This is a genomic window from Burkholderia singularis (assembly GCF_900176645.1).
GTDB classification, from domain to species: Bacteria; Pseudomonadota; Gammaproteobacteria; order Burkholderiales; family Burkholderiaceae; genus Burkholderia; species Burkholderia singularis.
Map to the genome: position 1 here is coordinate 57,672 of NZ_FXAN01000036.1, position 52,776 is coordinate 110,447.

General features: G+C 62.9%; 40 protein-coding genes and 1 pseudogene (1 of these 41 cut by a window edge). 19 read left to right on the forward strand and 22 right to left on the reverse strand.

The features are described 5' to 3' along the window. The 7 genes from BSIN_RS04905 to BSIN_RS04935 all read right to left on the reverse strand — a co-directional run. Positions 1-286 carry the 5' end (the start) of an LLM class flavin-dependent oxidoreductase gene (locus BSIN_RS04905; protein WP_173678627.1) on the reverse strand. The gene continues 764 nt to the left of window position 1, outside the view, so 286 of the gene's 1,050 nt are visible here — the first part of the coding sequence; its start codon is at positions 284-286; its stop codon lies off the left edge, out of view. Between the two features lie 34 nt (positions 287-320). Next, complete coding sequence (locus BSIN_RS04910; protein ID WP_089339675.1) at positions 321-1,268, reverse strand: ABC transporter substrate-binding protein; 948 nt, start codon at positions 1,266-1,268, stop codon at positions 321-323. Between the two features lie 96 nt (positions 1,269-1,364). Next, positions 1,365-3,200 carry an amino acid ABC transporter permease/ATP-binding protein gene (locus tag BSIN_RS26685; RefSeq protein ID WP_089339713.1) on the reverse strand — a complete coding sequence of 612 codons (1,836 nt, stop codon included), beginning with the start codon at positions 3,198-3,200 and terminating at the stop codon, positions 1,365-1,367. Positions 3,201-3,327: 127 nt separating this feature from the next. Beyond that, positions 3,328-4,650, reverse strand: coding sequence for an LLM class flavin-dependent oxidoreductase (locus BSIN_RS04920; protein WP_089339676.1), 1,323 nt, complete (start codon positions 4,648-4,650; stop codon positions 3,328-3,330). A 57-nt stretch (positions 4,651-4,707) separates the two neighbouring features. Then, entirely contained in the window at positions 4,708-5,715 is a 1,008-nt protein-coding gene (locus BSIN_RS04925) for an LLM class flavin-dependent oxidoreductase (RefSeq protein WP_089339677.1), read from the reverse strand. A gap of 35 nt (positions 5,716-5,750) precedes the next feature. After that, positions 5,751-6,704 (reverse strand): ABC transporter substrate-binding protein, encoded by a 954-nt coding sequence (locus tag BSIN_RS04930; protein ID WP_089339678.1) that lies wholly within the window; start codon positions 6,702-6,704, stop codon positions 5,751-5,753. A gap of 105 nt (positions 6,705-6,809) precedes the next feature. Beyond that, on the reverse strand, positions 6,810-7,364 hold the full coding sequence (locus BSIN_RS04935) for a GNAT family N-acetyltransferase (RefSeq protein WP_089339679.1): 555 nt from the start codon (positions 7,362-7,364) through the stop codon (positions 6,810-6,812). Between the two features lie 313 nt (positions 7,365-7,677). On the opposite strand from BSIN_RS04935, the gene BSIN_RS25145 reads away from it, so the two are divergent. After that, the gene (locus BSIN_RS25145; RefSeq protein ID WP_143757339.1) at positions 7,678-8,061 is read left to right on the forward strand and encodes a hypothetical protein; all 384 of its coding nucleotides are present in this window, start codon (positions 7,678-7,680) and stop codon (positions 8,059-8,061) included. Positions 8,062-8,419: 358 nt separating this feature from the next. Continuing rightward, positions 8,420-11,791 carry a 3-keto-5-aminohexanoate cleavage protein gene (locus BSIN_RS04940; RefSeq protein ID WP_089339680.1) on the forward strand — a complete coding sequence of 1,124 codons (3,372 nt, stop codon included), beginning with the start codon at positions 8,420-8,422 and terminating at the stop codon, positions 11,789-11,791. Positions 11,792-11,861: 70 nt separating this feature from the next. On the opposite strand, the gene scpC is transcribed toward BSIN_RS04940, so the two are convergent. Beyond that, a complete protein-coding gene (scpC, locus tag BSIN_RS04945; protein ID WP_089339681.1) occupies positions 11,862-13,376 on the reverse strand; it encodes a succinyl-CoA:acetate CoA-transferase ScpC in 1,515 nt (504 codons plus the stop codon). Positions 13,377-13,741: 365 nt separating this feature from the next. Here scpC and BSIN_RS04950 point away from each other — a divergent pair, with 365 nt between their 5' ends. The 8 genes from BSIN_RS04950 to BSIN_RS25150 all read left to right on the forward strand — a co-directional run bounded on the left by BSIN_RS04950 (position 13,742) and on the right by BSIN_RS25150 (position 22,552). Continuing rightward, complete coding sequence (locus BSIN_RS04950; RefSeq protein WP_089339682.1) at positions 13,742-14,440, forward strand: CDP-alcohol phosphatidyltransferase family protein; 699 nt, start codon at positions 13,742-13,744, stop codon at positions 14,438-14,440. Further along, positions 14,437-15,213, forward strand: coding sequence for a HalD/BesD family halogenase (locus tag BSIN_RS04955; RefSeq protein WP_089339683.1), 777 nt, complete (start codon positions 14,437-14,439; stop codon positions 15,211-15,213). The genes BSIN_RS04950 and BSIN_RS04955 overlap by 4 nt, the downstream gene beginning before the upstream one ends. Beyond that, the gene (locus tag BSIN_RS04960) at positions 15,210-16,253 is read left to right on the forward strand and encodes a lysylphosphatidylglycerol synthase domain-containing protein (RefSeq protein WP_089339684.1); all 1,044 of its coding nucleotides are present in this window, start codon (positions 15,210-15,212) and stop codon (positions 16,251-16,253) included. Before BSIN_RS04955 ends, BSIN_RS04960 begins: the two co-directional genes overlap by 4 nt. Before the next feature lie 212 nt (positions 16,254-16,465). After that, positions 16,466-17,233: a phosphocholine cytidylyltransferase family protein gene (locus BSIN_RS04965; RefSeq protein ID WP_089339685.1), complete on the forward strand. Its 768-nt coding sequence runs from the start codon at positions 16,466-16,468 to the stop codon at positions 17,231-17,233. Then, the gene (gene aepX, locus BSIN_RS04970; RefSeq protein WP_089339686.1) at positions 17,230-18,921 is read left to right on the forward strand and encodes a phosphoenolpyruvate mutase; all 1,692 of its coding nucleotides are present in this window, start codon (positions 17,230-17,232) and stop codon (positions 18,919-18,921) included. The genes BSIN_RS04965 and aepX overlap by 4 nt, the downstream gene beginning before the upstream one ends. After that, positions 18,918-20,231, forward strand: coding sequence for a phosphonopyruvate decarboxylase (gene aepY, locus BSIN_RS04975; protein WP_089339687.1), 1,314 nt, complete (start codon positions 18,918-18,920; stop codon positions 20,229-20,231). The genes aepX and aepY overlap by 4 nt, the downstream gene beginning before the upstream one ends. Before the next feature lie 13 nt (positions 20,232-20,244). Then, a complete protein-coding gene (locus tag BSIN_RS04980; RefSeq protein WP_089339688.1) occupies positions 20,245-21,312 on the forward strand; it encodes a 2-aminoethylphosphonate aminotransferase in 1,068 nt (355 codons plus the stop codon). Positions 21,313-22,003: 691 nt separating this feature from the next. Next, positions 22,004-22,552 (forward strand): hypothetical protein, encoded by a 549-nt coding sequence (locus tag BSIN_RS25150; RefSeq protein ID WP_143757341.1) that lies wholly within the window; start codon positions 22,004-22,006, stop codon positions 22,550-22,552. A gap of 255 nt (positions 22,553-22,807) precedes the next feature. On the opposite strand, the gene BSIN_RS04985 is transcribed toward BSIN_RS25150, so the two are convergent. From BSIN_RS04985 to BSIN_RS05010, 6 genes are all read right to left on the reverse strand, one after another. After that, the gene (locus BSIN_RS04985; protein WP_173678628.1) at positions 22,808-23,821 is read right to left on the reverse strand and encodes a transglutaminase family protein; all 1,014 of its coding nucleotides are present in this window, start codon (positions 23,819-23,821) and stop codon (positions 22,808-22,810) included. Then, positions 23,812-26,418 (reverse strand): circularly permuted type 2 ATP-grasp protein, encoded by a 2,607-nt coding sequence (locus BSIN_RS04990; RefSeq protein WP_173678629.1) that lies wholly within the window; start codon positions 26,416-26,418, stop codon positions 23,812-23,814. The genes BSIN_RS04985 and BSIN_RS04990 overlap by 10 nt, the downstream gene beginning before the upstream one ends. Positions 26,419-26,620: 202 nt before the next feature. Further along, entirely contained in the window at positions 26,621-30,037 is a 3,417-nt protein-coding gene (locus BSIN_RS04995; RefSeq protein ID WP_089339690.1) for a transglutaminase family protein, read from the reverse strand. Positions 30,038-30,039: 2 nt separating this feature from the next. After that, positions 30,040-31,008 (reverse strand): transglutaminase family protein, encoded by a 969-nt coding sequence (locus tag BSIN_RS05000; RefSeq protein WP_089339691.1) that lies wholly within the window; start codon positions 31,006-31,008, stop codon positions 30,040-30,042. 8 nt (positions 31,009-31,016) lie between these two features. Beyond that, positions 31,017-31,958: an alpha-E domain-containing protein gene (locus tag BSIN_RS05005; protein ID WP_059520119.1), complete on the reverse strand. Its 942-nt coding sequence runs from the start codon at positions 31,956-31,958 to the stop codon at positions 31,017-31,019. A 121-nt stretch (positions 31,959-32,079) separates the two neighbouring features. Next, complete coding sequence (locus tag BSIN_RS05010; RefSeq protein WP_069236471.1) at positions 32,080-33,495, reverse strand: circularly permuted type 2 ATP-grasp protein; 1,416 nt, start codon at positions 33,493-33,495, stop codon at positions 32,080-32,082. Positions 33,496-33,942: 447 nt separating this feature from the next. On the opposite strand from BSIN_RS05010, the gene BSIN_RS05015 reads away from it, so the two are divergent. The 4 genes from BSIN_RS05015 to ahpF all read left to right on the forward strand — a co-directional run bounded on the left by BSIN_RS05015 (position 33,943) and on the right by ahpF (position 38,151). Then, on the forward strand, positions 33,943-34,428 hold the full coding sequence (locus BSIN_RS05015; protein ID WP_089339692.1) for a hypothetical protein: 486 nt from the start codon (positions 33,943-33,945) through the stop codon (positions 34,426-34,428). A 176-nt stretch (positions 34,429-34,604) separates the two neighbouring features. Continuing rightward, positions 34,605-35,684, forward strand: coding sequence for a lytic polysaccharide monooxygenase (locus BSIN_RS05020; protein WP_089339693.1), 1,080 nt, complete (start codon positions 34,605-34,607; stop codon positions 35,682-35,684). 127 nt (positions 35,685-35,811) lie between these two features. Beyond that, positions 35,812-36,375 (forward strand): alkyl hydroperoxide reductase subunit C, encoded by a 564-nt coding sequence (gene ahpC / locus BSIN_RS05025; protein ID WP_059570392.1) that lies wholly within the window; start codon positions 35,812-35,814, stop codon positions 36,373-36,375. Positions 36,376-36,537: 162 nt separating this feature from the next. After that, positions 36,538-38,151, forward strand: a complete 1,614-nt coding sequence (gene ahpF / locus BSIN_RS05030; protein WP_089339694.1) for an alkyl hydroperoxide reductase subunit F — start codon at positions 36,538-36,540, stop codon at positions 38,149-38,151. Between the two features lie 279 nt (positions 38,152-38,430). Here the strand turns inward: ahpF and BSIN_RS05035 are convergent, their stop codons facing one another. Then, positions 38,431-39,069, reverse strand: coding sequence for a hydrolase (locus BSIN_RS05035; protein ID WP_089339695.1), 639 nt, complete (start codon positions 39,067-39,069; stop codon positions 38,431-38,433). A 331-nt stretch (positions 39,070-39,400) separates the two neighbouring features. On the opposite strand from BSIN_RS05035, the gene BSIN_RS05040 reads away from it, so the two are divergent. Beyond that, entirely contained in the window at positions 39,401-40,294 is an 894-nt protein-coding gene (locus BSIN_RS05040) for a LysR substrate-binding domain-containing protein (RefSeq protein ID WP_089339696.1), read from the forward strand. An 83-nt stretch (positions 40,295-40,377) separates the two neighbouring features. On the opposite strand, the gene BSIN_RS05045 is transcribed toward BSIN_RS05040, so the two are convergent. The 7 genes from BSIN_RS05045 to BSIN_RS05075 all read right to left on the reverse strand — a co-directional run bounded on the left by BSIN_RS05045 (position 40,378) and on the right by BSIN_RS05075 (position 49,439). Continuing rightward, complete coding sequence (locus BSIN_RS05045) at positions 40,378-42,903, reverse strand: adenosylcobalamin-dependent ribonucleoside-diphosphate reductase (RefSeq protein WP_089339697.1); 2,526 nt, start codon at positions 42,901-42,903, stop codon at positions 40,378-40,380. A 482-nt stretch (positions 42,904-43,385) separates the two neighbouring features. Continuing rightward, complete coding sequence (locus BSIN_RS26720; RefSeq protein ID WP_175581861.1) at positions 43,386-43,592, reverse strand: hypothetical protein; 207 nt, start codon at positions 43,590-43,592, stop codon at positions 43,386-43,388. A 277-nt stretch (positions 43,593-43,869) separates the two neighbouring features. Further along, entirely contained in the window at positions 43,870-45,510 is a 1,641-nt protein-coding gene (gene groL, locus BSIN_RS05055) for a chaperonin GroEL (protein ID WP_089339698.1), read from the reverse strand. A 16-nt stretch (positions 45,511-45,526) separates the two neighbouring features. Then, positions 45,527-45,817, reverse strand: coding sequence for a co-chaperone GroES (groES, locus tag BSIN_RS05060; RefSeq protein WP_059520110.1), 291 nt, complete (start codon positions 45,815-45,817; stop codon positions 45,527-45,529). A 407-nt stretch (positions 45,818-46,224) separates the two neighbouring features. Then, positions 46,225-47,187 carry an agmatinase gene (speB, locus tag BSIN_RS05065; protein ID WP_089339699.1) on the reverse strand — a complete coding sequence of 321 codons (963 nt, stop codon included), beginning with the start codon at positions 47,185-47,187 and terminating at the stop codon, positions 46,225-46,227. 132 nt (positions 47,188-47,319) lie between these two features. Beyond that, positions 47,320-48,810, reverse strand: coding sequence for an aldehyde dehydrogenase (locus tag BSIN_RS05070; protein ID WP_089339700.1), 1,491 nt, complete (start codon positions 48,808-48,810; stop codon positions 47,320-47,322). 77 nt (positions 48,811-48,887) lie between these two features. Then, a complete protein-coding gene (locus tag BSIN_RS05075; RefSeq protein WP_089339701.1) occupies positions 48,888-49,439 on the reverse strand; it encodes a cupin domain-containing protein in 552 nt (183 codons plus the stop codon). Positions 49,440-49,900: 461 nt separating this feature from the next. On the opposite strand from BSIN_RS05075, the gene BSIN_RS26405 reads away from it, so the two are divergent. The 4 genes and pseudogenes from BSIN_RS26405 to BSIN_RS26410 all read left to right on the forward strand — a co-directional run. After that, positions 49,901-50,125 carry a hypothetical protein gene (locus BSIN_RS26405; protein ID WP_083237562.1) on the forward strand — a complete coding sequence of 75 codons (225 nt, stop codon included), beginning with the start codon at positions 49,901-49,903 and terminating at the stop codon, positions 50,123-50,125. A gap of 304 nt (positions 50,126-50,429) precedes the next feature. Next, positions 50,430-51,230: a gamma-glutamyl-gamma-aminobutyrate hydrolase family protein gene (locus BSIN_RS05085; protein ID WP_089339702.1), complete on the forward strand. Its 801-nt coding sequence runs from the start codon at positions 50,430-50,432 to the stop codon at positions 51,228-51,230. A gap of 25 nt (positions 51,231-51,255) precedes the next feature. Then, a complete protein-coding gene (locus tag BSIN_RS05090) occupies positions 51,256-52,590 on the forward strand; it encodes a glutamine synthetase family protein (RefSeq protein WP_089339703.1) in 1,335 nt (444 codons plus the stop codon). Positions 52,591-52,624: 34 nt separating this feature from the next. Then, positions 52,625-52,776: pseudogene (locus BSIN_RS26410) on the forward strand (aspartate aminotransferase family protein); the annotation flags it as partial.

Genomic DNA, 52,776 nt, shown 5'->3' on the forward strand with positions numbered 1-52,776 from the left:
GCGCATCGACGGTCCCGAGATCCTCCGCGAGCCGGAACGGATTCTCGTAACCCATCTGGATCACGGCCGCACCGAGTGCGATGCGTACCGTGCGCTGCGTCGCAGCGGCAAGAAACGTCGCGGCTGACGACACCGAACGCTCCAAATGCCGCTGGCGGACCCATGCGCTGTCGTAACCGAGCGCATCGCCGCGACTGAAAAGCCGCAGCGACTGCTCAAGACCGGCAAGCGGATCGTGGGCCGGATAGTTGCCGGCCGTCAGGAAGCCCAGGTGTGAAATCGTCATGACCAGGATCGGAAATAACAAACGGTGCGCCGTGTCAGAACGACGGCAGCCCCGGCGGGTTCGTTTCGGACCGCTCGATCGCCTCGGACAGCAGCCCCCAGCGCACGAGCGCCTGTCTGTACTTACCGTTGCGGATCAGATCGTTGGTCGCAAGCGTCAGCGCATCGGCCAGCCCGCTGCCCCTGCGCGTCGCGATCGCGACGTCCGCGTTGAGCGGCCAGCCTGCGTTCACGCTGCCGACATTGCGAATCCTGCCCTCTCGCGCCGCCTCGTATGCGAGCGCCGCATTCGGATTGAGTTCGACATCCGCGCGCCCCGACAGCAACGCGACGCGCGACGCGCCGTCGTCGTCGAAATACAGCAGCGCCAACGGTTTGAGTCCCTGCGCTACGTTGCGGCGGTTCCATTCGAGCAGAATCCGCTCCTGGCTGGTGCCCGCGGTGGTGATAATGCGCAAGCCCGCGACATCGCTCGGCCCGGCGATGCGTGTAACCGGACTCCCGCGCCGGACATAGAAGCCGTGCAAACCGAGCCGGTACGTCGTGAAATCGAATTTTTTCTTGCGCTGCTCCGTCACGCCGACATTCGAGATCACCGCGTCGTACTTGCCGGAGGTCAGACCTAGCGGCCAGTCGGCCCATGCAATGGGCACGAGCGCGAGACGCCGGCCCAATGCGTCGGCGACGAGTTGCGCGTAGTCCGGGTCCGCGCCGACCACCGTTCGCGCGTCGGTCGCATAGGTCGCCACGGGCGGCACGTGCGGGGCGATCGCGACAGTCAGAACGCCATCGCCGACCCAGCGATAGCCGGTCGCCGCATGGATCGCGGCCGGATCGGGCGCGGCGCGCACACGCCCGGCCTGCCGAGGATCGAGATCGATCGCGATAGCGGCAGCCCGTGCGGCCAACGGCGGCACGCCGAACAGCGCCGCGCCGGCGGCCGTCATGAGCGCGGCGCGAACAAAAGCTCTTCTATCGTTCATTGCAGTAATGTCACCGGTATCGGAAAAACACAGCGCAGACGGCCCGCCACGCAACGTCACATCGACTTTCACGCGGCTCGCATCGCACCGTCATCGTCAGAGCACCTTCGACAGAAACGCGCGCGTGCGCGCATGCGCGGGCGCATCGAGCACCTGCGCGGGAGGGCCGGCCTCGATGATCCTGCCCTGCTCCATGAACAACACCGTATCGGCCACCTCACGTGCAAAGCCGATCTCGTGCGTGACGATGATGAGCGTCGTGCCTGAGCGCGCGAGTTCCTTGATGACGTCAAGGACTTCATTGACCAGTTCGGGATCGAGCGCAGACGTCGGCTCGTCGAACAGCAGTACTTTCGGTTTCAACGCGAGCGCGCGGGCAATCGCAACGCGCTGTTGCTGGCCGCCCGAAAGCTGGCGCGGATACGCATGCGCCTTCGCCGCCAAACCGACGCGCGCGAGCAACTCGTGCGCGAGTCGCAGCGCGTCGGCACGCGTCGCGCGGCCCAGCGCAACCGGTGCTTCGACGAGATTCTCCAGCACGCTCAGATGGGCAAACAGGTTGAAGTTCTGAAACACCATGCCGACGTCGATCCGACGGCGCAGCACGTCCCGTTCCTTCAGCTCATACAGCGTGTTGCCGTCGCGGCGGTAACCGACGAGTTCGCCATCGATGTCGATGAACCCGCCGTCGACGCGCTCGAGATGGTTGATCGTGCGCAGCAGCGTCGATTTGCCTGAGCCGGACTGCCCGAGAATCACCGTCACGCTGCCGGCCGGCGCGACAAACGACACGTCGTCCAACACCTTATGCTGTCCGAAGCTTTTCGATACGCGATGCAGCGACACTTCGCCGCCCCGCCGCTCGCTGACCCAAGCGCGCGCGGCACGCACAGCCGGCATGGATGCGACAGGCTTCCTGCTCGAACCGCCGCCATCAGGTTGGGCGCGCGCCGGATCATTCGCGGCCGCGCGCCGGCCCGGCCACGCACGGATCACGCCCGCGATCCATGCATCGAGTGGCGAGCGCGCCGGATTGCGCACCGCGCCGCGCGCATAGCGGCGCTCGACTCTCGCCTGAATCACGGAAAGTACGGTCAGGATAATCAGATACCAGACCGTTGCGACCATCAGCAGCGGAATCACCTCGAGATTGCGCCGGTAGATCACCTGCACGGTATAGAACAGCTCCGGCATCGCAAGCACATAAACCATCGACGTACCCTTGGCGAGCAGGATCAAATCGTTGAACGCCACGGGCAGGAACGCTCGCATCGCCTGAGGCAGTACGATGCGCGTGGCCTGCCGTGCGCGCGGCAAACCGAGCGCGGCGGCCGCTTCAAGCTGTCCATGATCGACCGACAGGATCGCGCCACGCACGCCCTCCGCCGTAAATGCCGCATGGCTGAGCGTAAGACCCAGCACCGCCGCGCAAAACGGGCTGATCAGATCGGTTGTCGCGACCTCGGCAAGCACGATGCTCGTGAACGGCACGCCCAGCCGCACGTGATCGTACAGATAGCCGAGATTGTTGAGGATCAGCAGCAGCACGACGAGCGGAATCGAGCGGAACACCCAGATATACGTCCATGCGCATGCGGATAACAACCGCGAGCCGGACACGCGCGCCAGCGCGAGCGGCACACCGAGCGCGAGCCCCAACACCGCACCGAGCGCCGTCAACAACAGCGTGCGCGCGAGTCCGGAAAGTACCGGCTCGGACACGAACCATTCGGCAAATACAGGCCAGCCCCACTGCGGATTGCTGAGCACCGAGTTCAGCGCCAACGCGATCAAAACGAGTGCAAGCACGGTGCCGGCCGCACGCGCCCGGTAGCGCGCCGGCACGATCCTGAAATACGATGCGTCGTCTCGCGCCTGAGGTGGGCTCGATGCCGGCAGCGCGCCGCCGACTGCGTGCGTGATGTCGCTCATGGTCGTCTTTCCTTCGGAGAACGATCGATGCCGCATGCGGCATGAGTGAGGCAATTGAAGGCGCGCCGCACCGCCGAGTTCGCGCAGCGGGTACGGCCAAGCGCCACGCCTGCTCGCTTGGCCGCCGTCATGCGTCGACGGGCGCCGCATAGCGGCTTTCCTTGCGCGGCAAACCGAGATGGTCACGCAGCGTGCGCCCGGCAAGCGAGCGCCGGTAGCGTCCACGCGCCTCAAGCGCGGGAAGCACGAGTTCGACGAAATCGTCGAGCCCTTGCGCCTGCACCGGGAAGCCGAGGATAAAACCATCGCACGCGCCCGCGTCGACCCAGCGGATCAACTCATCGGCAACTTCGTCGCCGGAGCCGATAAAGTGCGGCCGTGGCGTCGCGACAGCAAACGCGGTCTCGCGCAGCGTGAGCCCCTTGTCGCGCGCGTCGGCCTTGATCCGGTCGGTGGTCGAGCGAAAGCTGTTGCGGCCGATCTCTCCCAACTCGGGAAACGGCCCGTCGAGCGGATACTGGGTGAAATCGTGATGATCGAAGTAGCGGCCGAGATAGGCGAGCGCGTCGTCGACAGTCAGCAAATCGCGGATCGCGCGGTATTTTTCTTCCGCTTCCTCGGCGGTACGCCCAACGATCGGCCCGATTCCAGGAAAGATCTTCAAGTCGCCGATGCTGCGCCCATGCTCGATCGCACTGCGCCTCACGCGCCGCGCGAACGCCAGCGCCTCGTCCACCGAAGCCGTATGCGTAAACACGGCATCCGCGTATTTGCTGGCGAAACTGATCCCCGCATCCGACGCGCCCGCCTGAAAGATCACCGGCTGCCCCTGCGGTGAGCGCTGGATATTGAGCGGCCCGGCCACCTGGAAAAACCTGCCGCGATGATCAAGCGTATGCAGTTTGTCACGATCGAAGAAACGCCCGCTCTGGCGATCGCGCACGAATGCATCGTCATCCCAACTATCCCATAGCCCCTGAACGACTTCCAGATACTCGTCCGCGATCTCGTAGCGTAGATCGTGCTCGGGATGCGTTTTACCGAAATTCTTCGCGGTGCCCTCGAGCGGTGTCGTGACGACATTCCAGCCCGCGCGGCCACCGCTGAGCAAGTCAAGCGACGCAAATTGCCGCGCAACCGTAAACGGCTCGCTGTACGAAGTCGACACCGTGCCCGCCAGCCCGATCCTCGACGTCGCGAGCGCAAGCGCCGACAGCAGCGAAATCGGCTCGAAGCGATTCAGGAAGTGCGGTATCGATTTGTCGTTGATGTAGAGGCCGTCGGCGACAAACGCGAACACAAAGCCGTTTTCCTCCGCCTTGCGCGTGATCCGCACGATGAAATCGAGATTGACGCTCGCATCCGGCGGATTGCTCGGATGCCGCCACGCGTGCATATGGCCGCCTGCGCCATGCAGCATGATGCCGAACGGAATGGGGGGTTGGGTCATGTCTGGGCTCGCTGTCGAAATCGAGGGGAACACGCACGCCTCGTGAGGCGCGTGCGATCATGGCCAGGTCTGTACCGGGCGCCGTTCGCGCGCCAGCAGTTCGACCGATGCGAGTCGCGCCGGATAGTGCGTGACGGGCGAATCGACGACGAACTCATCGACGCCATAGCGGCGGCTCAACGCGTCGAACTCGCGATGCACGTCATCGGGCGTGCCGGCGATTACGTGCGGGCAAAGCTCGTCGATCCGGTAATCGGTTGCGCCGCTCTGCCGCGCGAATTCGGCAGCGGCCTGGGCGCTGCCGAGATTGAAGCTTTGGCCGCCCGCGAGCTTCAACTTGAAAATCCGGAGCGTACCGATCAGCGCTTCGGCGTCGCGCTTGGTCGACGCGGCAACTGCATAGAGTGCGAGCAGCGGCGCGCGGCCCGTCGCGCTGCGATATGCGTCGAGCGAACGCTCGACGTTCGACTCGTCGCCATTGAAATGCCCGGCATAGCAAAACTGCCAGCCGAGCCGCGCGGCAAGCGCCGCGCTTTGTGCCGAACCGCCGAGCAGAATCCGTTCGGGCTGCTCAGGCGGCACGGGCAGCGCGACCGCGCCGGCCAGCGGATGATCCTCGCTGACGCCCCAATCGAGAAACGCGTCGAGTTCGGCGAGTTGCTCGTCAAACACGGCCTTGCGAGGCTTGCCGTGCAGCGCCTGCAGCGCGCGCGTCGTCAACGGCAGCCCGCCCGGCGCTTTACCCACACCAAGATCGACACGTCCCGGCGCGAGCGACGCGAGCAGCCTGAACGTCTCGGCCACTTTAAAAGGACTGTAATGCTGCAGCATTACACCCCCCGCCCCCACACGGATCGTCGACGTACTCGCAAGTATGTGCGACACGACGATCTCCGGCGCCGTGCTCGCGAGGCCCGGCGCGCCATGATGCTCCGCCACCCAGAAACGGCGGTAGCCGAGCGCTTCGGCGCGTTGCGCAAGCGCGACCGTGAAGCGCAGCGCGTCGGCCGCCGTTGCGCCCTCGGCAATCGGACTCTTGTCCAGCAACGATAAGGAATAGGCCATGGCGGATGCGGATCGCGGTTGACGGTTGGCGGGGCCTACAGTTTCGGCAGACCCGGCGGATTGGTCCGCGACACCTCGATCGCCTCCGAGCCGAGATTCCAGCGATCGAGCACGCGCCGGTACGTACCGTTCTTGATCAGATCGTTGATGGCAAGCGTGATCGGCTCGGCAAGACCGCTGCCCCTGCGCGTCGTGACCGCAATGTCGGCCGTGCGCGGCCAGCCGCCGCTCACAGTGCCCGCCAGCCGCTTGTCGTGTTGCTGCGCGGCCTGATACGACAGCACCGAGTTCACGCTGAAGATCGCGTCGGCGCGGCCCGATTGCAGCGCGACGGTCTTCACCGCATCATCGTCGTAATATTGGACGGCGACGGGTTTCAGGCCATGCGCAACGTTTTCGCGATCCCATTCGAGCAGGATTTTTTCCTGGTTGGTTGCGGCATCGGTGATCACGCGCAGGCCGGCTATGTCCTTCGGCTCCCTGATCGACGTGATCTTGCTATCCGACTTCACGTAAAAGCCGACCAGATCTTGCCGATACGTCGAAAAATCGAACTTCGTCTTGCGCTCCTCGGTCACGGTCACGTTCGACAGCACCGCATCGACGCGCCCCGATTGCAACGCAAGCGGCCAGTCCGGCCAAGCCAGCGGCACAATCTTCAGCTTGCGGCCGAGCGCATCGGCCAGCAGTTGCGCAAAGTCCGCATCGAAGCCGACGACCGTTCGCGCATCGGTCGCATATGCGCTGATGGGCGGCTGGGCCGGCGCAATGCCAACGCTCAGCGTGCCCGGTGTAACGAACTTGAAGCTCGGCGGTACCGCGCGGATCACGGCTTCGTCGCGCCCGCCTCGAATGCGGCCGGGCTGCTCGGGGCTCAGATCAAATGTGACGGCCGACGCAGCCATGCTGAGGCCGAGCAGCCCTGCCGCGACTGCGCGCACGATGCGTCCTTTGAACTTCATGGTCGAGCAGGCGTTTTGCAATTTCATGGGCGATCCCAGGCTGATTCAAGTCTTTCGCCGTTCTCGGCGCAAACAAGTTGGACGGGCAACAACATTCTCAGAACTACACCGGCACATCCGCTCGCCGTCGCGTCACGACACCGGCGGCTCGGCCGGCACGCGCGCACGCAGATCATCGAGCGTGCTCACGCGCCCCGGCTCGATCAGATCCTTGCCGAACGGCAAATGCACATAGATTTCCGGATCGACCGCACGGTCGAATAACGCTTCGTAACCCGAATCGAGATATAGCGCCCATGCCTCGGGCTGCCGAAAACCCGTCGTCAAGTAGGCGCGCCGGTACCCCTGCTGCACGGCGCGCGTCTCGAGCGCCTGAACGACGCGCCGTGCAAGCCCTTGCCGGCGAAGATCGCCGCGCGTCCAGATCCGCTTGAGTTCGGCCGTATGCGCGTCGTAACGCTTGAACGCCCCGCCGCCGATCGTCTCGCCACCGCGCAGCAGCAGGACGAACGCACCATCGGGCGGCGCGAATAGCTCCGCCGGATAGCGCGCAAGCTCCTCTTGCGCCGACGCGTGACTATCGACACGGTAGGTGCGGTAGCGTGTCGTGTATTCGTCGATCAATGCATCGATCAGCGGTTTCGCGCGCGCATCGTGCGGCACGGTATCGATAATGATGTCGGTCATGGCGATATCATCGAAGGCAACCGGAGCGCACCGCCGGTGTGCGGACGCGCTGGCACGGCACGCCGGTGGGTCTATCGAGCGCGAGACGGCGTGATGGCGCGCCGTCAACCACACCACATTAGCGGCTGAGCGCGAAAAGGCTAACCAAGCAATTTCGATAACGATATCGACCGCGGCGTAGCAAGGATTTTCGACAATCGACGCCGTGCGGGCGGCACAGGGCGCATGGAGAACCGGCACGCGCCAGACGCGCCGGCATTCGCACGAGTAGCTTGCTCGTAAGTCTCACGAAATGCCGGCAGAACCCATTTGAATGACGAAGCTATCGTCAAAGCATGACGCAGGCAGCAACGCTCATCGACAAGTCGCGCCCATCGATATGAATGAAGTGCGCCGCCCTTCGATTTTTCGGCACATCCGCATATTGCAGTCACCCAAAAAAAGCAATCTGCGACTATCGACCGCCATCGAATATCGACCCCGCCATCATCTGGCCGCCTGTTTAATCGCCATAGAATCGACAAAATCAGTTCAGCATCACCACACCACCATCGGCTTCCGCCATTCAATCACCAAACCTCTGCCCGACAGTCACCCAGTGCGATTCAGCCACCTCAATCGCGACAATTTCTTAAATTTTCAGAAAATTTCGGCAATTAAAATAATCCGTGAAATTAATTTTCTCGCAAAAAAATAATTCCCGGAAATCAGCCACCACACCTTGCCATATACCCCGATATCCATCCCGCGCCACGGAATTTGATTACATGACGATTATTCCATATATAAATATTCATTAAAATTAAATGTATTTTTATTTCTTTAAATTAAACATTGAAATATTCCTATAATGTTTGTAAATTTATCGTAAGATTCGGTCAGAACATCCCGTAGCCACCCAAATGGGATTTCTCCCGCATTTAGCGGATGAGTCATTTTCGTTCCGGTCCCCGGCGCAATACAGCACCGCTCGGCCCGGCGACGCTGCATATCCCGAAATGGCGTATCCGATTGCAGTTGTTTAGCACAACTTTATAACTCGATTCAGGACGATCATGGCCAAGACTTTCTATATCACTGCGGCACCTGTCGGCGCTGTCCCGAAGTATCTCGACCCGCTGGAGCCGAAGTTAATCCCCCATGCGATGCTCGAACTGCTGCCTGCAGACGCGCGGGAGGCGACGATCAAGGCGCTCGAGGCCAATGGTTGGGAACTCGCGCCTGCCGGAGGCATCGTGCTCGAGCATGGCTACGATGCGCCGATCGATGTCGCCCAGTACGACGCCGCCGAAGAACGGTCCAGCGCGCTCGAAGCCTTGCGGCAAAACGGCTGGGCGCCCAGCGGCACGACATGGCGGCGCAAGCCGGCCGCATATGCTCTGAAGCAACCGCCGTTGGTCACACGCATCACACTCGAACGCTTGCCGTCGGTCGAACTGGTCCGGCAAATCGTCCTTCAACTCACGACGTTCGGCTGGACCGTCACCGAAGACGGGAACCTGACCTGGGCTCACGATCGCGTTCACGCTTACCTGCCGCCGGATCTCGTCGAGCGGATTCGCGCCGACAATGCGGCCGTGCTCGATTCGTTGCTCGAAAGCGGCTGGCAACGGTGCGGCGCCGGTTATTGGCAACCGGGCAAGGCACGCTCGCCTTATCTGCCGATCACGGCCGAAGGCATTGTCAACGCGTCGCGCGAAGCGCTCCGCGAAGGCGCCGCCGTGGTTCATCTGCACACGCGTGCGACAGACGATCAGGCAACACTGACGATTCCCGGCCTGAACGCGCCGATCGGCATCGGCGCGCAGCGCAATCACATCGTGCTCGACGACTACGATCGGATCGTGCCCGCGCTGCTCGACCAGGAACCGTCCGCCATCCTGAATCTGTCCACGAGCGCACGCGGCGACCGCCGCGCATCGCAAAGCCCGCTGCGGCGCGCGCACCTGAAACGCTACGGCCACGCGCAGCTCGCGCCGGACGTGGCGTCGTTCAGCCCCGGCCCGGTGGTCTTCCAGGCGGGTGGCGGGTACGACAACCCGAATGCATTCCTCGCGGATCAACTCGCGCACTTCGCGGATGTCGGCGTGCGGCCCGAGATCGAGGTGTTCAACCATACGATCGTCGAGAATTCGATCACGCTCTACCGCTCGCCGCTCATCGGCGCAGGCGTGCCTGTGCTGTTCATGCTCGTTGCCGCCGTCGATCAATATCATCGCGACCCGGTAAGCGGAGACACCAGCGACGATTCGCTGATCGACGTGCCCACGCGCAAGGCAATCGCCAAGTTGTTGCAGGCAGGCGGCGACGATGCGCATCAAAAGGCCGTCGAACTCGCCGCCACCCAGTTGCAGCCCACCGTCGACAAGCTTCGCAATAGCTTCCCGTCGTGCAAGATTTCGCTGCTGCTGCCGGGGCCTTTCCAGGCCATCCTCGTCGACGTGGCAATCGCACTCGATCTCGACGGCATCCGCGTCGGTCTCGAAGATGCACTGAATGTGTTCGACGCACGCGTGCCCGGTGGGGTGCGCAAGGCTTACGGAACCGGAGACCAAGTCCGCTGGCTGCGGCTCGAACTTGAACGCCGGGGCATCGGCATCGACGATGCCGAAACGCTGCGTGACAAACTCGGCATGGTGCGCCCCGACGTCGCGCTGTTTCGGCAGGCCGAGGCGGCGCTCGCGAATCACCCGTCCGACGAACATCTCGTGTCGGCCAATTCGATTCTCGGCGCGCTGCAGCCTGTCGTGGAGGCATACCGCCAAATCGAAGACCGGCTCGCGCAACACCTCGTAGCACACGCCGAATCGCAACCGGCCGATCCCGCCGCGCTCGCCGAGTACGTGCTTGCGGCCGCGCGCAGCTTCGGCGTCACGGTTCGTTCGTTCGTCGAAGAGCTCGACCGCTACGAGGACCACGAGTATCTAAGCGCCCGCTACATCCAGATTCCGCAGGCGCTGAATTTCGCACGCGAGCTGCTCACGCCGCGCGGCCACTCGATCGACGCATACGACCGCGCACTCGCCGACTACGCCCGCGTGGGCGAAACCGTCACGCACGACAATGCGAGCTACAGCGTGCGCGTCGATCAATTCAAGCCGCTGCCGCTGCGTTGCCTCGAATATCTAGTCGGGATTCCTTGCCGATACAACAGCGACTACAGTGACGTGGTCAATCTCAGCCTGCGCCAGAGCCCGCGCTACAGCGCGACGATGGCGCTGCTCTATCACGCGCTGCGCGAACTCACGCTCGAGCTGCGCAACCGCTCGAATGCTCCGCTCAAGGCGAACGGCCCGGTCTGGACTGTGCTGGAGGCGTCAGGTGCAGCGGGCGAGCCGCCCGAGCGCCGCGACATCGCGCCGGACGACGTACTCGCCACGCTCGATCGAGTCGACTGGATCGTACTGCCCAGCACGCCGGCCACGAACTATCCGCTCGGTCTCAAACTATCGAACGGAATGGCGCAACTGTTTCATGGCTTCGTTGCACAGATCGCCGCCGATCCGATGTTGTGCTCGTCCACGCGCGCGCCGCTGCGCGTGCTCGCGATCACGCATTCGGGACGCCGCGACGACGGCGAAACGGTGATCGAGGCCAGCATGCTGCACAATCGCTTCGCGCTGAACGCCGATTCGACCGGCAACTACTTCAGTCAGGAGTCGCAGCTCATCTACGAACGCTTGATCCTGCCGCGCCTCGTCGATCAGCCCGCCAAGCTCGCTTATACCGACCGGCAATTCGTGCGCCGCGACGCCGCCGGTTTCCCGCTGTATGAGGACGGCACGCGCGCGCAGCGCATCGGGACCGAGCAGATCGCGCGGCTGCCGCTCCTCAAATGCTTTGCGCACAGCTCCGGAATCGCCACCGCGCAGCAGCTCGACATCCAAGCATGCCGTGACGGCGAGCGGCTCGGTCTCACGGCCGACGAACTGCGGGCGTTCTTCGACCGCGCGCTGCTCGTCTCGTTCGGCTCGGCCGCGGACATCCGCCTGGACTGGCTCGGCACGTCGGTCGTCGACGTGACCGCCTTCAACGACGTGCGCAGCCTCGCCGGCACCACGAGCCGTCATTACGTGATCGAACCCGGCGAGCACGCGGACGTGCTGCAGCATTGCCTTGCGCGCGTGCAACCGGCCGACTACCGTTACGAGCACGCAACACCGGTCTGGGAAGAAGGCGCTCAAGGCAAGAGCGTCGCGCGGCTGACGGGCGTGTTCCTGCTCGACGACCAGGCACGGCTCAACGACGGCCATTCGATCCGCCGTTATCTGGCGGCAAGCCCGCTTTGGTTGCGTCAGTGGATCGCGCGCTTCCATGACGCGCCTGCCGACGCCGGCGCGCGCGAAATCCTGGGCACGTTACGGCCGCCGATGGCCGCGTACCAGGTTCGCAGTGCGAATCAAACGGCACGGCGAGCGCTGGCGTAACGCGATCCGGCGCGCCGGCGCAAGCAACAAGCGCCGGCGCGCTGGCTTTCGTTCGCTTGTCAGCGTCGCATCACGGCTTCATCGACCCCGTGCGCACATATCGCTCGTGCCACGACAGCGCCTCAGACAACAGATGCGGCGTGTGCTTGCCGAAGCTTTCGCGGCTTGCCCGCTCGAAATAGTCATCAAGCATCGGCCGATAGTCCGGATGCGCGCAGTTCGCGATGATCGTGCGCGCGCGCTGCTTCGGCGACAGCCCACGCAGATCCGCCAGCCCTTGCTCCGTGACGACCACCGCGACATCGTGCTCGGTATGATCGACGTGGCTCGCGATCGGCACGATCCGGGAAATCGCCCCGCCCTTCGCGGTACTCGCCGACATGAAGCACGATAGATAGCCGTTGCGCGCGAAATCGCCCGAGCCGCCGATTCCGTTCTGGATCTTCGTGCCCATCACGTGTGTCGAGTTGACGTTGCCGTAGATGTCGGCCTCGATCATTCCGTTCATCGCAATGCAGCCCAGGCGCCGCACCAGCTCGGGATGGTTGCTGATCTCCTGCGGCCGCAGCACGATCTTCGAGCGCAATGCGTCGATCTCGTCGGCAAAGCGCTGCGTCGCGTCGGGGCTCAGCGACAGCGCCGTGGCCGATGCAAAGCGCAGCGTGCCGCTCGCGAGCAGATCGAGCATGCCGTCCTGGATCACCTCGGTGAACGCGGTCAGGTTCGAGAAACCGCCGTCGCCCAGCCCGGCCAGCACCGCGTTCGTGATGTTGCCGACGCCCGATTGCAGCGGCAGCAGATCCGCCGGCAGCCGGCCGCGCTTGACCTCGTGGCGCAGGAAGTCGATCAAAAGCCCGGCGATCTGCTTCGATGTCGCGTCGGGCGGGGTGAACGCATTGCTGCGATCGGGCGCCTCGGTCTCGACGATCGCGACGATCTTCTCGGGCGCGCAACGCAGATACGGCTCGCCGATCCGGTCGTCGGCCGCCACCAGCGGAATCGGCTTGCGATGCGGCGGCAGCGCGGTGCCGTAATAAATATCGTGCATCCCGTCGAGGCCGATCGGTTGGCGCGCGTTCACTTCGAGGATCACGCGCTTTGCGCGATCGAGCCACGTCTTGTTGTTGCCGACCGATGCCGACGGAATCAGCCGGCCGTCCTCGCGAACGCCCGCGACTTCGACGATCGCGACGTCCAGTTCGCCGAACAGGCCGAACCACGCGTATTGCGCGACATGGCTCAGATGAATGTCCAGATAGTCGAGTTCGCCCGCGTTGATCTTCTCGCGCAGCGTCGGATCGGACTGATACGGCAGGCGCATCGAAATGCCGTTCGCCTTCGCGAGCGCGCCATCGAGTTCCGGCGCGGTCGACGCACCCGTCAGCACGTTGATCCGAAAGTCCTCGCCGCGCGCGTGCGCGGCGGCAATGCGTGCGGCGAGCGCGGCCGGCACCGCCTTCGGATATCCGGAGCCGGTGAAGCCGCTCATCGCAACGGTCATGTTCGGGCCGATCATCGCCGCGGCTTCGTCCGCGGAACGAACGACGGCGCGCAGGCTGGGGGCGAGGATGCGAGAAGTGGGCATGGCAGAGTGTCGAAAGGTTGTATTGAATCTGGCGGCGCAAGCACCGCACAGGCGTCTGCGAAGCGATGCGCGCCGTTGGCCGGCATGCGTCGAACAGGCGGCCGGGACACGGTGCGACGCAGTATCGCAGAGCGCCGGCCGGCTATAGTGTCGGCCGGATGAAAAACTGACTTACAGGATTCGGCAGGTATTTGTCTGACATCAAATTTTCATCGTGGGCGATACGCGCACATCACGATGTTCGAATCGAATCGGCTACGGTTCGGATTCGCGTAAAATATTACGATTTACCTTCAAAACGATTTGCAATCGTGCCGCTGCGTCATCAAAAAGCAATAAATTACAAATCCGTATATATTTCGCCGATGGACCCGAGAAAATCCGACACTCCGCCCGTTGAGAGTCCGCCGCCCCGCACTTGGGACGCCCGGCTCGCACGTCGGCTCGTCACGCCGCTCGTCGGCACCGCGATCACGCCCAATCATCTGACCACGCTGCGTTTGCTGATCGGCGCGGCCGGCGCATGGTGCCTCGCGCAGCCCGGCTACGGCTGGGGCAATGCGGGCGCGTTTCTGATCGTGCTGTCGAATTTCGTCGATCACACCGACGGCGAACTCGCGCGCATCAGCGGCCAGTCGAGCAAGCTCGGCCATTTCTACGATCTCGCGAGCGACGCGCTCGTCACGATCGCGCTGTTCGTGTCGATGGGCGTCGGCATCGTCGCGGCGGGCGGCCAGATGGCGGCGTCGCCCGTGCTGCTCGGCGCGCTCGCCGGCGCGGCCGTCGCGCTGATATTCTTCCTGCGGATGCGGATCGAATCGTTCGCCGGCAAGGCGGGCACGAAGCAGGCGTTCGTCGGCGGTTTCGAGACCGAGGACGTGTTGTATCTGCTGCCGATCGTCACCCTGCTCGACGGTGTCGAATCGTTCATCCTGGCCGCATCGATCGGCGCACCGCTGTTCGCCGCATGGGTCGCGATCGATTACTGGCGGATTGTGAAGCGCGGCGGCACGGCCGCAGCCGCGCACGCGCCCAATCCAACCGAAATCCAGCCCACCAAATGACCACCGACATCGAAGCAGCGCCGGCACGCGCCGGCAACGTCGATGATGCTGTCGCCGCGCGCGTGCGCGCGCTCGACGGCGCGCACCTGGCACGCGAATTCGCTCGCCAGGGCGCGTTCCTGTATCTCGACGACTTCCTGCCGAAGGATCTCGCCGGGCAAATCGCCGATGCCGCGCGCGCGCTCGTGCCCGCGATCAATCGCAACTATCTGCCGGGGCACAAGCAAGGCGGCAGCGTAAGCCGCCATACGATCGATGCGCAGGCGCCGCTGATCGCCGAGCTGTACCGCTCGAAGGCACTCGTCGGCTTCCTCGAATCGCTGACGGGCGACAAGCTGCTGCCGTCGCCCGGCGACGATCCGCATGCCTATGCGCTCTATTACTACACGCGCGCAGGCGATCACATTGGCTGGCACTACGACACGTCTTACTACGATGGCCGCCGCTATACGCTGCTGTTCGGCGTGATCGACGATTCGTCGGCGCGGCTCGATTACGAGCTGCACACGCGCAACCCGGACGTGCCCGACGAGCCCGGCTCGGTGCAGATCGCGCACGGCGGCATCGTGTTCTTCGACGGCGACAAGCTGCGCCATCGCGTCACGCCCGTCGCCGCCAACGAATTCCGCGTGTCGCTGACGTTCGAGTACGTGACCGATCCGGGCATGCGGCCGTGGAAGCGCTTCGTGTCGAACATGAAGGACGCCATCGCGTATTTCGGCTTTCGCCAGGTATTCAAGCAATCGGCCGCGCGCCGCCCGTCGGGGTCATGACGCGCACCGGCACGATTTTACTGACGCTCGGCACGGCGCTCTTCGTCGCCCTGCTCGCGTGGCAAGGCCTCGGCGCGGTTGCGGCGACGCTTGCAGCGGCCGGCTGGGGCCTCGCGCTCGTCGCCGCGTTTCATCTCGTGCCGCTCGTCGTCGACGCGGCCGCGATCGCGGTGATGTTCGGCCCGGACCCGGCCGCGCATGGCAGGACAGCGCGCGGCGCGGCGGGCCGCACGTTCGGCGACGCGCTGCGCGCACGCTGGGTAGGCGAATCGGTCAACAGCCTGTTGCCCGCCGGGCAGATCGGCGGCCCGGTGCTGATGGTCCGCCATCTCGCCAAGCGCGGCATGCGGCTCGCGGACGCGGCCGCCGCGATCACCGTCAGCACGACGATGCAGGCGCTCGCGCAGATCGTGTTCGCGCTCGCCGGCATCGCGGCATTCAGCGTCGGCGCGACGCACGCAGCCGCCGCCCAGTTGCGCACGCCCGCGCTGATCGCGACGGCCGTGCTCGGCGTGCTCGCGGGGCTTTTCTATTTCGTGCAGCAGCGCGGCCTGTTCGGGCGCGGGCTGCGTTTCGTCTCGAAACTCGGCCCGCGCGACTGGTCGTCGCTCGAGACGCGGGCGGACGCGATCGACGAGGCGGTCGGCCGGCTTTACCGCGAGCGCGGCAAGGTGGCCGCGACGTTCGCGCTGAGCCTCGTCGGCTGGATCGTCGGCACGGCCGAAGTGTGGCTCGCGCTGCATTTTCTCGGGCATCCGGTGAGCTGGCTCGACGCGCTGCTGCTCGAGAGCGTCGGCCAGGCGATCCGCGGCGCGGCGTTCGCGATTCCCGGCTCGCTCGGCGCTCAGGAAGGCGGCTATCTGCTGCTGGCGCCGCTCGTCGGGCTGCCGCCCGACGCAGCGCTCGCGCTGTCGCTCGCCAAGCGCGCGCGCGAGCTTGCGCTCGGCCTGCCGGGCATTCTGTACTTGCACTTCAGCGAGCGCCGGCGGGCCACGCCGGGCCTGGTGCCCCCCTCTCTCGGAGGGCAGCGAACGGAGTAAGCGCGGCGGGAATTTCGGCAAGCGCCGAGGACCGCCTCGAACTCGCCGCCCAGCCTTCTCGCGCGCCGAACGCCCCCTCGGGGAAAAAGCGGCAAGCGAGCGGCAAGCGGACATGATTGAATTTCAGTGGAAACCCGGTGGCAGCGATACGCCGCCACCCATTGCCGACTGATCCGGCGACGCGACAGTCGGCTCTTTTGCGTGGAGAACTCATGCGAGCGATCATTCTTGCGGCAGGCCTCGGCCTGCGCCTGCAGCAGCCTCCCGAGGCGCAATTTCCGAAGTGTTTGCTGCGCTTTCACGACATGTCGCTGCTGGAGCGGCACCTGCGCGTGCTCGACGCGGCGGGCGTCGACGAAATCGTGCTCGCGCTCGGCTTCCAGTCGGAGAAGGTCGAAGCCGAGCTTGCGCGCCTGAACCGCAAAGCCGAGATCGTGCTGAACCCGCGCTACGACCTCGGCAGCGTGCTCACCGTCCACACGGCCGCCGACGCGCTCACGCGCGGCGGTGACGTGCTGCTGATGGACGCCGACGTGCTGTACGACGACAGCATCCTGCACGCGCTTGTCGCCGAGCCGTCGCGCTCGATCGATCGCCTGCTGATCGACCGCGACTTCGAAACGGGCGACGAGCCCGTCAAGCTGTGCGTGAAAAACGGCGTGCCGGTCGAATTGCGCAAGCAGGTCGCGGCGGGGCTCGACTATGACACGATCGGCGAATCGGTCGGCTTCTTCCGCTTTCGCGAGGACACCGCGCGGCGGCTCACCGAAATTGTCGCCGGCTATGTCGATACCGGCCGCGCGAACCTGCCGCACGAGGAAGCGGTACGGGATCTACTGCTCGAAGGCGGCCGCCCGTTCGACATCGCCGACGTGACGGGCGCGCCGTGGATCGAAATCGATTTTCCCGGCGATGTCGCGCGCGCGCGCGATGAAGTTCTGCCACACATTCAACAACGCACGATCGGGGCCACACGATGAACGCACGAGAACCGAATTTCACCGAATCGCGCAGCGCACGGCTGCGCCGCATGCTCGTGAGCAGCGAACTCGAATTCCTGATGGAAGCGCATAACGGGCTGTCCGCGCGGATCGTTCGCGAGGCCGGCTTCAAGGGAATCTGGGCGTCGGGCCTCGCGATCTCCGCGCAGTTCGGCGTGCGCGACAACAACGAAGCAAGCTGGACGCAGGTCGTCGACGTGCTCGAATTCATGGCCGACGCGAGCGATCTGCCGATCCTGCTCGACGGCGACACCGGCTACGGCAACTTCAACAACGTGCGCCGGCTCGTGAAGAAGCTCGAGCAGCGCGGCATCGCCGGCGTGTGCATCGAAGACAAGCAGTTTCCGAAGACCAACAGCTTCATCGACGGCGAGCGCCAGCCGCTCGCCGAGATCGACGAGTTCTGCGGCAAGATCAAGGCCGGCAAGGATTCGCAGAGCGATCCGGATTTCTCGATCGTCGCGCGCGTCGAGGCGCTGATCGCCGGCTGGGGGATGGACGAGGCGCTGCGCCGCGCGAACGCCTATGCCGAAGCGGGCGCCGATGCGGTCCTGATTCACAGCAAGCTGTCGCGCCCCGACGAAATCCTGCAGTTCGCGCGCGAATGGAGCGGCCGCGCGCCGCTCGTGATCGTGCCGACCAAGTACTACAGCACGCCGACCGACGTGTTCCGCCAGGCGGGCATCAGCACCGTGATCTGGGCGAACCATCTGATCCGCGCGGCCGCGTCGGCGATGCAGGCCGTCGCGCGCGAGATCCACGAAAGCCAGACGCTGGTCAACGTCGAGGAGCGCGTCGCGAGCGTCAACGAAATTTTCCGGCTGCAGGACGCCGCCGAATACTCGGCCGCCGAGCGGATCTACCTGTCGTCGAGTTCGCGCGCGTCGAACGCGGCGATCGTGCTCGCAGCGAGCCGCGGCAAGGGGCTCGAGGCCGTCACCGAGGACAAGCCCAAGGTGATGCTGCCGGTGGCCGGCAAGCCGCTGTTGCGCTGGCTCGTCGATGGCTTCAAGAAGCAAGGCGTCAACGATATCACGGTGGTCGGCGGCTATCGCGCCGACGCGATCGACACGTCGGGCATCAAGCTCGTCGTCAACGAGCGGCACGCGCAGACGGGCGAACTCGCATCGCTCGCGTGCGCGGCCGAGCACCTCACCGGCGACACCGTGATCTCGTATGGCGATCTGCTGTTCCGCAGCTACATCCTGCGCGACCTTGCGCAAAGCGATGCGCAGTTCAGCGTCGTCATCGATTCGTCGCAGACCCAGCCGTCGAACCAGAGCGTGCACGATTTCGCATTCTGTTCGAGCGCCGACGACCGCGGGCTGTTCGGGCAGAAGGTTTATCTGCGGCGCGTATCGAGCGACGTTCATGACGAAGGCGAGCCGCACGGCCGCTGGGTCGGTCTCATGAACGTGCGCGGCGCGGGCGTCGCACGGCTGAACGCGATGCTCGATACGCTGAAGGCGCGCGCCGATTTCAATTCTCTCGATTTGCCCGCGCTGCTGAATGCGCTGATCGACGCCGGCGAACAAATCGAAGTGCAGTACGTGCACGGCCATTGGCGCGGCGTCAACGACCTCGACGATTTCCGCCGCGCCGGCGACTTCGCGCACGGCCAGACGCCATACGCGGAGCAGGATGCGGGCAGCGGAGGCGCGCGATGATCGAAGCCGCGCAATTCGTCGAAGCGGCACGCGCGCGCGGCTTCGACTGGTACGCGGGCGTGCCCTGCTCGTATCTCACGCCGTTCATCAATTACGTGCTGCAAGACCCGGCGCTGCATTACGTGTCGGCGGCCAACGAAGGCGACGCCGTGGCGCTCGTCGCCGGCGCGACGCTTGGCGGCCGGCGCGGTATCGCGATGATGCAGAACTCGGGGCTCGGCAACGCGGTGAGCCCCCTCACGTCATTGACATGGACGTTCCGGCTGCCGCAATTGTTGATCGTCACGTGGCGCGGCCAGCCCGGTGTGCCCGATGAGCCGCAGCACGCGCTGATGGGGCCGATCACGCCCGCGATGCTCGACACGATGGACATTCCGTGGGAGACGTTCCCGACCGAAGCCGATGCCATTGGCCCGGCGCTCGACCGCGCGATCGCGCATATGGATGCGACGGGCCGCCCTTACGCGCTGGTGATGCAGAAAGGCAGCGTCGCGCCATACAAGCTCGAGCGCGCGGCGATGCCCGCGCGACGCGCACATGTTGCGCCGCAGGTTGCGTCTGACGCGGACAGCGCGGACGTTTCGGCGGACGTTGCGCGGGGCATGGCCGACGCCGGCACCGCGAGTGTTTCGGACCGCACGCCGAACGCCGCCGCCGTGAACGTTCCAGGCAGCGCACCCCGCCCCGATGCCACCGCGAACCACGCGCCGCCCACCCGCCACGACGCGCTCGCGCACATCGTCACGCGCACGCCGGTCGAATCGACGGTCGTGCTCGCCTCGACGGGCTACTGCGGCCGCGAGTTGTACGCGCTCGACGATCGTCCGAACCAGCTCTACATGGTCGGCTCGATGGGCTGCGTGACGCCGTTTGCGCTCGGCCTCGCGCTCGCGCGGCCGGATCTGAAGGTCGTGGCGATCGACGGCGACGGTGCCGCGCTGATGCGCATGGGCGCGTTCGCAACGCTCGGCGCGTATGGTCCGTCGAACCTCGTCCATCTGCTGCTCGACAACGGCGCGCACGAATCGACGGGCGGCCAGGCGACGGTATCGCCGTATCTGTCGTTCGCCGGCATCGCGGCGGCGTGCGGATACGCGTCGGCACTCGACGGCGACGGCGCGCTGGACGTGCTCGGCGCAGCACTGGATGCCGCCCGCATGGGCGCGCGCGCCGATGTGCAAGACGGCGGCGCGCACTTCGCCTGCGTGAAGATCCGCGCCGGCGTGCCCGACGGTTTGCCTCGCCCGAGCGTCACCCCTGTCGAAGTCAAAACGCGACTGATGCGCCACATTGGCGCAACGCATGCCTGATCAGGAGAACCCAATGCTTCTGCTGAACCCCGGCCCCGTGACGCTCAGCGAGCGTGTGCGCAATAGCCTGTTGCAGCCGGATCTATGCCATCGTGAAAGCGAATTTTTCGATCTGCAAGACGAGGCGCGCGCGCGGCTCGTCTCCGCGTATGGGCTCGATGCGGCCGAGTGGTCGGCCGTGCTGATGACCGGCTCCGGCACGGCCGCCGTGGAAAGCATGGTGGCCGCGCTCGTTCCCGAAAACGGCAAGCTGCTCGTGATCGAAAACGGCGTGTACGGAGGCCGGATCAAGCAGATCGCCGCGCAATACGGGATCGCGCATGACACCGTCGAGCATGACTGGATGCAGGCGCCCGATCTCGAGCGCGTGAGCGCAGCACTCGACGCGGACCGCAGGATCACGCATGTCGCGGTGGTTCATCACGAAACCACCACGGGACGGCTCAACGATCTGGACGCGCTCGCCGCCCTGTGCCGGCCGCGCGGCGTGCGGCTGCTCGTCGATGGCGTCAGCAGCTTCGGCGCGGAAGCGATCAACTTCACGGGCGGCGACATCGACGCGGTCGCCGCAACCGCGAACAAATGCCTGCACGGCGTCCCCGGTGCGGCATTCGTGATAGTCAGCAAGCAAGCGCTCGCGCGCGCCGCGAGCCGCACGTACTACCTCGATCTCGGCCGGCTCGCACGGCTGCAGGAAGCACGCAACACGCCATTCACGCCATCCGTGCATGCGTACTACGCGCTCGTCGAGGCGTTGCGCGAGTTCGACGAAGCGGGCGGCTGGCGAGCGCGTCATGCACGCTATGCCGCGCTCGCGGAGCAAGTCAGCGCCGGGCTCGCCGCGCGCGCCATGCCGCTCGTGCTGCCGCCGGGCGCGTCGTCGGTCGTGCTGCGCGCATACCACTTGCCTACGGGTGTCACGTATGACGCGCTGCATGACGGGCTCAAGGCACGCGGCTTCGTGATTTATGCGGGCCAGGGCGGCTTGTCGAACGCGCTGTTCCGGGTCTCGACGATGGGCGCGATCGAGCCGGCGGACATCGATCGGTTGCTCGACGGCTTTACGGCGCTCACGCGCTGACGCCCTCACCGATACGCCGACGCGCCGGCACAGCCCGGTGGCACGCACCACGGACGGCCGCCACAAGGCGGCCGTCGCGTTTCGGATAGATTTGAATCAGCGATCCCCTACATCACCGGTTCGCTTGGAAAACAAGCAGACAGGATCTAACAATACGAATTGCGGGAAGATCGATAGGGATGGTAAACGGCGTCGTTTCTTTCAAACAGAACCGAACTTTATTGACGAAGCCGCTACGTCCGAATCCCGACGTAGCAGATTGATTGTGCAGTACAGACGATAAAATCAAGAACAGCATGGAAATCTTTGTTGTCGAGGCAAAGAGAATACTGAGAGATCAATGCAAAACTAATTCGCCCGTCTTTCACGATTTTTTTGAACATCAGCACGAATGTTTATGCGTCACATATCATTATAAAATAATTATCCAACGACATCGACAATTTCCACAAAATTTCTCCTAAATAAAAAATTCACAAATTATTTAAAAAATTAAAAATAAATCAACACACAATCACCTCACATACCTCCCACATTTAGGTAGTGCAAAAAAATAACTCAATCATTTAATCTACAACCGGGGATTGACCAGAATTCATTACTCCATTTTTCATTAATTTCAATCATTATCGAAAATATTGAAAAATTTTCCTCCCCATAAACGAACCATCTCTCACTCAAAGGGATTTTTATGTCTATCCATACCGGCGTTCGCGACATTCCTGGTTTCAAATACCAAATCCAGGTAAATAACTCCCAAAACTACGTCATCGCCTCAAAAAACAATCAAATTGTCGTCACATCCATCAACGATTCGCAAGCAACTCTGTACTGGTACTTCCTGCCGCTTCCGAGCACGGGTCAATTCTATATTTTCCTCCAGGATGGCGATTTCAACTACGACTCTACAGACGGCATTGTCAGTAGCGGAAATTTCATTAATTACAACCCGCAAACACCAGACGCCCCAGTCACTCTGGAGACGTACCCTGGAACCACTGCTTTTACATGGGTGACTGAGACCCCCCTTACCGGCAACGCCTATAATTGGGGATCCGCCCAAGGGAAAAGCACAACAGCGTGCATCACCACTACTAACGGCGGCCTTCTCCTGCCGACAGCATATAAAAATGACCATAATTCCAACAACCCTGCTGGCAGTGTTTCCGTGGATCACAGTAAATTTATTGCGACCACACAGGACTTCACCCAATGGCTCCTGAGCGGTTCAACAAATTAAACCGACGTCAGAAAAACAAGATTTATTGAATTAATTGTCATTTCAGGAAATTTTTATTTCTGCGCCCTATCATGAAAGCGATGGGTCATAAGTAAATATGCTCGTCACCCCCTCTCCGATCGGCTTTATGCTAGGGCGTATTCTCGAACCGAGTGTGAACTGTTCTGTCGTGCTCGAATGCAAAATTCGGCATCGCGCTCCCCAGTCCGGCCGCTACGACATGTTTCACTTTGACGGCCCGATACGCACGATCAATCACAAACGCCTATCGCCCATCGGCTCCACCGTCACCCCCACCGTCAACACCTGATCCGCCCCGCCCCCGCGAATCACCCCGCGCAACGGCGTCACGTCCGCATAATCCCGCCCGATCGACAGCATCACGTAATCGTCGCCCGGCGCGCGATCGTTGGTCGGATCGAGTTGCAGCCAGCCGCCGTCCTCCGGCCACGCCGGATCGTAGACCTCCACCCAAGCGTGCGACGCATCCGCGCCAATCAGCCGCGGCTGTCCCGGCGGCGGCTGCGTCAGCAGATAGCCGCTCACATAGCGCGCCGCGAGCCCCAGCGAGCGTAACGCGCCGATCATCACGTGCGCGAAGTCCTGGCATACGCCCTTGCGTAGCGCGAGCGCATCGAGCGCGGTCGTGTTCACATCCGTACTGTTCGGCATATACGCGAAATCCGCGTGAATGCGTCGCATCAGTTCCCATGCCGCCTGCACGAGCGGGCGGCATGGGGTAAAACTCGCCGACGCATAGGCAGCCAGCGCCGGATCGCAAGTGACATGCGGCGACGAAAACACGAATTCGGTCGCCGGATCGTATGGCCGTCCGGCGCGATATGTCAGCCGCTCGCGCACCGCCTCCCATGCGCTGGCGTGGCCGTCCCGCGGCGCGGCGATAGCAGGCGGCGGCTCGCCGCGCTTGCCCGCCGACCAAACCGGCGGCGTGATCCGCACGACGCTGCGACTGCGCACCAGCAGCGTCTCGTGCGGCTGGTTCAGCGCGAACGATGCACGTTCATTGCCAAACGCGTCGACATCGATGAGCAGTCCTTCCGGGCGCGGGTCAATTTCGAGCGAAAACTCGAGCACACGCTGTCGTGGCGTATCGAGCGGCCGCAAGCGCGCCTGATGCTGCGCGGATTCGACACGCGCCGCATAGCAGTACTGCGTATCGTGCGTCACGCGCAGCAGCCTGCCGACAGGCGACTTGCGCGCGCGCGCGCGTGCGTCCACCTTCACATTCGATGGCGTGCTCATCCCCATAGCGACCTGCCCGCTTCCCGCACGTGACTGAAATAACGCTCACCGATCCGGTTCGACAATTCCCACGTGGCCTTGCCGCATATCTGCAAACATTCGACAAGCGTCGCGTGACGGCCGTCGCCGTCCGTCTCGCACAATGCGCGCAGCGACCACTGAGATAAATCCGGCACGCCCTCGGAGAGCACCGCGAGTGCGTAGCCTTCGCCGCGTTCAACCTTCGACAGCCGGCCGCGCAGTTGCTGTGCGACCCATGCGAGCGAGCGCGGATTATCGGTGTCGAGCACGACGAGCGACAACAGCGGCGCAATGTCGAAGCAGCGCTGGAAACGCGAGCGGAACGTAATGACGCTGTCGAAGAGTTCAAGCGTAAGCTCGAAACCTTCATGCTTGTGGATCGCGCCATCTTCGAACGCGCGGGTCAGCACGCCGCATAGAAATTCGAGACGGTCGATCTGTCGGCCGATCGACAGCAAACGCCAGCCGTCGTCGCGCGTCATGTGATCGGTCTGTGCGCCGGTGATCGCCGACAGCAGCAAGCTCAAACGTTCGAGACGCTGCAATGCGTCGTTGCCGATCTGGTCCTCGGACTCGGCGTCCTCGCCGCCTTCGTCGAACAGTTGCGTTGCGTCGTCGATCAGCCGCCATTGCTCGCGCGACAACCGCTCGCGAATCGCCGCCGCGGCGCCGCGCATGCCAAACACGCACGAGGCGATACCGGATGAGCGATCCGCGCGCGGCGTCAATGCCAATGCCAATGCATGCTGGAACGCTCGCGGATCGTCGACGGCTGGCGGGACATCACCAGCGAGCAAACCGTTGTCGCGGCACAGCGTGTCGAGCAGATGCAGGTGCACGGGCGTCTCGACATCGTCCTCGCCGCGCAACCGCTCGAGCGCGCTGCGCGCCAGCCGTGTCAGGTTCGCCGCGCGCTCGGTGTAGCGGCCGAGCCAGAACAGATTCTCGGCCGCACGGCTCGCGATCGTTTGCGGCGCTTCCTGCAGATCATCCGGGCCGAGATGCGTTTGCAACAAAGTGGTCCGATCGATCGCATCCTCTGTCATGACCCAGGTATCGACACTGCTGCCGCCACGCGGCATCGGCGCATTGAACAATTCGTCGCGTGTACCGACGCGCGACAGCCCGCCCGGCAGCACGCGCCACGAACCCGCGCCGTCGGCGAGTGCGAACACGCGCAGCATCAGCGGCTTCGGCACGATCCGCGCGCCGCCATCGTCGACGCTCATACGCGCGGCCCAGGTCGGCGCCTGCGACAGCGGCAGATCGGACTGGACGGTGTAATGTGCGGGTTGCGCGGCAATCCGCGCGCGCCACTCGGCAAGTTGCGCGGAAGAAAGCCGCGAGCCGATCACCGGCTCGAAATGTCCGCCAGCCTGTACGCTCGCTGGAAACGTCGGCCTGACGATGCTGCGTGCGAGTTGCGGTAGCGCCTCTTCGCACGCGGCCTGTTCGCCGCACCACCACGACGGCACCGCAGGCAAGGATAAAATCTCGCCGAGCAGACTTTCAGCCAGGCGCGGCAGAAAACCTAGGAGTCCCGGCGATTCGAGAAAACCCGAGCCCGGCATGTTCGCGAGCAACACGTTGCCCGCACGCACCGCCTGCATCAGCCCAGGCACGCCGAGCAGCGAGTCGGGACGCAATTCGAGCGGGTCGAGCCATTCGTCGTCGACGCGCCGTAAAATCCCGTGTACCGGCTCGAGTCCGCGCAGCGTCTTCAGATACACATGCTGGTCGCGCGCAGTCAAATCACCGCCCTCGACAAGCGTGAGTCCCAGATAGCGCGCGAGATAGGCATGTTCGAAATAGGTCGCCGCATGCGGGCCGGGCGTCAGCAACACGATCCGCGAGTTCCTGCGCGCCGGGCTGAGTGCCTGCATGCTTTGCAACAGTGCGCGATAGCTCGCGGCGAGGCGCTGCACGCGCAAGCCGCGGAACGCACGCGGAAACAGGCTCGACACAATCAGCCTGTTCTCGAGCAAATAGCCGAGCCCGGACGGCCCTTGAGTATGCTGCGCCATCATTCGCCACACGCCGTCCGGCCCGCGCGCGAGATCGAATGCGGCCACGTGCAGCCATCTACCGCCCGGCGCCCGCGCACCGCGCATCGCGCGCAGATAGCCGGGATGCCCGGTTACGAGCGACGGCGGCAGCAGCCCGCGATGCAGAATCGTTTGTTCTCCGTAGATATCGGCAAGTATCGCATCGAGCAGACGCACGCGCTGCAACACACCGCGCTCGATCGCCGCCCAGTCATCTGACGTAATGATCAGCGGCAGCGGATCGAGCAACCACGGACGCACCGCGCCGCCGCCGGCCGCGCGCTCGTGCGGATGATAGACGAGACCGTTTTCGCGCATCCGGCGCTGCAACGCATCGGCACGCCGATCGAGATCGGCGATGCCTGCACTGCCGAGTTGCATGAAGAATGCACGCCACGCCGGCGCAAGCGCCGCGCTCGAGAATGCGGCCGCGCCGCCACGCAATTCGTCGTAGCGGCCGGTGATCGCGGGTGCGGCGAGCGCTGCGCCCAATTCGGCCGCGTCTTGCTGCGAACCCGTATCGAATAGCGTTTGCATCGCGTCGGCAGCCAGATCGTCGGAGGAAAGGGAAAACACGGTTCGATTCGTTTGGAACTATGCGGCCCCGGCCATCGCCGCGCGGCGCAGACGGCCCACACGCGGGCCGCGCCGCTCGTTGATGTCGAATCCTAACATTGCCGCCGGATGCCGGCACTCGCGCATATCGCGCGCTCGGACGCCGCACCCGCGCCCGCCGCGCTCAGCCACGCCGCAAATCCAGCGTACACGGGAATTCGCGGCTCGCCTCCGCCGGCTCGACTGCCATCGCACCAGGCGTGTGCCCGATCGACACGAAGCGCGCGAGCCGCCTGCTTTCGGCTTCGTATGCATTTACCGGAAACGTGTCGTAACTGCGGCCGCCCGGATGCACGACGTGATATTGGCAACCGCCGAGCGAGCGCTGCATCCACGTATCGACGATGTCGAACACGAGCGGGGCATGCACGCCGAGCGTCGGATGCAGCGCCGATGGCGGCGACCAAGCCTTGTAGCGCACGCCCGCAACGTATGCGCCGGCAAAGCCGGTCGGCTGCAACGGCAGCGCGCGGCCGTTGACGCTCACCATGTAGCGGCTGTCGTTCAGGCCGCTCAGATGAACTTCGAGCCGCTCGAGCGATGAATCGACATAGCGCACCGTGCCGCCTACCGCACCTTCCTCGCCCATCACGTGCCATGGCTCCAGCGCGCCGCGCAACGTCAGTTCGATCCCGCGCACGGCAATCTGCCCGAACAGCGGAAAGCGGAACTCGAAGTGCGGCGCGAACCACGCAGGATCGAACTCGAAGCCCGCATCGTGCATTTCGGTCAACACATCGTCGAAATCGAGCTTTACGAACGTCGGCAACAGAAAGCGATCGTGCAGCGCGGTGCCCCAGCGGGTCAGCGGCGTCGTGTAAGGCGTGCGCCAGAAACGGGCCACCAGCGCACGCAGCAGTAACTGTTGAACGATGCTCATCCGCGCGTGCGGCGGCATCTCGAAGGCCCGCAATTCCAGCAGACCGAGACGCCCGGTTGCCGAATCCGGCGAATAGAGCTTGTCGATGCAGAACTCGCTGCGATGCGTGTTGCCCGTCACATCAATCAGGAGATTACGCAGCACGCGATCGACGAGCCACGGCGGCATGTGCTCGCCGTGGAGCATCTTGTTGCGTCGAATCTCGGCAAACGCGATATCGAGTTCGTAGACCTGATCGTTTCGCGCTTCGTCGACGCGCGGCGCCTGGCTCGTCGGTCCGATGAAGAGCCCCGAGAACAGATACGACAGCGACGGATGATTGTGCCAATAGGCAATCAGACTCGCGAGCAGATCGGGACGCCGAAGGAAGGGGCTATCGGCGGGCGTCGCACCGCCGAGCACGAAATGGTTGCCGCCGCCCGTGCCCACGTGCCGGCCGTCGACCATGAATTTTTCGCTCGACAGCCGTGAGCGGAACGCGGCGTCGTATAAAAATTCGGTATGCTGGACAAGTTCGTAAAAGTTGTGCGCCGGATGGATGTTGACTTCGATGACGCCAGGATCGGGCGTCACTTGCAGCATCTTGAGCCGCGCGTCGCGCGGTGGCGGATAACCTTCCAGCACGAGCTTCATATCGAGCGACTCGGCGGTCAATTCCACCGCCGCCAACAAATCGAGATAATGCTCGATCGCGGCCATCGGCGGCATGAACACATACAGCAAGCCATTGCGCACTTCGACGCAAAGCGCGGTACGGGTGATCCACTTGGCCGATTCGAAGCGCGACGGATAGCGCGCGGAATCGCACGATTCGTTCCGGCCGGCGATCTCGGCGCCCTCGCCCGTGCGAGCCTGCATCACAGTACGCGCTGCGGCCGCGTGGCCACGTGCCGCGTCGTAGCCGCGCGATTCATGCCGGTCCAGATAGCGCGCACGCAACGCCGCTGCACCGGGCAACGCGGACTGCGGCGCGAACGGATCGCGCTCGACAAGGTAGGGATAATCGCCACTGCTTACCCACGGCAGCGAATCGAGCGGCAGCCGGTAACCCATCGGCGAATCGCCGGGAACCAGATACATCCGCTCGTCGCGGAAAAACCATGGCCCAGTCTGCCAGCACGGCCCCGCGAGCGCGGCATTGCCTTCGAGCGGTTCGAGCGGCAATACATAGCCGATCACGCTGTCGAGCTGTTGAGAAAACACTCTGCGCAGCCGCGTGCGCTCGAGTTCGTCATCGAGCCGAGCATCGAACGGATCGACGTTTACCGGCAGCCGCCGTTCGCGCCACAGGTAATACCACGCGTCTTCATAGCCGGGCGTCACATAATCGCTCGTCACGCCGATACGCATCGCGAGTGCGCGAATGAAGCGTTCGGCATCCGCCGTCGTATATGAAGACGGCTCGCGCTCGTCGGCGAACCGCGTCGGATCGTGCCAGACGGGCTCACCGTCCGCGCGCCAGAATACCGACAGCGCCCAACGCGGCAACTGCTCGCCCGGATACCACTTGCCTTGCCCGAAATGCAGGAAACCACCGGTTCCATATTCGTCGCGCAGCTTCTGGATAAGCGATGTCGCATAACCGCGCTTGGTAGGCCCAAGCGCGTCGGTGTTCCACTCGGCGCCGTCGCGATCGTCCATCGATACGAAGGTCGGCTCCCCGCCTTGCGTAAGCCGCACGTCGCCCGCATCGAGCGCGGCGTCGACCCGGCCGCCGAGGCTCAGCACGCGCTGCCATTGCTCGTCGGTATAGGGCTTCGTCACACGCGGCGATTCGTAAATCCGGGTTACCCGCATCTCATGTTCGAACTCGACGTCGCACTCGTCGACGAGCCCCTCCACCGGCGCGGCGCTCGTCGGCTGAGGCGTGGCGGCAAGAGGAATGTGCCCTTCTCCCGCGAGCAGCCCCGAGGTCGGATCGAGCCCGATCCAGCCCGCACCGGGCAAATACACCTCGCACCATGCATGCAGATCGGTGAAATCGGACTCAGTGCCACTTGGGCCGTCCAGCGATTTCACGTCGGGCGTGAGTTGAATCAGATAGCCGGACACGAAACGTGCTGCCAAGCCGAGACGACGGCAGATTTGCACCAGCAGCCAGCCACTGTCGCGGCAAGAGCCCGATGCGAGTTTCAACGTCTGCTCGGGCGTCTGCACCCCTGGCTCCAGCCTCACCAGATACCGGATATCGCGCTGAAGCCGCTGGTTCAACGCCACCAGGAAATCAATCGTGCGCGCCGGCGTGCGATCGATCGATTCGATATACGAACGAAATACGGTCGACTCGCTCGTTGGCGGGTCGCACGCGAGATACGGCGCGAGTTCATCGCGCAACGCATCCTCGTAGCAAAACGGAAAGCTTTGTGCACGCTCGTCGAGGAAAAAGTCGAACGGGTTGTAGACCGACATTTCCGCAACGAGATCGACGACGATCTCGAACGTGCCCGTTTTTTCGGGAAATACGAGCCGCGCAAGATAGTTTGCGAATGGATCTTGTTGCCAATTGGCGAAATGCGTCGCCGGCTCGACCTTCATCGAGTACGCGAGAATCGGGGTCCGACAATGCGGTGCAGGCCGCAGGCGCACGACTTGCGGCCCGAGATGAACGGCACGGTCGTAACGGTAACGGGTGACGTGGTGAAGCGCGACGTGGATCGACATGGTCAGACAAGCTCCGGCGATTGGATCACGCTTATCACGACGTCCGCGAGCTTTGCTCCGAAACCGTGGACCGGCATCGTATCGCGATAATCGAGGCCCGCCGCTGTCCGCACGTAGCGCTCGTCCGGGCAGCGGTTCATGAACGGATCGAAACCGACCCAGCCAAGCCCTTCGACATACGCTTCAGCCCATGCATGGCCGGCTTGCGACGGCATCACGCCCGACAAAGCGTGATGCCGGGCCGCGCTCGGCTGCCGGGCTGCATCGCCCTGCGCCATGCGCGTTGCGTCCGCATCGAGCGTCTGCGCGTCTTGCTGCCGCATCTGCATCGTCTGCTGCGCGGCGCCGCTTGCCTGGTGCATCGTCTCGACAGCACGTTGCATCGGGACGTCGGTCAGCAAATAGCCCGCCACGTAGCGCGCCGGGATCTTCAGCGCGCGCGCCGCCGCGACGAACACATGAGCATGATCGCGGCTCGTGCCAACACCGCTTTGCAGCACGGTCTGCGCATCGCGCGGCGTCGGCGGTACATTCGGGTCATATGCGATTCGTCCATGCACTTCGGTCATCAGCCAGTGCAGCGCATCCAGGCTGCGATGCTCGATTGGCAGCGCCGCCGCGAGCGCGCGAATCGCCTCGCCCGCGCGCGTCAGCTCGGTGGTGCGCTCGAACAGCCATGGCGGTGCATAGCCGTCATTCTGGCCAAGAATGCCTGCGCGGTCCTGCGTCTCGACGACGCCTGCCGCCACGATGACGACCTCCGCTTTGTCGCGCTCATGCCGCATGAGATCGACCCGGTTACCGAATCCGTCTGCATAACTGAGTGATGGTTCGACGCCGTCGACCGTCACCTGCCACGCCCGCACGGTCTGGGATGGGCCGCTTTGTGGGCGCAACCGCAAGCGCTGCAGCGCATGGGTGGCGTGTTCGTCGAACTGGAAACGCGAAAGATGGCGAATGGCAAGACGCATGGCTGTTCTCAGTCGAAGTTGTAGGCTTGGGCGATTTCGACGCCGAGACTGTTGTTCTTGGCGATAAAATCCGTCAGAAACTCGTGCAGCCCGCTCTTGAAAATGCGTTGAACCGTATTGTCCTCGAGCGACTGCTTGATTTTGGCCGCGGTCTCGTGACAAGCGTGCGTGACGCCATAATCATTCGCGAGATGGCCGAGACTCGACGTCACATGGCCGTAACAGAAACGCAGCGAGCGCGGCATCCGGCCGTTGAGAATCAGGTAGTCGGCAATGTTGAGCGGCTTGTACTGGACGTCATAGACCCAGCGGTAAGACCGGTGCGCGGCGACGCAGCGCAGAATCGATTCCCACTGGTAGTTGTCGAGCATCGTGCCGACGTGCGACACCGAGGGCAGCAGCAGGTGATACTTGACGTCGAGAATTCGCGCGGTGTTGTCCGCGCGTTCGATGAACGCGCCGATCTGCGCGAAATCGAAAATCTCGTTGCGCAGCATCGTGCTGTAGAAACTGCCGAGAATCAGTGCGGTCTCGCGCTTGATCTCGTCGAGAATGGCCGGCAATCCGCTCGCCAGAATCGGCTGCGCAAGGCCGCGCCTGATCGCCAGCCACGCACCGTTCACACTTTCCCAGGCCTCGCGCGTGAGGGCCGTGCGGACCATCCGTGCGTTCGAGCGAGCGCTTTCGATACATGAGAGCACGCTCGATGGATTGTCTCGATCGCGCAGCAGATAATCGGTGACCGTATCAGCCGCATAAGTTTCGTACTTCTGCCGATAACCGTCGTCGGCACCCGAACTGACGAGTACCGACGACCATTCCGCCGGCGCATCCGCGGTGCGCGTGAGCGCCATCCGCAACCCCGCATCGACGATACGCGCGGTATTTTCCGCTCGCTCGATATAGCGGTACATCCAGTAAAGTCCGCTTGCTGTCCGTCCGAGAAGCATGGTGTTTCATCCACTGATCGTTATTCGGTCCGGCGCGTCTGCGCGCGCCGCCTGCGCACGCCGGCCAGCGTGCGCATCGCTCGTGTCATCGCGCATGTCCGGCACGTGCCGGGCATGCGCGTCAGTCAGCGAGCACCCAGGTATCCTTGGTGCCGCCGCCCTGACTCGAATTGACGACGAGCGACCCCTCCTTCAGCGCAACCCGCGTCAAGCCGCCTGGCGTGATGCGGATACGATCCGAAACCAGCACGAACGGTCTTAGATCGACGTGACGCGGCGCGAGCCCCTTCTCGGTCAGGATCGGCGTTGTCGATAATGCAAGCGTCGGCTGCGCGATATAGTTCGATGGCTTCGCGCGCAGCTTGGCCGCGAATGCGTCACGCTCGGCTTTCGATGCGGCTGGGCCAACCAGCATTCCGTATCCCCCCGAGCCGTGCACTTCCTTCACGACGAGTTCGTCGAGGTGCGCGAGCACGTAATCCAGGCTGTCGTCCTCGGCGCAGCGCCAAGTCGGCACGTTCTCCAGCAACGCCTTGCGGCCGGTGTAGAACTCCACGATCTCCGGCATATACGAATAAATCGCCTTGTCATCCGCGATGCCGGTGCCTGGCGCGTTCGCGATCGTGATATTGCCGGCACGGTAGACATCCATGATGCCCGCCACGCCGAGCACCGAGTCGGGCCTGAAGGTGAGCGGATCGAGGAACGCATCGTCGAGGCGGCGGTACAGCACATCGATCGCCCTGAAACCTTCGGTCGTGCGCATCGCGACGCGATCGTCGATCACCTGCAGATCGCTGCCTTCGACGAGATGCACCCCCATCTGATCGGCAAGGAACGCGTGCTCGTAATAAGCGGAATTGTGAATACCCGGGGTGAGTACCGCGACGGTCGGGTTGTCGGCATTGCCGCCCGGCGGACACACGGCCGCGAGTGACTGGCGCAGGAGCTGCGGATAGGTTTCGACGGGACGCACCTTTACCTGCTGGAACAGCTCGGGAAAGAGCTGCATCATCGTTTCGCGGTTTTCGAGCATGTACGACACGCCCGATGGCGTGCGCGCGTTGTCCTCGAGTACGTAGAACTGATTTTCCGCAGTCCGGACGATATCGACGCCGATGATGTGCGTGTAAACGTTTCCTGGCGGACGGAAATCGATCATTTCCGGCAAAAACGCCTCGTTATGCGAAATCAAGTGCTTCGGCACGATCCCCGCGCGCACGATCTCCTGGCGGTGATAAATGTCGTCGAGAAACGCATTGAGCGCCATCACGCGCTGCTCGATGCCTTGCGACAGCCTGTTCCACTCCTGTCCGGAAATAATCCTCGGCACGATGTCGAACGGAATCAGCCGTTCTGCGGCTTCGACATCGCCATAGACGGCGAACGTAATGCCCGTCTTGCGGAACACGCCTTCCGCGTCGTGCGCCTTCTGCGCGAGGCTCGCGGGATCCTGCGTATCGAGCCATTGTTTCAAGCGCTCATAGGGCGCTCGAACACTATCGCCGGGTTTCAACATTTCATCGAATGGCTTCATCGAAGAGTTCTCCATCGTTTGCTCGGCACCTGTCGATGCCGTACCGGCGTTATGTTTCGCGAGCAAAGAGCGTGCCTTGTATGAATCCGTCTCCCGGTTTGATTCGGCACTTTTGCGCAGCACGCCGCACCATGACGGTGCAGCCGCCCGTGGTCCGCATGCGCTGACTCGGCGCAATCGGCTTCGCCCGCGAGAATAGCGTCGCAGATTTCCATCGCATCTGTCTATGCGGGAAGTTGCTTCGTTCTCCGATGAATGTGTGCTTGCCGATTTTTTCCCACAGGGCTTGCGCAACGCAGCATGCATAGCCGTGCTGCCGTCAAATCCCCAATTTATAAATGAGAATCATTTGCATTTATAAAAAAATGGCGCGATGATAGCGCTTGTTACTCGCCCGTTGCGTGGCCACACACATCACGGGCCGCGCCAATTTCAGGAGGCTCATTCATGAATATCCGCGATACCCTGCGAAACGCCGCGCCAGCAGACGATACCGTCGACGGCCTGAGCATCGACGATGCTGAACGCATCGTACTGACAGCCATGCGCTCATGGCTGCGATGCGCGAACCTCAGTGCCGCGCATCGCGAACCGCCATCATGGCGCAACGTGCTGGCCGACGCGGGTCTGCACACCGACGGCCTCGTTCATTTCGACATGCTGATGCGCTTTCTGCAGTGCGACGCCAATTGTCCGCGCGATGAGCGATGCCACTGCCGAGACCGGCTTGCGATAGACGAAGCGATGCTGCTGCAAGCGCTTGCGGATTTGCAGTCTGCCCGCAGCGAAGCCGCATTGCGCGCACTCGCGCATTGGCTGCCGCGCTGTCCGGACAGCGGCGTACTGAAGATCGCCCGGTGGTTTTCGATCGCGCTGCTCGACGCCGGGCTTGCGATCCGCTCCACAACACAACCGAAGCCTTATATCCATTGATGCACCCGATAAAAGCTTCGTCGTAAAGCCCCGAAGTTTCGTGGTAACGGTTCCTACTGAGCTTGCATAGGCTAAAACGGCTTCGCCGGTCCATTGTTCGACATCCGAAATGAGCAGCGCGGTTTCGAGCGATACGCCGTGTGTGTCGCACTGTTTACCATCAGGAGGAACATTCAATGACGACTTTTATCGATGCATCGTCGCGCCGCCGAGCGAGCCGCCTCGTCTTGCTCGCCGTATCCCTGGCCGTCCAGATCGCGCCCATGAACAAAGCCAATGCGCATGGCGCCGTCGGCTTTCCAATCGCCCGGCAATACCAATGCCACCTCGACGGCGGCTACTGGGACCCGCCCGATGGCTCCGGAATTCCCTATGAGGACTGCCGAACCGCGTTTCGCGCCGGCAATAACTCGGCCTACCCGTTTACGCAATGGAATGAAGTGTCCGCAAATCCGGTCGGCCAGGGCAACGATCTCACGAAGCTAAAAGCGGCCGTGCCGGACGGCACGCTGTGCGCGGGCGGCGACCCCGCGAAAGTGGGCCTCGACAAGGCGCCAACTGCGCTCTGGCGCAAAACGCAACTGACGCCGATCAACGGGCACGTGGAACTCGTATGGGAAAACACCACCTCGCATAATCCGGCGCGCATGCGCGTGTTCATCTCGAATCCATCGTATGATCCTGCGCAGCCGCTACGCTGGAGCGACCTGACGCAAATCTACGACGCCCCGGCGCCCGCCCCCATCCCCGCAAACGGCGCGGGCCACCTGCCCGGCACGATCAGCTCGTTCTACAAGCTGGATGTGACGCTCCCGCCTGGCCGCACCGGCGATGCCGTGCTGTACAGCTACTGGCAGCGCATCGACCCCGGCAATGAAGGGTTTTTCAATTGCAGCGACGTGACGATCGCTGCGGACTCGCACGCATCCGGCTTCCAATGGATCGCTGCACGCAACTTCGTTGAGTCGAGCCTCACTCCGCGCGAGGGCGAACAGGTTCGTTTTCGTGTGATGAGCAATGATGCGCGCGGCACGGAGGTCGTCGATATTCGCGTTCCGATCTCATCGGCCAATGCCAACCGTAGCGTATGGGCCAAGCAACTCGCCGATCAGGTGAACAGCCGCTATGGCCAATTCGCGCGAATCGGCGTGCGCTCGGGCAACACGATCGCCTTCGACTCGACCAACATCGGCGCAAACAAGGTCTGGTTGTCGCCGAACCATGCCAGCGCAATCGAAATCGTCGGCGCACGCTGAATCGCATTGCCGCGCTTCGGATAGAAATTGGCGATTCCCATCATTAAAACATGCAATTTCACAATAATTGGTCGAATCGCCATACTGACGCTTCCTGATCACACTTCGATTCAAAAGGAAGCACGCAATGCCGATCATCAACACCCAGATCAAACCGTTCAAAGCCACTGCATACCACAACGGCGATTTCGTACCGGTCAGCGACGAGACGTTGAAGGGTAAGTGGTCCGTCGTCGTATTCTATCCGGCCGATTTCACGTTCGTTTGCCCGACCGAGCTTGGCGACCTGGCCGATCGTTACGCCGAATTCCAAAAACTGGGCGTTGAAATCTATGCGGTTTCGACCGATACGCACTTCACACATAAAGCTTGGCACGACACGTCGGACACGATCTCGAAGATCAAATATCCGATGATCGGCGATCCGACGCTCACGATCTCACGTAACTTCGACGTACTGATCGAAGAAGAAGGCATGGCGCTGCGCGGCACGTTCGTGATCAATCCCGAAGGCGAAATCAAGCTTTGCGAAATCCATGACAACGGCATCGGCCGCGATGCCGGCGAACTGCTGCGCAAGGTGCAGGCAGCGCAGTACATCGCCGCTCATCCAGGTGAAGTCTGCCCTGCGAAATGGACGCCCGGCGCCGATACGCTCACGCCTTCGCTCGATCTGATCGGCAAGATCTAAGCTCACGCGGCGGCTCGTGCGCGGTGCGTTCCGGGCCGCGCGGCGCAATCCGTCGCATCGCTTCAACGCTCTCCGCTCGGCATCACACGCATTAGCGCCGGTCACGGCGCGTTACAAACCAGCGGCAAGACCTTCCCCTATCATTATGGAATCCGAATCGTCATGCTGGACGCCAACCTCAAGAATCAGCTGAAATCGTATCTCGAAAGAATCAGCCGGCCGGTCGAGTTGGTCGCATCGCTCGACGGCAGCGACAAATCGCACGAGCTGCGCGCGCTGCTCGACGAGATCGCTTCGCTGTCGCCGCAGGTGAGCGTGGTCGAGCGCCGCGATGATGCCGAACGCAAACCGTCGTTTACGGTTGGCGAGCCGGGACGCGACGCCCGCATCCGCTTCGCCGGCATCCCGATGGGGCATGAGCTCACGTCGCTTGTGCTCGCGCTGCTGCAAGCAGGCGGTCACCCGCTGAAACTCGACGACGCGGTAATCGAGCAGATCCGTTCGCTCGACGGCGATTATCGCTTCGAGACCTACATCTCGCTCACGTGCCAGAACTGCCCCGAAGTCGTACAGGCGCTCAACATGATGGCGCTGATCAATCCTCGCATCCACCACGTGATGATCGACGGCGCACTGTTCCAGGACGAAGTCGAAACCCGTCAGATCATGGCCGTGCCCACGCTTTTCCTCAATGGAGAAACGTTCGGCCAGGGCCGTAGCAGCGTGAAGGAAATTCTCGCCAAACTCGACAACGGCGCCGACGAGCAAGCGGCACAGGCACTGGCGGTCAAGCCTGTGTTCGACATGCTGATCGTCGGCGGCGGCCCCGCCGGTGCTGCGGCGGCCATTTACGCCGCGCGCAAGGGTATCGCAACCGGCGTCGTAGCTGAACGCTTTGGCGGCCAGGTGCTCGATACGATGACAATCGAAAACTTCGTATCGGTCCAGGAGACAGAGGGGCCGAAATTTGCGACAGCGCTCGAGCAGCACGTCAAGCAGTATGAAGTCGACGTAATCGATATGCAGCGTGCGGACAGACTCGTCCCTGGTCGCATCCACGAGATTCATCTCGCGAGCGGCGCCGTGCTGAAGGCGAAAACAGTCGTGCTCGCCACTGGCGCTCGCTGGCGCGAAATCGGTGTGCCGGGCGAACGCGACTACCGCAATCGCGGAGTCGCTTACTGCCCGCATTGCGACGGCCCGCTTTTCAAAGGCAAGCGCGTGGCGGTCATCGGCGGCGGAAATTCCGGCGTCGAGGCGGCGATCGATCTGGCCGGCATCGTCCGCGAAGTCACATTGATCGAATACGGAGCGCAACTGCGCGCCGACGAAGTGTTGCAACGCAAGCTGCGCAGCCTGCCGAATGTGACGGTGATCACGCAGGCGCGCACAACCGAGCTGACCGGCGACGGCACGAAGTTAAACGGGCTTGTCTATGACGATCTGCTCAGCGGCCAAACAACGCGCATCGAACTCGAAGGCGTGTTCGTCCAGATCGGGCTCGTGCCAAACACCGAGTGGCTGAAAGACGCGATCGCGTTATCGAAGCACGGCGAAATCGTCGTCGATGCACGCGGTGCGACATCGGCACCAGGAGTGTTCGCCGCCGGCGATGCGACTACCGTGCCCTACAAGCAGATTGTGATCGCGCTCGGCGAAGGTGCGAAGGCCGCACTCGGTGCATTCGATTATCTGATTCGCAGCGACGCCGCGCCGGACATGGTATCCGCGTCGGCCGGAACTATCGTGCGCAGCGGCGAGGCGCTCGCCGCCTAAGGTATTTCACTGGTCTACCGTTGGCCCTCGCTACGATGGCGGGTATCGTGGCGAGGGCATTTTTTGTCTTGCGATTTCGGAAGGCGTAGTAAATACGCTCATGTCCGTTTGGAAAACAACATTTGACGGTATTGCCGAGTCCCAAGCAATCAAGCATTCGCGCCGCGTGGTTTCCCCGATCACGCGGCGCCAATATCCGCCCATACTGATGCCGGATATTCGCAGGAAATCGCGAATGCATAAGCGCAGTTGACTCAACTGCACCGCGCGTCGGATATATCAGCTCTTATCGTATGCGAACTGAATGCCGGCCGTTCCGCCGGTATCGATGAACAGATTCATGAACGCCGGTACGGTTTCGTTGCGCGCCCAGTCGCGTTGCAGCTCACAGAACAGTTGGGCAACGCTGATAAGCTTGCCGCCCGCCTGTTCGATACGACGCAATGCGGCTTCGTGCGCGGCAACAGATGTGCCGCCGACCGCGTCGGCGACGACGAATACCTCATAGCCGGCCTTCAGCGCATCGAGCGCCGGAAACGTTAGACAGGCTTCTGTCCACAGCGCAGTCATGATCAATTTCTTGCGCCCCGTTGCCTCGACGGCCTCGCGAAATTCGACGTCTTCCCACGAGTTAATGCTCGTGCGATCGTAAGTCGGGTAATCGCCCAGCACGGCGCGTAGTTGCGGGATAGGCGGCTTGTTAAGGCCGGTCTTCACATTGACCGTAGAATGGATGATCGGCAGTTTATAGGCAACGGCAGCGTTCGCAGCCCCCACAATGTTGTTGACCAGGAGTTGGCGATCCATCGACGCGATGGAATTCACTTGGACCGGCTGATAATCAATGATGATAAATGCCGCATTTTTCGGCGTGAGCAGATGGTCGTCCGCCGGATCGCGAATCGGTTCGCTTGCCATGGTAGCCTCCAGAAACAGTGTAAAAAATTGATAAATAGTCCAAATTATCAATGCATGGCTCGTATGCAACAGCGAGGAAACCGTGCGGCTTTTTTCCCTGACTGTCGCAAATATCCAATTTCGGCAGCGCGGGAAGCGAAAGCACCAGGCTCGAGTAACCCGGCAACGCGCCGCGCACACGGCCGCGTTGCGCTCGATCACCAGCGATCTGTCCCAGCCGATTCGGTGCTCCCGGAACAGAGCTGATTCGCCTTGCTCAATATCCTATTCCCGGAACAATTTGATTCCCAGTATCGTCAAATGCCTTCAGTGTTCTATAAATGGAACGATCATGGACGATCTGAACGACCTCTATTACTTCGCGAAAGTGGTCGAGCATGGTGGATTCACTCAGGCCGGGCGGGTGCTGGGCGTACCAAAATCGACACTGAGCCGGCGCATCTCGGAACTCGAGGCACACTACAATGTGCGGCTGCTGCAGCGAACGACACGTCATTTCGCTGTCACTGAAGCCGGGCGCGAGTTTTACGAACGATGCGTCGCCGTACTGGTGGAGGCGGATGCTGCGCGCGAGATCGTGGAGCGTCAGCATGCCGAACCGCAAGGCATCGTGCGCGTCAGTTGCCCAACAGCACTGCTCGAGTACCGCGTCAGTAACCTGCTGGCGCGCTTCATGGCCACGTACCCGAAGGTGCAGGTACACCTTGATGCCACCAATCGCCGTGTCGACCTATTGAGCGAGGGTCTCGATCTCGCATTGCGCGTGCGCTTTCCTCCGTTGGAGGACAGCAACCTTGTGATGCGAATCCTCGGGGACAGTCCACAGCGGCTGGTGGCCGCTCCGGGCTTACTGAGAGGGCGCGACTTGCTGACGGACCCCAACGAATTGACCGGCCTGCCGAGCGTCGATTGGGGGCCACCGCGAAACCACATATGGCAATTGGCTGGGCCGCATGGCGTGGAAGCACAATTGCGCCACCACCCTCGTTTCATCACCGATGATATGCATGCGCTACGCGATGCCGCGATCAATGGCGTCGGAATCGCCCAACTGCCGTGTATGGTGGTTGAAGATGACTTGCGCAACGGCACCCTGGTCGACGCGCTGCCGCGCTGGGCGCCCAAGGGAGGCGTGATCCACGCGGTATTTCCGTCCCGGCGCGGTCTTCTCCCCCGCGTGCGCTTGCTGATCGACTTCCTGGCAGAGCATATTCGGCGGGACTGACGTGAGTAGTCCAGAAGCCGTGCGTCAGCTTCGTCGATGTCAACGCGACACAAGCGAAACCATTCGCCCGTCGCTCTCACGGTTCAACCGCAAGCACCGATTTCGCCGCATGCCGTGCAAAAATCGCAGCCGTCCTTACGGATCACCGCATTCGCACCGCACGAATTGCATTTTCGGCCGAACATCGTGCGCGGTTCGATCGATTCGCGCAAACGCCCTGCCGCATCATTGCCGCCCGCTCCGGCTCGAGGCGACGGCGTGGCGGCATCCGGCTTCGGCGCGGCAGCCGCCGCGCCGCGCGACAACTGAGCAAGCAAGCGCGACGGTACCTGATTGCCTTGCGCATCGAGAAAGCCGCGACGATGCAGAATCTGCTGGATCGCATATGCAAGCGCCGCGACTTCCGAGTCGTGCCATAGCGGAATGCGCCGGCCGTCGAGCCGTTGTGTTTCACCGAGCCGTACCTGCCCGCGATCCCACGACACCTTGCGCATGTCCTGCAGATTCCGCGCGACAAATCCGCCGCGCGCCGCAAGCGACAGCGAGCGCATCGTCGCCGTGATCCACTGCTGGGACTCATCGCGCTGGCCCACCGGAATGAAAAACTCGATCGGCCGTTCGATCGTCACTTCCTCGCCGCCGATCGATCCGGTCACTTCGAGAAACGACACCGCCACGTAAATCGATTTCTTGCCCAACTGCGTCATGTACTCGACCTTCTCGATCGCTGCGGGCAATTCCCCCCTCGGCCGATGATCGATTGCAATCTTGAGCGGATCGAGATCCGTATCGGCGAGCGCGTCCGCAGGCCCGTCCGTATGCAGCACCGCCCCCAGTGTCTCGTTCGGCCGGTACGTTGCGAGCCCCTTCAAGCCGCGCTTCCATGCATCGAAATAAAGGCTCTCGAAATCGTCGAACGGGTAATCGGCCGGAACGTTTACTGTCTTCGAGATGGACGTGTCGATGTACGGCTGCACCGCGGCCATCATCTCGAGATGGTCATGCGCGGACATCTGCAGCGCGCTGACGAAGCAGTCCGGCAGCGCATCGACGTCGCCGCCCAACTCGCGGTACAGCCGGTATGCGTAATCCTCGACCGGAAATGTTTGGCGACTGCCGTCCGCCATGATCTTCGTGCGCTGATAACTCCACGAAAACGCCGGTTCAATGCCGTTCGACGCATTGTCGGCGAATGCGAGGCTCACGGTGCCGGTCGGCGCGATCGACAGCAGGTGGCTGTTGCGAATACCGTCGCGGCGGATCGCTTGCTGAATGTCTTCGGGCAGACGCGATGCGAACGTGCCCGCCTGCAAATACTGGTCGGCATCGAACAGCTCAAACGCACCGCGCTCGCGCGCGAGCTCGACCGACGCACGATAGGCGGCATCGCGCATCGTGCGCGCGATGCGTGCCGCGAAATCGCGCCCTTGCGGCGAATCGTAACGCAAACCCAGCATCACCAACGCATCGCCGAGCCCCGTGAAGCCCACGCCGATGCGGCGCTTCGCCTGGGCTTCGCGCCGCTGCTCGGGCAACGGCCATAGCGTCACGTCGAGGACGTCGTCGAGAAAACGCACTTGCATGGCCGTGCGTTCGGCAAACGCATTCCAATCGAACGCACTCGTCGCACCGCGCAGCGACGCGAACGGTTCGATAACGAAGCGCGTCAGATTCAGCGGCCCGAGATTGCAGCAGCCATAGGCGGGCAACGGCTGCTCGCCGCACGGATTCGTCGCACGAATCGTCTCGATCGCGCGCAGATTGTTGTCGACGTTCATTTTCGAGATGAACACGACACCTGGCTCGGCGATATCGTAGGTCGAGCGCATGATCTTGTCCCAGATCGCACGGGCGCGCTTCTCCGCATAGATCCACAGGCCGTCGTCGCGCTGTCGAAGATCGCCCGCCGCGCGCAGCGCGGGCGACGGCTCCGCGCGATGCACGAGCTGCCACGGCAAGTCCTGCTCGACCGCGTTCATGAATGCGTCGGTCACCGCGACGGAAATATTGAAATTGTTCCAACGGCCTTTCGAATGCTTCGCTTCGATGAATTCGTGCAAATCCGGATGGTCGCAGTCGAGCACCGCCATTTGCGCGCCGCGCCGCGAGCCGGCACTTTCGACAGTGCGGCAAGACGCATCGAACACGTCGATATAGCTGCACGGCCCCGATGCACTCGAACCCGTCGAATGCACGTAAGCACCGCGCGGACGGATCGCCGAAAAATTGTAGCCGACCCCGCCGCCGCGCCGCATCGTCTCGGCCGCCTGCAACAGCGCGACATAGATACCGGGCAGCCCGCGCTCGTCGACGCCCTGAATGCAATCACCGACGGGCTGTACGAAGCAGTTGATCAGCGTCGCCGCAATCGGACTGCCCGCCGCGCTCATGATCCGTCCCGCGCCGAGCGCACCCTGCTGCAGATGCTCGACGAAGCGCGCCTCGATCTCCCGGCGCCGCGCCCGCGGCTCGGCCTGTGCGACGCCTCGCGCGACGCGGCGAAACACGTCGTCTGCGCTCCGCTCGTCGCCTTTCGCGTATTTTTCCAGCAGCACGTCAATGGAGAACGGCTGTGGGGCGAGATGGAAGCCGGCATCGATAGTCGCCATGAATACCCCTTTTTTGCAGCACCTGCGAATGGATGACGCCCACCATGACGATCATCGGGGCACTGCGAACGAAGCGGCACGCTGCCCATTCGACGACCATAACGCACGCGAGCACTGGCCGCAATCGGCTCGCGTGCGAAGCTGTCGCATGAATCACGACAGTCAAGCGGTTCACCGCGATAGCGCGCCGACCGGCGGCAGAGGCGCTACGTGTCGGGAAACTGCGAGGAAACCGCGCAGGCGTTTTGATATTGTGGATCAACGCGCAGCCGGCCGCTTGTCGTCGCGCAACAACCGGGCAGGCGGCGCGGGTATTGGCGCATCCGCTGCAAAGCGCTTGCAACAGACGGCGCAGGCTGGCCCCACGCACCGCGCGGTTCGCGCCATATTGCGCACGCGTCAGGCCCGCGCGCTCGTCCGGCGGAGCAAGGTGGCTCGCTCGAGCGCGTCGAGCACAAACCCGATCGCGCCGGTTACAACGATCACCGCGGCCAGTTCCGAATGGCAAGCCGATCACGCGTATTTAGCATGAGAGGACTGAGATCGGCGCTCATGCCAAGCATCTCCACCGGCACCAGCACGATCCACAGCAGGCCGATCGCGCGCCGCAGCAAGGCTCTGGTCAAGCCGGAACCAACGCCTGTCGATAGGCCGGTACCGAAGCAGTGCTCATCGGGATGGGCGGCCATCGGCAAAATGCAGCCGGCAGCGGCCGTCAAGGATCACATGAAAACCCTCTCTCGCGTGGCCGGCCGTCGATGCACGCCATCCGCCGCCAGCAATACTGGCCAACGGGGAAAATCGAACTGACGGGGCCCAGGCTCGACAACAGCCAATCAATGGTTTTGTTGGACGCTGACGGACCGGAAAAATAAAAACCGGGGAGCGGCGTCGAAACGCCCCCCGGTTTGCCGACCGCACGCGTCGCCGCTCCAGCGGCACGCTCGCGCGATCGATGCGCCGAAGTCAGAAGTCGAAGCCCGGCCCGCCCGCGCCGGGGCCGCCCACGGGGGGCGCGGGTGGTGTGTCCTTCGGTGCTTCGTGAACAGTCGCATCGGTCGTCAGCAACAGCCCCGCGATCGATGCGGCGTTCTGCAGCGCAGTGCGCGTGACCTTGGTCGGATCGAGCACGCCCGATTCGACCAAATCGCCATACTCGCCCGTCGCCGCGTTGTAGCCGAAATTGCCTTTGCCGTCAGCGACTTTCGCGACGACGACGCTCGCCTCCTCGCCCGCGTTCGCGACAATCTGACGCAACGGCTCTTCGAGCGCGCGCAACACGATATTGATGCCCGCTTTCTGATCCGCGTTCACGCCGGTCAAACTCGCGATCGCCTGCTTCACGCGGATCAGCGCAACGCCACCGCCAGGGACGATGCCTTCTTCGACGGCTGCACGAGTCGCGTGCAACGCATCGTCGACGCGATCCTTCTTTTCCTTCACTTCGACCTCGGTGGCGCCGCCGACCTTGATCACCGCCACGCCGCCAGCCAGCTTCGCCACGCGCTCCTGCAGCTTTTCACGGTCGTAGTCCGATGTCGCCTCGTCGATCTGCACGCGAATCTGCTTCACTCGCGCCTCGATGTTGACCTTCTCGCCGGCGCCGTCGATGACGGTGGTGTTTTCCTTGCCCACTTCGACACGCTTTGCGCGGCCCAACTCTGCAAGCGTCGCTTTCTCCAGCGTGAGGCCGGTTTCCTCTGCGATCACCTGGCCGCCCGTCAGGATCGCGATGTCTTCCAGCAGCGCCTTGCGACGATCGCCGAAGCCCGGCGCCTTGACCGCGACGGTCTTCAAAATGCCGCGGATATTGTTCACGACCAGCGTCGCGAGCGCCTCGCCCTCGACGTCCTCGGCGATGATCAGCAACGGGCGGCCTGCCTTCGCCACTTGTTCGAGCACCGGCAGCAAATCGCGGATGTTCGATACCTTCTTGTCATGCAGCAGAATGTACGGCTCGTCGAGCACCGCCAGTTGGCGGTCCTGATTATTGATGAAATACGGCGACAAATAGCCGCGATCGAACTGCAGCCCTTCGACGACGTCCAGTTCGTCGGCGAGCGACTTGCCATCCTCGACGGTGATCACGCCTTCCTTGCCGACACGGTCGATCGCCTCGGCGATGCGTTGGCCGATCGACTCCTCGCCGTTCGCCGAAATCGTGGCGACCTGCGCAATTTCCTTGCTTGTCGTCGTCGGCTTGCTGATCTTCTTCAACTCCTCGACGGCAGCCGCCACCGCTTTGTCGATGCCGCGCTTCAGATCGAGCGGATTGAGCCCGGCTGCGACGTACTTCTGCCCTTCGCGAACGATCGCCTGCGCGAGCACGGTGGCGGTGGTCGTACCGTCACCGGCCGCGTCGCTCGTCTTCGACGCGACTTCCTTCACGAGTTGCGCGCCGATGTTCTGTACCTTGTCGGCCAGCTCGATCTCCTTTGCGACCGATACGCCGTCCTTCGTGACGACGGGCGAGCCGAAACTGCGTTCGAGCACGACGTTGCGGCCTTTCGGGCCGAGCGTGACCTTCACCGCGTTAGCCAGCAGATTGACGCCTTCGACGAGTTTCGAACGTGCGCCGTCATGAAAAATGATTTCTTTCGCTGCCATGATCCGGTGCTCCCAATCAGGAATGGACGACTGCGACAATATCTTCTTCGCGCAGTACCAAAAGTTCGTTTCCGTCGACCTTCACGGACTGGCCAGCATACTTGCCGAACAACACGCGCTCGCCGACCTTCACGTCGGGCTCGACGCGCTTGCCGTCGGCGTCGCGCCGGCCGGGGCCGACGGCGATGATCTCGCCCTGATCGGGTTTTTCCGCCGCGCTATCCGGGATGACGATGCCCGAGGCGGTCTTGGTTTCCTGATCGAGTCGCTTGACGATGACGCGATCGTGTAGCGGACGTAGGCTCATTCTCACGTTTCCTTATCGAAATTGTTGGCACTCGGGTTAAGTGAGTGCCAATCAGGTGTCGAGTATAGAAACGTGCCGCCAATCGCTCCAATAACGGATTTTCAAAAACTTATCGATGAATGGCATTAGGCGCCGGCCCTGCCTGACGAGTCGACGTCCAGCTCAATCCGGCTCTGAAGTATCCGGGCGGCCGTCGGACGGGTTCGAACGGCATGCGCGACGATGTGTTCGGATACCTGATAGATCACATCCCGCCGCTCGGCGCAGCCGGCAGCGCGGCAAGAAACGCCGTCGCAGGCCGCGAATCGGCTAACCGCACGCCTATCGGCGTGCCGGTGCGACGACGGCGCCGGTCGCATCGCTCATCGGCCGTCGCATCGGCGTCTCGCCGCACCGTCCCCATCGCGCTAGCGCGCGCCGACCTTGCGCTGCCGCCACAGACACAGCAAATCGCAGCCGATATGCGCGGCCGCGAGCGCGGTAATCTCGCTCTGGTCATACGCGGGCGCGACTTCGACCACGTCCGCGCCGATCAGATCGATACCTCCAAGCCCGCGCACGATCGCGAGCGCCTGCGCGGACGACAACCCGCCCGCCACCGGCGTACCCGTGCCGGGCGCAAACGCAGGATCGAGACAATCGATATCGAAAGTCAGATACGCGGGGCGGCTGCCGACGATCGACTCGATCCGCTCGATCGTCGCACGTGGCCCATGCTCGTGCACCCATGCAGCATCGAGCACGTTGATGCCGAGAAAATCGTCGTTCCATGTGCGAATGCCGATTTGTACCGACGTCTTCGGATCGATCAGGCCTTCCCGGACCGCCTTGTAGAACATCGTGCCGTGATTGAGGCTGTCGGGCTGATCGTCGGCCCAGGTATCGCAATGTGCATCGAAATGAATCAGCGATAGAGGCTTGCCATGTTTGCGCGCATGCGCAATCAGCAGTGGATAGGTGATGTAGTGATCGCCGCCGAACGTCAGCATCGTCGCCCCGGATTGCAAGATGGTCTGCGCGTGCGCGACGATCGCCGGCTTGATCGACAGCGGGTTATGGGCATCGAACCAGCAATCGCCGTAATCGATCACGGCGAGATCGTCGAATGGATCGAAACCCCACGGATACGGGTGCAATTCCGCGAGTTGCACGCTCGCCGCGCGCACCGCGGCCGGCCCGAGCCGCGCGCCCGGACGGAACGTCGTCGCGAGATCGAGCGGCACACCGGATACGACGACGTCGGCACCTTCCAGTTCTCGCGTATAGCTGCGCCGCATAAACGACAGCACGCCTGAATAAGTATTTTCGATTGACGAGCCGTAGACGGACGAACGACGGATCGCGCCGTCGCCATAGAGTGTGTCAGCCATGGGATGACCTGATGAGAAACCGGCCCCGCGGTGACGCGGCGCAAACCGCGCAAAGGGCGAGCCGGCAGTCGGATTCATTGGGAACGCAACGGCACGCCTCGACGCGCGCCGCTGCGGTGGCTTGCGAATCCTTTAGCGCAGCCGCACGAGCGTCGACTTCAGCTCGGTGTACTTCTCCAGCGCGTGCAACGACTTGTCGCGGCCGTTGCCCGATTGCTTATAACCGCCGAACGGGAAATTCATGTCACCCCCTTCGTCGTAGCAATTGACCCATACCGTGCCGGCGCGCAAGCGTCGCGCCACCTCGTGCGCGGTCGTCAGATTCGCTGTCCATACCGCCGCGCCCAGCCCGTATTCGCTGTCGTTCGCGATACGCACCGCATCGTCGAGCGAATCGAACGTGATCATCGACAGCACCGGCCCGAAAATCTCCTCGCGCGCGATCTTCGTATCGGGCGTCGTATCGAACACGGTCGGCTCGATATAAAAACCGCCGCTCGTCTCGTTCACACGCGCCCCGCCGAACACCAGCTTCGCTTCGCTGCGGCCCGCGTCGATATAGCTGAGCACGCGATCGAGCTGAACCCGATCGACGATCGCGCCCATCGAGACGGCCGGGTCGAGCGGGTTGCCCGGCGCATACGCACGCGCCGCCGCGGCGAGCTTCTCGACGAACGCCTCCTTGATATCGCGATGCACGAGCAGCCGCGAGCCCGCCGTGCACATCTCACCCATGTTGTAGAAGATCGCGCCGGCCGCCGCTTTCGCGGCCCGGTCGAGATCCGGGCAATCGGGCAGCACGATGTTCGGCGACTTGCCGCCGAGTTCGAGCCATACGCGCTTCAGGTTCGATTGGCCTGCGTACTGCATGATCAGTTTGCCGACCGCGGTCGAGCCAGTGAACGCGAGACAATCGACGTCGCCATGCAACGCCAACAGCTTGCCGGGCTCGCCGCCGCCCGGCAGCACGTTGAACACGCCGGCGGGAATGCCAGCGTCGTGGGCAAGCTGCGCGATCCGGATCGCAGTGAGCGGCGATTTCTCCGAAGGCTTCAGCACGACGCTGTTGCCGGCGGCAAGCGCAGGGCCGAATTTCCACGACGCCATCAGGATCGGAAAATTCCACGGCACCACCGCGGCAATCACGCCAAGCGGCTCGCGCGTGACTAGTCCGACGAGATGATGATCAGCCGGCACCACCTCGCCCCCGACCTTGTCGATCGCCTCAGCGAACCATTCGACGCAGTAGGCGGCACCCGGCACGTCAACCGTCGTGGTATCGCCGATCGGTTTGCCCGCATCGAGTGTTTCGAGCAGTGCCAATTCATCCAAATGCTCGCGAATCAGCGCGGCCCAGCGAAGCAGCTTCGCCTTGCGCTCACGCGGATTCAGGCCCGCCCATACCTGCGCTTCGAACGCGCGGCGCGCCGCGGCAACCGCCGCATCCACGTCCGCTGCGCCGCAATCGGCGATCTTCGCCAGCACTCGGCCATCGATCGGGCTCACGCAATCGAACGTCTTGCCGGACTGCGCGTCGCGGTAGGCACCATCGATAAATGCCCGGCCTTCGATCGCGAGCGACGCAGCCTTGTCCTGCCAATACGCCAAAGTCTTCTTTTCCATCGGAATGCCTCATCAGGTTTGACTCGCCGCGACGATTCCGCTTCGGCGCGACGACGGTGAACGGCGTCTGCGTGCCGTCAGAATGTAGGGGGCGAATTCGCCGACACGACCTCACAAACGTCATCCGCACTGGGGTTGCGAAAACGGTGCGGCAAACGGCTTTCGAAGTAGTAGCTGTCGCCGGGGTCGAGCAGCCAGGTCGTGCCGTCCACGGTCAACTCGATCTGCCCGGACACCACCACGCCGCCTTCATGCCCCGCATGCGTGAGCATTTCCGGGCCGGTGTCGGCCAGCGGCTGATACACCTCGCGCATGATGCACATATTGCGGTCCTTCACGCCCGAGCCGGCCAGATAGAACTCGATCGCCCCATTGCCGAGGTTCGGCATCTCGTTGCGGCGCGAAACCACCGAACGATCCTCATCGACCTCGAACGTGAAAAATTCCGCCAGGCTCATCGGAATGCACTCGAGCAATTTCTTCAGCGATCCTACCGAAGGGCTGACGCGATTCTGCTCGATCAGCGAGATGGTGCCGTTCGTCACGCCGGCGCGCTTGGCAAGCTCGCGTTGTGACAGGCCATGCTTCTTGCGGACGTGGCGCAGGCGAGCGGCGACTTCAGTGGACATCGATAGAGATTCCGGCACGATGGATAGAGATCGGTGACAGTGATGAACGGGAACCGACGGGCGAACCGAGAGGGGCAGCACGCGTGTCGAATATTCTAATCACTTTCGATTATTTTCCGTCGGTAGAAACCCTGCAAGCCGTTCGAAATAATGGACACCGACACGACGTGAGTTACCCCGAAAAATGCGTGCTTTTTGCGTCAGACAAACCAGTAATATCAGGGAAGATCCGGCCATAAAGATTTTAGAAAAACGTTGACGCCAATTTTGGCTCGTATATGCTGGGTCCCAGGTCAGCGTCATGCCATCGTCATACATCGTGTATCGCATTATGACGGTATCCGAAGCATTTGCCGGATGACGATCATGCCGCCACCCCGTCGCCCCGATTTATTAAACACCCAAGGTGTTCAATGAAACGAGGCGTCGAATACTTTCAACGTCACCAGTCGAGTGTAATCGTGAGAGTCCGTGGCCCTCTGGTAAGGTGGGATCGAAGTCAAGTGGCGTGCCGTTTGCGCCAAGACCTCGCTCTGCCCGACGGAAGCAGCGGCGCGTCAGCTCCTCGCCTGCTTCCATCCATCTTCACTATCCTGTCCCGTCGCTCGGTACGACGTCATAACGCCGTCTCCGCACGCGCCTATATCGCCGTGCATACCGACGAAGTCGCTTCGCTATTGCCATAGCGCCTCCTACTTTCTGACAAGGTTCGCTGCGAACGTGCGTCGTGCGCCCGATCGGCGTGCGGATGCACATCGCCGGTGCGCGTGCGTTCGACGAACGTCGGTGTGTCGCGCGTCCGGCAGCCGTCCCTGAATCACTTCGTCGTGCGTTATGCGGCTGCCGGCCGATCGCCTGCGCATGCCCGCCGCGCACCCCTTTATTTACGGCTTTGCCTGCCATGCAAGGCCGTTGGGCTCTGTCACGCCCGCGATCCGGCGCCTACCGTCAGGTTGATCGCCATCCGGGCATGAATGGAACGTAAAAGTCATGCAGAGAAAACCACTGATCGGAATCACCGCCGACAAGACAATGATCGGCGTGCATCCATCGCATGTCGTCGGCGAGAAATACATCACGGCTATCGTCGATGGCGCCGATGCCGTCGCGATGCTGGTCCCGGCGCTCGGCACACGGCAAGCAGCGGACGACATCGTTGCCGCCGTCGACGGCCTGCTCTTCACTGGCAGCTACTCGAACGTCGAACCGCATCGCTACGGCGCTCCCCCGAGTGCGCCGGACACGCTGCACGATCCCGCCCGCGATGCGACGACGCTGCCGTTGCTGCGCGCGGCGGTCGATGTCGGCGTGCCCGTGCTCGCGATCTGCCGCGGCCTCCAGGAAATGAACGTCGTGTTCGGCGGCACGCTGCACCAGCAGGTTCATGCGGTCGACGGCTTTGCCGATCACCGCGAGAACAAGCACGACACGCTCGACGTTCAGTACGGGCCCGCGCACGCCATCCGGCTCACGGCAGGCGGCTTGTTGCAGCGCATTGCCGGCGGCATGGCCCAGGCGCAGGTGAATTCACTGCACAGCCAGGGCATCGCCCAACCGGGTGCCGCGCTCGCGGTCGAGGCGACGGCGCCCGACGGATTGATCGAGGCAATCAGCGTACCCGGCACACCGGCTTTCGCGCTCGGCCTGCAATGGCACCCGGAATGGAAATACGCGAGCGATCCGCTGTCGAGCGCGATCTTCCGCGCATTCGGAGCTGCATGCCAAGAACGGATGCTCGCCCGAATGCGCAACGATGCCGACCAGCCGCCCGTGCGCCCGATTTGCGCATGAGCCGGCAGACCCAACGAGAACAATCATGAACGAAATCGACGAATTCCTGAAAAAGCATCGGATTACTGAAGTAGAAGCCATCATCCCCGACATGGCGGGCATCGCGCGCGGCAAGATCATTCCGCGCAGCAAGTTCGAAACCGGCGAATCGATGCGGCTGCCTCAAGCCGTGATGATCCAAACTGTTACCGGCGACTACCCGGAGGACGGCACGCTCACCGGCGTGACCGACCCCGACATGGTGTGCTTGCCCGACGCATCGACCATCCGCCTGATTCCGTGGGCGGTCGATCCAACCGCGCAAGTGATCCACGATTGCGTACATTTCGATGGCACGCCCGTCGAAATCTCGCCGCGCCGCGTGCTGCGCCGCGTGCTGGAGCTGTACAAGGCGAAGGGCTGGAAGCCGGTGATCGCGCCGGAACTCGAGTTCTATCTGGTCGACATGAATAAAGATCCGGATCTGCCGCTTGCGCCGCCGGTCGGCCGCACCGGCCGGCCGGAGACGGGACGGCAATCCTATTCGATCGAGGCGGTCAACGAATTCGACCCGCTCTTCGAGGACATCTACGAGTACTGCGAAGTACAGGACCTCGAAGTGGACACCCTGATTCACGAGGTCGGCGCCGCGCAGATGGAGATCAATTTCCTGCACGGCGATCCGCTGAACCTCGCGGATCGCGTGTTCCTCTTCAAGCGCACGGTACGCGAGGCCGCGCTGCGTCATCATATGTATGCGACGTTCATGTCCAAGCCGATGGAAAACGAGCCCGGCTCGGCAATGCACGTGCATCAAAGCATCGTCGACGAGGAAACCGGCCAGAACATCTTCACCGCGGCCGATGGCAGTCCGACCGAGATGTTCCATGCATACATCGCGGGCTTGCAAAAATACACCCCGGCGCTGATGCCGATCTTCGCGCCGTACATCAATTCATACCGGCGGCTGTCGCGCTTCATGGCCGCGCCGATCAACGTGCAGTGGGGCTATGACAACCGCACCGTCGGTTTCCGGATTCCGCACTCGTCGCCGGCGTCGCGCCGTATCGAGAACCGGATCCCGGGCGTCGACTGCAATCCGTATCTGGCGATCGCCGGCACGCTCGCAGCCGGTTATCTCGGCATGACCCAGCGTTTGAGGCCGACCGAGCCGCTCGTCAGCGACGGTTACAGCCTGCCGTATCAGCTGCCGCGCAATCTGGAAGAAGGCCTGACGCTGATGACATCCTGCGGGCCGCTCGCGGAAATGCTCGGCGAGAAGTTCGTGAAAGCGTACCTCGCGTTGAAGGAAACGGAATACGAAGCATTTTTCCGCGTGATCAGTTCATGGGAGCGCAAGCATTTGTTGCTGCATGTCTGATCCGACGCACTGCCATATCGATACAGGAGTCAAGATGAGTTATCAATCGAACGAATCGGTGTGGGTTCGGCCCGCAGCGAACGCACGAGCCGAACAACGCACGAGCGCCGAATACCGCGAGCTGGACGCGGCACACCACCTGCACCCGTTCTCGGACATGGGCGCGCTCAACCGCGCGGGCAGCCG

Excerpts from the sequence above, each read along its gene's own strand:
- BSIN_RS04910 (WP_089339675.1), bottom strand. The coding sequence starts at position 1,268 with ATGAACGATAGAAGAGCTTTTGTTCGCGCCGCGCTCATGACGGCCGCC.
- BSIN_RS26685 (WP_089339713.1), bottom strand. The coding sequence starts at position 3,200 with ATGAGCGACATCACGCACGCAGTCGGCGGCGCGCTGCCGGCATCGAGC.
- BSIN_RS04920 (WP_089339676.1), bottom strand. The coding sequence starts at position 4,650 with ATGACCCAACCCCCCATTCCGTTCGGCATCATGCTGCATGGCGCAGGC.
- BSIN_RS04925 (WP_089339677.1), bottom strand. The coding sequence starts at position 5,715 with ATGGCCTATTCCTTATCGTTGCTGGACAAGAGTCCGATTGCCGAGGGC.
- BSIN_RS04930 (WP_089339678.1), bottom strand. The coding sequence starts at position 6,704 with ATGAAATTGCAAAACGCCTGCTCGACCATGAAGTTCAAAGGACGCATC.
- BSIN_RS04935 (WP_089339679.1), bottom strand. The coding sequence starts at position 7,364 with ATGACCGACATCATTATCGATACCGTGCCGCACGATGCGCGCGCGAAA.
- BSIN_RS25145 (WP_143757339.1), top strand. The coding sequence starts at position 7,678 with ATGACGAAGCTATCGTCAAAGCATGACGCAGGCAGCAACGCTCATCGA.
- BSIN_RS04940 (WP_089339680.1), top strand. The coding sequence starts at position 8,420 with ATGGCCAAGACTTTCTATATCACTGCGGCACCTGTCGGCGCTGTCCCG.
- scpC (WP_089339681.1), bottom strand. The coding sequence starts at position 13,376 with ATGCCCACTTCTCGCATCCTCGCCCCCAGCCTGCGCGCCGTCGTTCGT.
- BSIN_RS04950 (WP_089339682.1), top strand. The coding sequence starts at position 13,742 with ATGGACCCGAGAAAATCCGACACTCCGCCCGTTGAGAGTCCGCCGCCC.
- BSIN_RS04955 (WP_089339683.1), top strand. The coding sequence starts at position 14,437 with ATGACCACCGACATCGAAGCAGCGCCGGCACGCGCCGGCAACGTCGAT.
- BSIN_RS04960 (WP_089339684.1), top strand. The coding sequence starts at position 15,210 with ATGACGCGCACCGGCACGATTTTACTGACGCTCGGCACGGCGCTCTTC.
- BSIN_RS04965 (WP_089339685.1), top strand. The coding sequence starts at position 16,466 with ATGCGAGCGATCATTCTTGCGGCAGGCCTCGGCCTGCGCCTGCAGCAG.
- aepX (WP_089339686.1), top strand. The coding sequence starts at position 17,230 with ATGAACGCACGAGAACCGAATTTCACCGAATCGCGCAGCGCACGGCTG.
- aepY (WP_089339687.1), top strand. The coding sequence starts at position 18,918 with ATGATCGAAGCCGCGCAATTCGTCGAAGCGGCACGCGCGCGCGGCTTC.
- BSIN_RS04980 (WP_089339688.1), top strand. The coding sequence starts at position 20,245 with ATGCTTCTGCTGAACCCCGGCCCCGTGACGCTCAGCGAGCGTGTGCGC.
- BSIN_RS25150 (WP_143757341.1), top strand. The coding sequence starts at position 22,004 with ATGTCTATCCATACCGGCGTTCGCGACATTCCTGGTTTCAAATACCAA.
- BSIN_RS04985 (WP_173678628.1), bottom strand. The coding sequence starts at position 23,821 with ATGGGGATGAGCACGCCATCGAATGTGAAGGTGGACGCACGCGCGCGC.
- BSIN_RS04990 (WP_173678629.1), bottom strand. The coding sequence starts at position 26,418 with ATGCAAACGCTATTCGATACGGGTTCGCAGCAAGACGCGGCCGAATTG.
- BSIN_RS04995 (WP_089339690.1), bottom strand. The coding sequence starts at position 30,037 with ATGTCGATCCACGTCGCGCTTCACCACGTCACCCGTTACCGTTACGAC.
- BSIN_RS05000 (WP_089339691.1), bottom strand. The coding sequence starts at position 31,008 with ATGCGTCTTGCCATTCGCCATCTTTCGCGTTTCCAGTTCGACGAACAC.
- BSIN_RS05005 (WP_059520119.1), bottom strand. The coding sequence starts at position 31,958 with ATGCTTCTCGGACGGACAGCAAGCGGACTTTACTGGATGTACCGCTAT.
- BSIN_RS05010 (WP_069236471.1), bottom strand. The coding sequence starts at position 33,495 with ATGAAGCCATTCGATGAAATGTTGAAACCCGGCGATAGTGTTCGAGCG.
- BSIN_RS05015 (WP_089339692.1), top strand. The coding sequence starts at position 33,943 with ATGAATATCCGCGATACCCTGCGAAACGCCGCGCCAGCAGACGATACC.
- BSIN_RS05020 (WP_089339693.1), top strand. The coding sequence starts at position 34,605 with ATGACGACTTTTATCGATGCATCGTCGCGCCGCCGAGCGAGCCGCCTC.
- ahpC (WP_059570392.1), top strand. The coding sequence starts at position 35,812 with ATGCCGATCATCAACACCCAGATCAAACCGTTCAAAGCCACTGCATAC.
- ahpF (WP_089339694.1), top strand. The coding sequence starts at position 36,538 with ATGCTGGACGCCAACCTCAAGAATCAGCTGAAATCGTATCTCGAAAGA.
- BSIN_RS05035 (WP_089339695.1), bottom strand. The coding sequence starts at position 39,069 with ATGGCAAGCGAACCGATTCGCGATCCGGCGGACGACCATCTGCTCACG.
- BSIN_RS05040 (WP_089339696.1), top strand. The coding sequence starts at position 39,401 with ATGGACGATCTGAACGACCTCTATTACTTCGCGAAAGTGGTCGAGCAT.
- BSIN_RS05045 (WP_089339697.1), bottom strand. The coding sequence starts at position 42,903 with ATGGCGACTATCGATGCCGGCTTCCATCTCGCCCCACAGCCGTTCTCC.
- BSIN_RS26720 (WP_175581861.1), bottom strand. The coding sequence starts at position 43,592 with ATGGCCGCCCATCCCGATGAGCACTGCTTCGGTACCGGCCTATCGACA.
- groL (WP_089339698.1), bottom strand. The coding sequence starts at position 45,510 with ATGGCAGCGAAAGAAATCATTTTTCATGACGGCGCACGTTCGAAACTC.
- groES (WP_059520110.1), bottom strand. The coding sequence starts at position 45,817 with ATGAGCCTACGTCCGCTACACGATCGCGTCATCGTCAAGCGACTCGAT.
- speB (WP_089339699.1), bottom strand. The coding sequence starts at position 47,187 with ATGGCTGACACACTCTATGGCGACGGCGCGATCCGTCGTTCGTCCGTC.
- BSIN_RS05070 (WP_089339700.1), bottom strand. The coding sequence starts at position 48,810 with ATGGAAAAGAAGACTTTGGCGTATTGGCAGGACAAGGCTGCGTCGCTC.
- BSIN_RS05075 (WP_089339701.1), bottom strand. The coding sequence starts at position 49,439 with ATGTCCACTGAAGTCGCCGCTCGCCTGCGCCACGTCCGCAAGAAGCAT.
- BSIN_RS05085 (WP_089339702.1), top strand. The coding sequence starts at position 50,430 with ATGCAGAGAAAACCACTGATCGGAATCACCGCCGACAAGACAATGATC.
- BSIN_RS05090 (WP_089339703.1), top strand. The coding sequence starts at position 51,256 with ATGAACGAAATCGACGAATTCCTGAAAAAGCATCGGATTACTGAAGTA.